55 protein-coding genes, 1 tRNA gene and 1 riboswitch (1 of these 57 cut by a window edge) are annotated in these 56,372 nt (G+C 73.0%); of the genes, 23 read left to right on the top strand and 33 right to left on the bottom strand.

Annotated features, from left to right (window positions below; all coding sequences use genetic code 11):
- Positions 1-249: 249 nt before the first annotated feature.
- Complete coding sequence (locus IMZ35_RS23830; protein ID WP_199443395.1) at positions 250-930, top strand: hypothetical protein; 681 nt, start codon at positions 250-252, stop codon at positions 928-930.
- Here the strand turns inward: IMZ35_RS23830 and IMZ35_RS23825 are convergent.
- Together IMZ35_RS23825 and IMZ35_RS23820 are read right to left on the bottom strand one after the other, a co-directional pair.
- A complete protein-coding gene (locus IMZ35_RS23825) occupies positions 815-1,138 on the bottom strand; it encodes a DUF397 domain-containing protein (RefSeq protein WP_199443394.1) in 324 nt (107 codons plus the stop codon). The two genes, IMZ35_RS23830 and IMZ35_RS23825, sit on opposite strands and share 116 nt — an antisense overlap.
- A complete protein-coding gene (locus tag IMZ35_RS23820; protein ID WP_199443393.1) occupies positions 1,113-2,003 on the bottom strand; it encodes a helix-turn-helix domain-containing protein in 891 nt (296 codons plus the stop codon). Before IMZ35_RS23820 ends, IMZ35_RS23825 begins: the two co-directional genes overlap by 26 nt.
- A 260-nt stretch (positions 2,004-2,263) precedes the next feature.
- Here IMZ35_RS23820 and IMZ35_RS23815 point away from each other — a divergent pair, with 260 nt between their 5' ends.
- From IMZ35_RS23815 to IMZ35_RS23800, 4 genes are read left to right on the top strand one after another with little or no spacing between them, the layout of a single operon-like run.
- Positions 2,264-4,471 (top strand): alpha-N-acetylglucosaminidase, encoded by a 2,208-nt coding sequence (locus IMZ35_RS23815; protein ID WP_199443392.1) that lies wholly within the window; start codon positions 2,264-2,266, stop codon positions 4,469-4,471.
- Positions 4,472-4,514: 43 nt separating this feature from the next.
- The gene (locus IMZ35_RS23810) at positions 4,515-4,793 is read left to right on the top strand and encodes a DUF6343 family protein (RefSeq protein ID WP_199443391.1); all 279 of its coding nucleotides are present in this window, start codon (positions 4,515-4,517) and stop codon (positions 4,791-4,793) included.
- A gap of 48 nt (positions 4,794-4,841) precedes the next feature.
- Positions 4,842-5,528, top strand: a complete 687-nt coding sequence (locus IMZ35_RS23805) for a TetR/AcrR family transcriptional regulator (protein ID WP_229373042.1) — start codon at positions 4,842-4,844, stop codon at positions 5,526-5,528.
- A gap of 4 nt (positions 5,529-5,532) precedes the next feature.
- The gene (locus tag IMZ35_RS23800) at positions 5,533-6,945 is read left to right on the top strand and encodes a dihydrolipoyl dehydrogenase family protein (RefSeq protein WP_199443390.1); all 1,413 of its coding nucleotides are present in this window, start codon (positions 5,533-5,535) and stop codon (positions 6,943-6,945) included.
- 103 nt (positions 6,946-7,048) lie between these two features.
- Here IMZ35_RS23800 and IMZ35_RS23795 read toward each other — a convergent pair whose 3' ends face one another.
- Positions 7,049-8,299: a hypothetical protein gene (locus IMZ35_RS23795; protein WP_199443389.1), complete on the bottom strand. Its 1,251-nt coding sequence runs from the start codon at positions 8,297-8,299 to the stop codon at positions 7,049-7,051.
- A 620-nt stretch (positions 8,300-8,919) separates the two neighbouring features.
- On the opposite strand from IMZ35_RS23795, the gene IMZ35_RS23790 reads away from it, so the two are divergent.
- Complete coding sequence (locus IMZ35_RS23790) at positions 8,920-9,423, top strand: DUF3145 domain-containing protein (RefSeq protein WP_199443388.1); 504 nt, start codon at positions 8,920-8,922, stop codon at positions 9,421-9,423.
- A 134-nt stretch (positions 9,424-9,557) separates the two neighbouring features.
- Here the strand turns inward: IMZ35_RS23790 and IMZ35_RS23785 are convergent, their stop codons facing one another.
- The 4 genes from IMZ35_RS23785 to lanKC form a co-directional block, all read right to left on the bottom strand.
- Complete coding sequence (locus IMZ35_RS23785) at positions 9,558-11,252, bottom strand: ATP-binding cassette domain-containing protein (protein WP_229373113.1); 1,695 nt, start codon at positions 11,250-11,252, stop codon at positions 9,558-9,560.
- 11 nt (positions 11,253-11,263) lie between these two features.
- Positions 11,264-12,925, bottom strand: coding sequence for an ABC transporter ATP-binding protein (locus IMZ35_RS23780; RefSeq protein ID WP_199443386.1), 1,662 nt, complete (start codon positions 12,923-12,925; stop codon positions 11,264-11,266).
- A 126-nt stretch (positions 12,926-13,051) separates the two neighbouring features.
- Positions 13,052-13,177, bottom strand: a complete 126-nt coding sequence (locus IMZ35_RS23775; protein WP_199443385.1) for a SapB/AmfS family lanthipeptide — start codon at positions 13,175-13,177, stop codon at positions 13,052-13,054.
- A gap of 9 nt (positions 13,178-13,186) precedes the next feature.
- Positions 13,187-15,805: a class III lanthionine synthetase LanKC gene (lanKC, locus tag IMZ35_RS23770; protein WP_199443384.1), complete on the bottom strand. Its 2,619-nt coding sequence runs from the start codon at positions 15,803-15,805 to the stop codon at positions 13,187-13,189.
- Between the two features lie 543 nt (positions 15,806-16,348).
- Here lanKC and IMZ35_RS23765 point away from each other — a divergent pair.
- Complete coding sequence (locus IMZ35_RS23765) at positions 16,349-16,930, top strand: hypothetical protein (protein ID WP_199443383.1); 582 nt, start codon at positions 16,349-16,351, stop codon at positions 16,928-16,930.
- A 121-nt stretch (positions 16,931-17,051) separates the two neighbouring features.
- On the opposite strand, the gene IMZ35_RS23760 is transcribed toward IMZ35_RS23765, so the two are convergent.
- The 6 genes from IMZ35_RS23760 to IMZ35_RS23735 all read right to left on the bottom strand — a co-directional run bounded on the left by IMZ35_RS23760 (position 17,052) and on the right by IMZ35_RS23735 (position 23,362).
- A complete protein-coding gene (locus IMZ35_RS23760) occupies positions 17,052-18,287 on the bottom strand; it encodes a beta-ketoacyl-[acyl-carrier-protein] synthase family protein (protein WP_199443382.1) in 1,236 nt (411 codons plus the stop codon).
- Positions 18,284-18,523: an acyl carrier protein gene (locus IMZ35_RS23755; protein ID WP_199443381.1), complete on the bottom strand. Its 240-nt coding sequence runs from the start codon at positions 18,521-18,523 to the stop codon at positions 18,284-18,286. Before IMZ35_RS23755 ends, IMZ35_RS23760 begins: the two co-directional genes overlap by 4 nt.
- 70 nt (positions 18,524-18,593) lie before the next feature.
- Positions 18,594-19,571 (bottom strand): beta-ketoacyl-ACP synthase III, encoded by a 978-nt coding sequence (locus IMZ35_RS23750; RefSeq protein WP_199443380.1) that lies wholly within the window; start codon positions 19,569-19,571, stop codon positions 18,594-18,596.
- Positions 19,568-20,497: an ACP S-malonyltransferase gene (locus IMZ35_RS23745; RefSeq protein ID WP_199443379.1), complete on the bottom strand. Its 930-nt coding sequence runs from the start codon at positions 20,495-20,497 to the stop codon at positions 19,568-19,570. The genes IMZ35_RS23750 and IMZ35_RS23745 overlap by 4 nt, the downstream gene beginning before the upstream one ends.
- Positions 20,498-20,679: 182 nt before the next feature.
- Complete coding sequence (locus tag IMZ35_RS23740; protein WP_199443378.1) at positions 20,680-21,879, bottom strand: PucR family transcriptional regulator; 1,200 nt, start codon at positions 21,877-21,879, stop codon at positions 20,680-20,682.
- Between the two features lie 193 nt (positions 21,880-22,072).
- The gene (locus IMZ35_RS23735; protein ID WP_199443377.1) at positions 22,073-23,362 is read right to left on the bottom strand and encodes a phytase; all 1,290 of its coding nucleotides are present in this window, start codon (positions 23,360-23,362) and stop codon (positions 22,073-22,075) included.
- A 125-nt stretch (positions 23,363-23,487) separates the two neighbouring features.
- A riboswitch (FMN riboswitch) is annotated at positions 23,488-23,616 on the top strand.
- A 79-nt stretch (positions 23,617-23,695) separates the two neighbouring features.
- On the opposite strand from IMZ35_RS23735, the gene pnuC reads away from it, so the two are divergent.
- Positions 23,696-24,328, top strand: coding sequence for a nicotinamide riboside transporter PnuC (gene pnuC / locus IMZ35_RS23730; protein WP_199443376.1), 633 nt, complete (start codon positions 23,696-23,698; stop codon positions 24,326-24,328).
- Between the two features lie 74 nt (positions 24,329-24,402).
- Here pnuC and aceE read toward each other — a convergent pair whose 3' ends face one another.
- Positions 24,403-27,165 (bottom strand): pyruvate dehydrogenase (acetyl-transferring), homodimeric type, encoded by a 2,763-nt coding sequence (gene aceE, locus IMZ35_RS23725; protein ID WP_199443375.1) that lies wholly within the window; start codon positions 27,163-27,165, stop codon positions 24,403-24,405.
- Positions 27,166-27,509: 344 nt separating this feature from the next.
- Between aceE and IMZ35_RS23720 the strand changes: the two genes are divergently transcribed.
- From IMZ35_RS23720 to IMZ35_RS23700, 5 genes are all read left to right on the top strand, one after another.
- Complete coding sequence (locus IMZ35_RS23720) at positions 27,510-27,941, top strand: DUF3052 domain-containing protein (protein ID WP_199443374.1); 432 nt, start codon at positions 27,510-27,512, stop codon at positions 27,939-27,941.
- Between the two features lie 95 nt (positions 27,942-28,036).
- Positions 28,037-28,501 carry a peroxiredoxin gene (locus IMZ35_RS23715; protein WP_199443373.1) on the top strand — a complete coding sequence of 155 codons (465 nt, stop codon included), beginning with the start codon at positions 28,037-28,039 and terminating at the stop codon, positions 28,499-28,501.
- Between the two features lie 34 nt (positions 28,502-28,535).
- Positions 28,536-28,610: transfer RNA gene (locus IMZ35_RS23710), tRNA-Val, on the top strand.
- Positions 28,611-28,753: 143 nt separating this feature from the next.
- Positions 28,754-29,047 carry a hypothetical protein gene (locus tag IMZ35_RS23705; protein ID WP_199443372.1) on the top strand — a complete coding sequence of 98 codons (294 nt, stop codon included), beginning with the start codon at positions 28,754-28,756 and terminating at the stop codon, positions 29,045-29,047.
- Positions 29,048-29,052: 5 nt separating this feature from the next.
- Complete coding sequence (locus tag IMZ35_RS23700) at positions 29,053-30,087, top strand: saccharopine dehydrogenase family protein (RefSeq protein ID WP_229373110.1); 1,035 nt, start codon at positions 29,053-29,055, stop codon at positions 30,085-30,087.
- Here IMZ35_RS23700 and lipA read toward each other — a convergent pair.
- From lipA to IMZ35_RS23685, 3 genes are all read right to left on the bottom strand, one after another.
- Positions 30,067-31,071, bottom strand: a complete 1,005-nt coding sequence (lipA, locus tag IMZ35_RS23695) for a lipoyl synthase (protein WP_199443370.1) — start codon at positions 31,069-31,071, stop codon at positions 30,067-30,069. The two genes, IMZ35_RS23700 and lipA, sit on opposite strands and share 21 nt — an antisense overlap.
- 149 nt (positions 31,072-31,220) lie before the next feature.
- Complete coding sequence (locus IMZ35_RS23690) at positions 31,221-32,147, bottom strand: oxidoreductase (protein ID WP_199443369.1); 927 nt, start codon at positions 32,145-32,147, stop codon at positions 31,221-31,223.
- A gap of 46 nt (positions 32,148-32,193) precedes the next feature.
- Entirely contained in the window at positions 32,194-32,673 is a 480-nt protein-coding gene (locus IMZ35_RS23685) for a hypothetical protein (protein ID WP_199443368.1), read from the bottom strand.
- 126 nt (positions 32,674-32,799) lie between these two features.
- On the opposite strand from IMZ35_RS23685, the gene IMZ35_RS23680 reads away from it, so the two are divergent.
- The gene (locus IMZ35_RS23680) at positions 32,800-33,477 is read left to right on the top strand and encodes a TetR/AcrR family transcriptional regulator (RefSeq protein ID WP_199443430.1); all 678 of its coding nucleotides are present in this window, start codon (positions 32,800-32,802) and stop codon (positions 33,475-33,477) included.
- Between the two features lie 10 nt (positions 33,478-33,487).
- On the top strand, positions 33,488-34,420 hold the full coding sequence (locus tag IMZ35_RS23675; RefSeq protein ID WP_199443367.1) for an LLM class F420-dependent oxidoreductase: 933 nt from the start codon (positions 33,488-33,490) through the stop codon (positions 34,418-34,420).
- A gap of 25 nt (positions 34,421-34,445) precedes the next feature.
- Here IMZ35_RS23675 and IMZ35_RS23670 read toward each other — a convergent pair whose 3' ends face one another.
- From IMZ35_RS23670 to lpdA, 7 genes are all read right to left on the bottom strand, one after another.
- Positions 34,446-34,928 (bottom strand): ArsR/SmtB family transcription factor, encoded by a 483-nt coding sequence (locus IMZ35_RS23670; RefSeq protein WP_199443366.1) that lies wholly within the window; start codon positions 34,926-34,928, stop codon positions 34,446-34,448.
- The gene (locus tag IMZ35_RS23665; RefSeq protein ID WP_199443365.1) at positions 34,925-36,007 is read right to left on the bottom strand and encodes a serine hydrolase; all 1,083 of its coding nucleotides are present in this window, start codon (positions 36,005-36,007) and stop codon (positions 34,925-34,927) included. The genes IMZ35_RS23670 and IMZ35_RS23665 overlap by 4 nt, the downstream gene beginning before the upstream one ends.
- Positions 36,008-36,067: 60 nt before the next feature.
- Entirely contained in the window at positions 36,068-36,814 is a 747-nt protein-coding gene (lipB, locus tag IMZ35_RS23660; RefSeq protein ID WP_199443364.1) for a lipoyl(octanoyl) transferase LipB, read from the bottom strand.
- Positions 36,798-37,415 carry a phosphatase PAP2 family protein gene (locus IMZ35_RS23655; RefSeq protein WP_199443363.1) on the bottom strand — a complete coding sequence of 206 codons (618 nt, stop codon included), beginning with the start codon at positions 37,413-37,415 and terminating at the stop codon, positions 36,798-36,800. Before IMZ35_RS23655 ends, lipB begins: the two co-directional genes overlap by 17 nt.
- Positions 37,412-38,302, bottom strand: a complete 891-nt coding sequence (locus IMZ35_RS23650) for a TIGR01777 family oxidoreductase (RefSeq protein WP_199443362.1) — start codon at positions 38,300-38,302, stop codon at positions 37,412-37,414. The genes IMZ35_RS23655 and IMZ35_RS23650 overlap by 4 nt, the downstream gene beginning before the upstream one ends.
- A 105-nt stretch (positions 38,303-38,407) precedes the next feature.
- The gene (sucB, locus tag IMZ35_RS23645; protein ID WP_199443361.1) at positions 38,408-40,168 is read right to left on the bottom strand and encodes a 2-oxoglutarate dehydrogenase, E2 component, dihydrolipoamide succinyltransferase; all 1,761 of its coding nucleotides are present in this window, start codon (positions 40,166-40,168) and stop codon (positions 38,408-38,410) included.
- A 55-nt stretch (positions 40,169-40,223) separates the two neighbouring features.
- Positions 40,224-41,594 (bottom strand): dihydrolipoyl dehydrogenase, encoded by a 1,371-nt coding sequence (gene lpdA, locus IMZ35_RS23640; RefSeq protein WP_199443360.1) that lies wholly within the window; start codon positions 41,592-41,594, stop codon positions 40,224-40,226.
- A gap of 215 nt (positions 41,595-41,809) precedes the next feature.
- Here lpdA and IMZ35_RS23635 point away from each other — a divergent pair, with 215 nt between their 5' ends.
- Entirely contained in the window at positions 41,810-42,136 is a 327-nt protein-coding gene (locus IMZ35_RS23635; RefSeq protein ID WP_199443359.1) for an oxidoreductase, read from the top strand.
- 55 nt (positions 42,137-42,191) lie between these two features.
- Here IMZ35_RS23635 and IMZ35_RS23630 read toward each other — a convergent pair whose 3' ends face one another.
- Complete coding sequence (locus tag IMZ35_RS23630; protein ID WP_199443358.1) at positions 42,192-43,688, bottom strand: leucyl aminopeptidase; 1,497 nt, start codon at positions 43,686-43,688, stop codon at positions 42,192-42,194.
- A gap of 196 nt (positions 43,689-43,884) precedes the next feature.
- Here IMZ35_RS23630 and IMZ35_RS23625 point away from each other — a divergent pair, with 196 nt between their 5' ends.
- On the top strand, positions 43,885-45,192 hold the full coding sequence (locus IMZ35_RS23625; RefSeq protein ID WP_199443357.1) for an APC family permease: 1,308 nt from the start codon (positions 43,885-43,887) through the stop codon (positions 45,190-45,192).
- Here the strand turns inward: IMZ35_RS23625 and IMZ35_RS23620 are convergent.
- Entirely contained in the window at positions 45,143-45,421 is a 279-nt protein-coding gene (locus IMZ35_RS23620; RefSeq protein ID WP_199443356.1) for a hypothetical protein, read from the bottom strand. The genes IMZ35_RS23625 and IMZ35_RS23620 overlap by 50 nt on opposite strands.
- A 113-nt stretch (positions 45,422-45,534) precedes the next feature.
- Between IMZ35_RS23620 and IMZ35_RS23615 the strand changes: the two genes are divergently transcribed.
- Entirely contained in the window at positions 45,535-46,635 is a 1,101-nt protein-coding gene (locus IMZ35_RS23615; protein WP_199443355.1) for a branched-chain amino acid aminotransferase, read from the top strand.
- Between the two features lie 37 nt (positions 46,636-46,672).
- Here IMZ35_RS23615 and cobS read toward each other — a convergent pair whose 3' ends face one another.
- From cobS to IMZ35_RS23600, 3 genes are read right to left on the bottom strand one after another with little or no spacing between them, the layout of a single operon-like run.
- Positions 46,673-47,416, bottom strand: coding sequence for an adenosylcobinamide-GDP ribazoletransferase (gene cobS / locus IMZ35_RS23610; RefSeq protein WP_199443354.1), 744 nt, complete (start codon positions 47,414-47,416; stop codon positions 46,673-46,675).
- A complete protein-coding gene (cobT, locus tag IMZ35_RS23605) occupies positions 47,416-48,462 on the bottom strand; it encodes a nicotinate-nucleotide--dimethylbenzimidazole phosphoribosyltransferase (RefSeq protein ID WP_199443353.1) in 1,047 nt (348 codons plus the stop codon). Before cobT ends, cobS begins: the two co-directional genes overlap by 1 nt.
- Positions 48,463-48,476: 14 nt before the next feature.
- The gene (locus IMZ35_RS23600) at positions 48,477-49,028 is read right to left on the bottom strand and encodes a bifunctional adenosylcobinamide kinase/adenosylcobinamide-phosphate guanylyltransferase (protein ID WP_199443352.1); all 552 of its coding nucleotides are present in this window, start codon (positions 49,026-49,028) and stop codon (positions 48,477-48,479) included.
- A gap of 83 nt (positions 49,029-49,111) precedes the next feature.
- Between IMZ35_RS23600 and IMZ35_RS23595 the strand changes: the two genes are divergently transcribed.
- Entirely contained in the window at positions 49,112-49,312 is a 201-nt protein-coding gene (locus IMZ35_RS23595) for a hypothetical protein (RefSeq protein WP_199443351.1), read from the top strand.
- 57 nt (positions 49,313-49,369) lie between these two features.
- Here IMZ35_RS23595 and IMZ35_RS23590 read toward each other — a convergent pair whose 3' ends face one another.
- Both IMZ35_RS23590 and IMZ35_RS23585 read right to left on the bottom strand, forming a co-directional pair.
- Complete coding sequence (locus IMZ35_RS23590; RefSeq protein ID WP_199443350.1) at positions 49,370-50,356, bottom strand: aldo/keto reductase family protein; 987 nt, start codon at positions 50,354-50,356, stop codon at positions 49,370-49,372.
- Positions 50,357-50,398: 42 nt separating this feature from the next.
- Positions 50,399-51,037, bottom strand: coding sequence for a DUF3043 domain-containing protein (locus IMZ35_RS23585; protein ID WP_199443349.1), 639 nt, complete (start codon positions 51,035-51,037; stop codon positions 50,399-50,401).
- 41 nt (positions 51,038-51,078) lie between these two features.
- On the opposite strand from IMZ35_RS23585, the gene IMZ35_RS23580 reads away from it, so the two are divergent.
- Together IMZ35_RS23580 and IMZ35_RS23575 are read left to right on the top strand one after the other, a co-directional pair.
- Positions 51,079-52,179, top strand: a complete 1,101-nt coding sequence (locus IMZ35_RS23580; RefSeq protein ID WP_199443348.1) for a glycerate kinase family protein — start codon at positions 51,079-51,081, stop codon at positions 52,177-52,179.
- Positions 52,180-52,295: 116 nt separating this feature from the next.
- Positions 52,296-52,667: a HesB/IscA family protein gene (locus IMZ35_RS23575; protein WP_199443347.1), complete on the top strand. Its 372-nt coding sequence runs from the start codon at positions 52,296-52,298 to the stop codon at positions 52,665-52,667.
- Between the two features lie 63 nt (positions 52,668-52,730).
- On the opposite strand, the gene IMZ35_RS23570 is transcribed toward IMZ35_RS23575, so the two are convergent.
- Complete coding sequence (locus tag IMZ35_RS23570; RefSeq protein ID WP_199443346.1) at positions 52,731-52,904, bottom strand: hypothetical protein; 174 nt, start codon at positions 52,902-52,904, stop codon at positions 52,731-52,733.
- Positions 52,905-53,134: 230 nt separating this feature from the next.
- Here IMZ35_RS23570 and IMZ35_RS23565 point away from each other — a divergent pair, with 230 nt between their 5' ends.
- Both IMZ35_RS23565 and IMZ35_RS23560 read left to right on the top strand, forming a co-directional pair.
- A complete protein-coding gene (locus IMZ35_RS23565; RefSeq protein ID WP_199443429.1) occupies positions 53,135-54,070 on the top strand; it encodes a carbohydrate kinase family protein in 936 nt (311 codons plus the stop codon).
- A gap of 146 nt (positions 54,071-54,216) precedes the next feature.
- Positions 54,217-55,002, top strand: coding sequence for a class I SAM-dependent methyltransferase (locus IMZ35_RS23560; protein ID WP_199443345.1), 786 nt, complete (start codon positions 54,217-54,219; stop codon positions 55,000-55,002).
- 132 nt (positions 55,003-55,134) lie between these two features.
- Here the strand turns inward: IMZ35_RS23560 and asnB are convergent, their stop codons facing one another.
- Positions 55,135-56,372, bottom strand: partial view of an asparagine synthase (glutamine-hydrolyzing) gene (asnB, locus tag IMZ35_RS23555; RefSeq protein WP_199443344.1) — the 3' portion only. It continues 691 nt past the right edge of the window; the window shows 1,238 of its 1,929 coding nt (coding positions 692-1,929); its start codon lies off the right edge, out of view; it ends in the stop codon at positions 55,135-55,137.

Here is a 56,372-nt window from a genome sequence, read left to right as displayed (position 1 = left end):
TTTTCGTCTGCATTTGTCGTGCGCGCAGAACGAACAATCTACACCGTTCGTCGTGCCGCCGGTGCGACTGCGTCTCCGGTGCAACGCCCCCGAGCCGCCCCGGCTTCCCCTCATGAGCGGCAATCCTAGGAACTCGACCGCGTGCACGCGGTCACGAGGTGCGTGAAGCGCTCACCCGAAGAGCGGCAATGGGGTCGCACCGGGGTGACGGGCGCGCGCGGTCCGGTGATCACCGGGCACGCTGGGGTCGTGCGGAACAGGGGTGAGGAGCTGGCGCGACTGTGCCGGTGCGCGGTCCGGCGACCGCGTCGGCAGCTCGCGCTGGCGGTGGTCGTGTCCGGTTGGGCGCTCGCGTGGATCCTCGCGCAGATCAGCGGCCCCACCTCACCGCTGGACGTCCTCGCCGCGGCCTCCGGCTGGGCCGGGGCACCGGTCGGCTGGCTGGAACCGGCGAGCGCCTGGGCGGTCGAGCGCCGCGCGCTGTTCGGCGTCGTCGCCGTCGCGGCCGGGCTGTGCTGGGCCGCCACGACGGAACGCGCGCAGTTCCCCGCGCTGCTCGGGTGGCTGGCGCTGCTGGCGGCGGGCGAAGCGCTCGGCTACCGGCAGGCCGTCTACGGCGCGCTGCTCGGCCTGGGGGTGTTCCTGCTGGTGCTGGGCCTGCTGTCGTGGCCGTTCCGGCGCGCGTTCGTGGTGAACCGGGTGGTGCTGATGCCGAAGGACGTGCTGCGCGCGGGCGCGACGGCCGCCGCGCTGTCCGCCGTCGTGCCGCTGATCGCGCCCGGTGTGGTGGTCGGCCGCCTGCTGCGGCCCTACCTCACGCGCCCGCCGCGTCCCGACCCGACGCGGTCGGCGATCCCGGTGATCCCGCAGGCGCGGAGACCAGGAACGCACGCCACGCGGGCACCGGGAAGGCCAACCGCGGACCGCTGACGTTCTTGGAGTCCCGCACGGCCACGCCGGAGGGCCACGCCACCTCCACACAGCCCCCGTTACCACCGCTGTGACTGCTCTTGCGCCAGGCGACCTCGACGCAGTTGCCGTTCACACCGCTGTAGCTGCTCTTGTGCCAGGCGACCTCGACGCAGTTGCCGTTGCCGCCGCTGTAGCTGCTCCTACGCCAGGTCGGGTTCTCCAGCATCGTCCGCACCTCGGGGTTCGCCGTAGTCGCCCGCCAGGGTGGTGAGCAACGACCGCGATTCTTCCTCATCGAGGGCAATCTGGTCGAAGCGTTCGAGGGACAGCCGATGGGTGGCGACGATCTCCGGTGAATCGGCGAAGAGGCTCGCCACCTCATTTTCCACGTACGTCACAGATCGGTGGGATTCGTAGTCCATCATCATGAACTGTCCGCGGAGCGAAGTGCTGACCGGTGCGTTGTGCGGAATCACGCGAATGCTGACGTTCCGCCAGTTCGCCGTCAGCACCAGGTGCATCAACTGGTCCTCCATCACACGTCTGTCTCCCACGACCGTGCGAAGAGAGGGCTCGTAGACGTAGAAGACGTAATCGGGAGCATTCGGTCGGCGGAGCATCTGCTGCCGAATCATCCGGGTGCGCACCCGGACGCCGACTTCTTCCGGCCGAAGGTCTGCTGATTGTGTGATCAGAGTCTGAGCGTAGGCCGCTGTTTGCAGCAGGCCCGGAAGCAGTATCGACTCGTAGTTGTAGATCGTCGTCGCCGTGGACTCGTGGCGGATGAGGGTGCGGAGTTCGTCGGGCAGTCCGGGTTCGTGGGTGCGGACGAGGCAGTCGCGGTTCTTCTCCCCGTGCAGGTCGAGGACGCGGCGAAACGTCGCCGGGTCCGTGCCGCAGATCCCCAGGTAGTAGGCGATCTGCGCCTCGCTGGTGCCGCGCGACCCGGCTTCGAGGTGGGCCACCGTTCCCGGTGACCAGCCGAGCAGCTCGGCCAGTTCCGTGCCCTTCAGGCCCGCTCGTTCGCGCTGCGCGCGGAGTTCGTCGCCCACGTCGCGGCCGTGAGCCGTGGATCGGGAGGAGTGCTGCACGGCACGACGCTAGCGGCGTTCTCCGTTCATTCTCCGATTTCTCGCCGCACACCACCGGAAAGCGTGCCGCTCGTACCACTGGCCACAGTAGACCGTTCGTGAGAAGTGAAGCTTTGTCAGGACAGGCGGAGTTCGCGACGCGCTCGTAGCATTCCGGGCTGTCGCGATGAGCGACGTCGGTCAGAAGTCGTGCTGTGGCGCGATTTCGGAGGAAGGACGGCGCCTTGCGAGGCTTTCCGCGACGAACGTTCGTACTGGGCGTGGGCACGCTGGCCGCGACCCTGTCCACCACCGCCCTGCGTCCGCTCACCGGCGTGGCGGCGGCCGCGCAGCAGGAGGCGGTGAGCGCGGCGATCGGGCGGCTGCTCGGTCGCGGGGCGGAGCAGTTCGTGCTGGGGCACCTCGACCGCGCGCCCGGTGAGGCCGAGGCCTTCGAGATCGCCGGAGAACCCGGCCGCATCACGCTGTCGGGCAGCAGTCCGGTGGCCCAGCTGTCCGGGCTGCACTGGTGGCTCAAGCACGTCGCGGGCGGGCACCTGTCGGCCAACGGCGACCAGTTGAACCTGCCCGCGGTGCTGCCGGCGCCCGACGGTCCCGTCCGGATGTCGACCGAGATGACCGAGCGCTACGCCTACAACATGACCGTCTTCGGCTACACCGCTCCGTACTGGGGCTGGTCGGAGTGGGAGCGGGAGCTGGACCGCCAGGCGGCGAGCGGGACGAACCGCGCGCTGGCGCTGATCGGCCAGGACGCGGTCTGGTACGACACGTTCGTCGGCCTCGGGCTGTCCGACCTCGACGTCCGCAAGTGGATCGCGCTGCCGGCGCACCAGCCGTGGCAGTGGTACGGCGGCATCACCGGCTACGAGGACCCGATCGGGATGGCCGGGCCGATGACCGCGGGCCTGCTGCGCCGCCGTCGAGCACTGGGCGCGCGGATCGTCGCGCGGATGCGGGAGCTGGGCATCACGCCGGTGTTCCCCGCGTTCGTCGGGCACGTGCCCTCCGTGCTGGCCGCCCAGCACCCCGAGGCGCACGTCCCCGCGCAGCGCGACTACGCCGGACAGCCCCGGCCGCACTGGCTCGACTGCACCGACCCGCTCTACCCCGTCGTGGCCGAGCGCTTCTACCGCGCGCAGGCGCAGTACTTCGGCACGACCACGCACTACTCCAACGACCTGTTCCACGAGGTCGGCGACGACGAGCTGCCGGTCCTGCTGGACGGGGCGAACCTGGCCGACGCCGCGCGGGCCGTGCAGGCCGAGCTGGAACGCGCGGTGCCGGGAGCGGTGTGGGTGTTGCAGGGCTGGCAGGCCAACCCCCGCCGGGAGGTGGTCGACGCCGTCGACAAGCACCGGGTGCTCGTGCTCGACCTGGACTCCGACGACGCGCGGAAGTGGGAGACCACCGAGGCCTACTGGGGAGCGCCGTGGTGCTGGGGCACGATCCAGAACTTCGGCGGCAGGCTGGGGATGTTCGGCAACCTGATCGAGCCGGGCCGGACGTTGCAGGCCGTGCGGACCTCCGAGCACCGCGGCTGGATGGTGGGCACGGCGATGGTGCTGGAGGGCATCCACCACAACCCCGTGGTGGCCGACCTGCTCGCGGAACTGCCGTGGCGGCACGACCAGGTCGACCTGGAGAGCTGGGTGCTGGGCTACGCCCGGCGGCGCTACGGCGTGGACGACCCGCACGCCGCGCGGGCGTGGCAGATCCTGCTGCGCACCGCGTACTCGTACGCCTCCACCGGGCACACCAGCGGTGAGGGCCCGTTCGAGACCCCCTTCGCGCTGGAGCCGACCCTGACGCCGGGATCGGCGTCGATGTGGGGGCCGAAGACCTGGCGCTACGACCCGGCGGAGTTCCAGCCCTGCCTGGGCGAGCTGCTCGCCGTGCGGGAGTCGGCGCGCGGCCTGGCGACCTACCGCTACGACCTGGTCGACGTCACGCGTCAGGTGCTCGCCAACCGGGGCAGGCTGCTGCTGGAGCAGATCGCCGCCGCCTACCGGGCCGGCGACCGGGCGCAGCTCGCCCGGCACTGCAAGAGGTTCCTGCGCGCGCTCGACCTCACCGAGCAGGTCCTGGCCACGCACGAGCAGTGGCTGCTGGGGCGGTGGGTGGCCCAGGCCCGCTCATGGGGGACCACGGCGCAGGAGCGCAGGTCGCTGGAGCACGACGCCCGCTCCCTCGTCACCATCTGGAGCAGCCCGGCCGCGCACGTGCTGCGCGAGTACGCCAACCGCGACTGGCACGGCCTGCTCGGCAGCTACTACAAGCCCCGCTGGCAGCGCTTCTTCAACGCCCTGCCCGGCACGATCGCGTCCGGAGTGCCGCCGCGGTTCGACGACTGGGCGCGGCGCGGCGAGGAGTGGATCGCGAGCGGCGAGGAGCACGCGACCAGGCCCAGCGGCAACACGTACGCCGTCGCGAGGCGCATCGCGGACGAACTGGCGGCCGACCCGCTGTAGACCCGTCGGCGTACCCGGCGTCCTGCCGGGTACGCCGAGGAGCATGGAGAAGCGCAAGCTGAGCCGCGAGGACTACGAGCGCGGTCTTCCGGGCTACCACGACCCCACCGCGGGCCTCGGCGGCTCGGCCCCGGCGCGCAGCGCGCTGACGCTGCGGCTGTGGCTCGCCGGGTTCGGTCTCGTGATGGCGGTCGTCTTCGCCGTGCTCGCCGCCCGCGCCGACTTCACCGTCCTCGTGGTGGTGATGGTCGTGCTGGCCGTCGTGTGCGCGGTGGACATCGGCTGGATCGCGTACCGCAAGCGCAGGGGCGAACCGGGGTGACGTCGTTCGGCGCTGTTGCTACCGGCCCGTAACCCTCAGGATGCATCAATGGGTGACAGTGCAGCCGGTGGCAGGTTGGCGCAGGTCATGCGTCGGCAACCCGTTCAGCGGCGCGGGGCCGCGACGGTCACAGCGATCCTGGACGCGTGCTCGCAGCTCCTGGCGGACCACGACTACGACGACATCACCACCGCGCGCATCGCCGAGGTGGCCGGAGTCCCGATCGGCTCGTTCTACCAGTACTTCCCGGACAAGAGGTCCGTGCTGCACACCATCGCCCTCAACGGCATGGAGCAGTACCTCGGCGAGGTGACCGCCCTGTTCTCCTCCGGCGAGCTGTCGGCGGACTGGCGCCGCGCCGTCGAGCAGGTGGTCCACGTCTACCTGCGGATGCACGCGGAGATCCCCGGTTTCGGGCGCGTCCGCTTCAGCGACATGCTCGACGGACACCGGCTGGACGCGAGCGTCGACCAGCACGACCTGATGGCGGAACGCCTCGCCGAGCTGTTCGTCGACCGGTTCGGCTCCCCCGGCAACGCGCCCGTGGTGCTGACGTTCCGGATGGCCGTGCAGACGGCCGACTCGCTGCTCGAACTCGCCGAACGGGTGCACGGCGACGAGCGCTTCCGGGTGTTCCGCACCACCCACGGGGTGATCTGCCGGATGCTCGCCGAGGTGCTCGACCCACAACGGGGGCACGCGACTTGCTCCGCGCCGGGGTGTGGTGTGGGCTGATCACGTGGTTGATGAAGAGTTCGACGTCGTCGTGATCGGTGGAGGCGCTCCCGGTGAGGTCGCCGCGGGGCGGATCGCCGCAGGGGGCCTGCGCACCGCCCTGGTGGAGGCCGAGCTGTTCGGCGGGGAGTGCTCCTACTGGGCGTGCATGCCGAGCAAGGCCCTGCTGAGGCCGGGAGCGCTGCGGGCCGCCGCTCGCCGCGTGCCCGGTGTGCGGGTGGAGGACGACCTCGACACCGCCGCCGTGCTCCAGCGGCGCACCTCGTTCACCTCGAACTGGGACGACTCCGGGCAGGTCGAGTGGGTCGAGAGCGTCGGGCTCACCCCCGTGCGCGGACGCGCGCGGATCACCGCCGAGCGCCGGGTGACCGTGGAGACCGCCGACGGCGCGACGCTGGCGCTCACCGCGAAGCACGCCGTGGTCGTCGTGACCGGCAGCACGCCGACGATCCCGCCGCTCGACGGCATCGACGACGTCGAGTACTGGACCTCCCGCGACGCGACGTCCGCGAAGGAGGTGCCGGAGAGCCTCGTCGTCCTCGGCGGTGGCGTGGTCGGCGTGGAGATGGCGCAGGCGTGGGCGTGGCTCGGCGCGCGGGTGTCGCTCGTGGTGTCGGGGGAGCGGCCGCTGCCGAGGCTGGAGCCGTTCGCGGGCGACCTCGTCGCCGACGGGCTGCGCGAGGCCGGGGTCACGCTGCACCTCGACTCCCGCGCGAGCGGCGTGCGGAAGACCGCGGACGGCGTGGAGCTGCTCCTCGCCGACGGTTCCAGCGTCACCGGGCAGCACCTGCTGATCGCGACCGGCCGCAGGCCCAACACCGCCGACCTCGGTCTGGAGGAGTTCGGCGTCGAGCCGGGAGCGCCGCTGGCCACCGACGACCGGGGCCGGGTGTCCGCCGTGGACGGCGGCTGGCTGTGGGCGCTGGGCGACGTGACCGGGCGCGCGCTGCTGACCCACCAGGGCAAGTACCAGGGCCGGATCTTCGGCGACGCGCTGGTGGCGTCCGTGCGGGGCCGGGTGGACACCCTGCCGTGGTCGAAGCACTCCGCGACGGCCGACCACGTCGCCGTGCCGCAGGTCGTGTTCACCGACCCCGAGGTGGCCTCCGTGGGCCGCGCCGAGGCCGAGGCGCGCGACGCCGGGCTGAACGTGCGGGTCGTGACGATCGACTTCGCCGTGGCCGGGTCGTCCGTGCACGCCGACGGCTACCGCGGCAAGGCGTCCATCGTCGTGGACGAGGAGAAGCGCACGATCGTGGGCGCGACGTTCGTGGGCCAGGACGTCGCCGAACTCCTGCACGCCGCGACGGTGGCGATCGTCGGCGAGGTCCCCCTGGACCGCCTGTGGCACGCCGTTCCCGCCTACCCGACGATGAGCGAGATCTACCTCCGCCTCCTGGAGGCCTACGGCCTCTGACCACCCGCGAGTTGAGCGTTCAGGCACCGCGAGTTGAGCGTTCGAGCACCGCGAGTGGAGCGTTCGGGCACCGCGAGTTGAGCGCGCGCGGGCGACTCGCGTGTCACGGGGCCGTGGGGAGGCGGAGGGACCGGGTGGCCAGGGCGGTCAGGTTCGGGTCGTCGGGGGTGGTGCGCTCCGCCGTCCAGACCGCCTGGGCCACCACGACCGCGGTCGCCTTCGCGGTGCTGGTGAAGGCCGCGCTGTCGAACGTCTCCGGGCCGCCGTCCCAGGTGCGCCCCTCCTCCACGAGCGGGGTCACGCCTCCCGAGCCCGGTGCCGTCAGCAGGCCGTTCAGGGCCGCGGCCGCCTCGGCGTCGTCCAGTCGCAGCTCGGCGACCGCCACGGCGGCGCGGCGGCCGGCGACGGTCGTCTCGTACTGGGCGCGCTTCAGGGTCCGGCAGCCGTGGGTCCTCAGCCACACCTGCACGTCGCCGAACGCGTGCTCGGCGCAGTCGCCGTCCTCGGCCGTGCCCCTCGGCGTGAAGTTCGCGCCGTCCACGACGACCGTCGTGGGCAGCGTCTCGGAGGGCGTGGTCGCGGCGTCGCGCTCGTCGCCCGACGACACCCCCACCGCCACCCCGACGACCGCCAGCAGTCCCACCACGGCGACGGCCACGTAGAGCGCCCAGCGGGGCGCGCGCCGGTTCTTCGGCGAGCCCAGGCGCGGGATGAGCATCGTGCTGGCGTTGGCGAGGTCGTCGGAGACCACGTCGGCGAAGCCCTCCGCGAGCAGATCGGCCAGCCCCGGCGGGTGGTGGCCCGGCGCGAGCGCGGCGAGCAGCCGCTCGGCGTCCGGGGCGGAGCAGGACTTCTCGCCCACGGCGAGTTCGCGAGCGGCGGCCAGCAGCGTCGCCGTCTTCGGGTGCAGTACGCGCACGCCGCGGTTCAGGTCGGCCGACGGCTGCACCACCTGCGCCACGTACGGACCGACAGCCACGACCGTGGCCACCGGCAGGGGAGCGGCGCGCATGGACTGGATGCGCCGCCCCACGGTCGCCGCGATCTCCAGCGCCTCCGCGGCCGGGCTCACGGCGCCGTCGGCGCGCTTGAGGGGCCAGCCGTCGATCTTCCACACGCCGTGCAGCGGCGCCTCCAGGCGCATCGCCGGATCGGGCAGGTCGACGCCGACGACCACGAGCACCCCGCGCGGCAGCAGCACGACCGCGTCCAGCGGGCGGGGGCAGTCCGGCGGACGCACGCCGAGCAGCGCCACACCGCCCAGCACGGCGTCGCCGTGACCCCACGCGCTCAGCGCCGCCCGCACGTCCGCACCGACGTCGGAGGGGTCGGCACCCGACCGGATGAGACGCACGACGATCCACCTCTCTGCGAGCGACAGCCCGGCGACACGGTATCGCCGCTGGGTTTCGCGCAGACGCGGGCTCGCCCGACAGAACTGCCGGTGACCCGTGTCACCTGATCAACCGGCACTCGTCAGAGGGATGCACACGGCTCTCGGGCGGAGTCCTCTCCTTTGTCCGGTCACCGGAACGCACGGGCGTGCGATGGTGCGAACGGGCACTCCTGCGTCGCGGACGAAATGACCGGTCGTCGGGAGCGGCCGGTCGGGAACCGCGTTCCGCGTCGTCCCGCGCGGACGGAGCGCGGCGGGTCCGACCGGGTGGACGCGCCGGAGGGGGAGGAGGTCGTCGCTGGTCGGAGCCCCGTGTGTCCTCGTCGAGGTGATCGTCCAGCCGATCGGGTGATCACGATTCGATCTCGGACGGTGTGAACGTGCTTCGACCAGGGAAAGGCCGGGCACCACCGTAGGGTCAAAAGTCCTGGATGTGACCCGGTCGGGTGAGGACCGTGCTGGTTCTCGTGGCGGACCCGTCCCCAGCCAGGGCAGAATGCACGAGCGGGAATCACGTGATCGTCCGTGTCGAGAGGTCGTAGGGGAAGACGTCCCTCGTCGAGTAGCGGAGGTCAGCTGTGAGCACCCGTGACAGCACCAGTGGCGTGGTCTACGTCCACTCGTCGCCGTCTGCGGTCTGTCCGCACGTCGAGTGGGCGATCTCGGGCACCCTCGGTGAGCGAGTGGACCTCAGATGGGCGGCACAGCCCGCGGCGCCGGGACAGGTGCGCGCCGAGTTCGCCTGGACCGGGGAGGCCGGTACGGGCGGAAAGCTCGCGTCCGCGTTGCGGGCGTGGCCGATGCTCCGGTTCGAGGTGACCGAGGAGCCGAGCCACGGCGTGGACGGCGAGCGGTTCTGCTTCGCTCCCGCACTCGGTCTGTGGCGTGCCAGAACCAGCGCCAACGGTGACATCGTGGTCTCCGAGGACCAGCTCCGGACCCTCGCCGCGCGCAGTCGCGGCGGGGAGTCCTTCGCGCACGGCGTTGACGAGGCGCTGGGCAGGGCGTGGGACGACGCGCTGGAACCCTTCCGCAGGGCGGGCGACGGTGCGCCCGTCACCTGGCTGCACCGCGTCGGCTGACGGCCGCCCGCCGCGAGTCGCGCGTTCGAGCACGGCGAGTGGAGCGTTCGGGACACGGGGACCGGTGGTCCTCGTGCTCGAACGCTCCACTCGCGGTGCCTGAACGCTCAACTCGTGGTGCTTGGATGCTCAACTCACGGGTGGACCGCGTTGGGGCCCGTCCACGCGCGCATCAGGTCGGCGTACAGCGGGGAGGTCGCCAGCAGTTCGCCGTGCTCGCCGAGCAGCGGCGTCCCGCCGTCCATGACCAGCACCCGGTCGGCGCGCAGCGCGGAGCTGAGCCGGTGGGCGATCACCACGAGCACCCCGCCGCGCTCGGCGAAGGCCCGCTCGACCACCGCCTCGGCCGCCGCGTCCAGGCTCGACGTCGCCTCGTCCAGCACCACCACGTCCGCGGGGCTCGCGTGCACCCGCGCCGCCGCCAGCAGTTGCGCCTGCCCGGTGGACAGGTCGCCGTGCCCCACCTCGCCGGACAGGCCGCCGAGGCCGCGCACCAGATCTCCGGCGCCCACCGCCTCCACGGCGGCCAGGAGGTCCTCGTCGCACGCGTCCGGGGCGAACAGCGCCAGGTTGTCCCGCACGGTCCCGGTGAACACGTAGGCCTCCTGCGGGACGAGCGCGACGATCCGGTGCCGCACCGCGGGCGCCACCTCGTGCACCGGCACCCCGCCGAGCAGCACGTGGCCCCGGTCCGGCCGTTCCAGCCCCACCAGCAGCCCGGCCAGCGTCGACTTGCCGATGCCGCTCGGCCCGATCACCGCCAGGTGGTCGCCGGGACGCAGGTCGAGGTCGAGGTCGCGCACCACGGGCTCGGCGTGCGCGCCGTAGCCGAAGGTCAGCCCCCGCACGCCGATCGCGCTCCCCGACGGGACGAGCGCGCCGGTGGCCGGGGCGGGGGCCGTCGCCGCCTCGGACAGCCGCCGCAGCGTCACCACCAGCCGCAGCACCGCGCTGCCGGTGGACTCGGCCAGTCCCAGCAGGGCGGGTTGCAGGTTCGTGGTCAGGTAGACCACGGTGCCGAGCACCGCGCCCGCCGTGAGCCGCCCCGAGGCCACCAGGCCCGGCGCGACGGCCAGCACGAGCACCAGCGGGGCGTAGCCGCCGACGGCGACGACGAGCGTGCGCAGCGCGCCCGCGCGGGCCAGCCGGACCGCCGCCGCGGCCTGCGCGTCGACCTCGGCGGCCACCGCGCGGCCCGCCTCGTCCTGCGCGCCGCACGCCACCACGTCCCGCACGCCGGACTGCACGGTCCCGGCGACCTCGGCGATGCGCTCGTCGGCCAGCACGAGATCGCGCTGCCGGGCCGCGAGGGTGCGCAGCAGCAGGGCGAACAGCAGCAGCGCCAGCAGCACCGGCAGCGTCACCGGCCAGGCCAGCTCACCGGCCGTGCCGAAGATCCCCACCAGCGCCGCGACCGTGGTCACGAGCAGCGAGCGGGACTGCACCAGCAGCCCGGCCGTCACGTCCCGCACCACCTCGACGTGCCGGGTCAGCCGGGCGACCCCGCCGGCGTCCGGCCGCGAGCGCGCGCCGTTGCCGCCGCGCAGGACACCCCGCACGACCACGGCCACCAGCGCGTCGCGCATCGGCTCCACGACGGCCCCGAGCTGGCGGAACACCAGGCGGGAGCCCACGGCGCCCAGCACGGCCGTCACGCCGAACGCCACCAGCCACGCCACGCCGGTCCACGGCTCGCCCGCGGCGAACCCGCGGTCGACGGCCAGGGCCACGAGCCTGCCGGACAGCAGCGCGGGGACGCCCTCCAGCAGCGACCACCCCAGCAGCGCCAGCGCCTCGCGCCGCTGTCCCGCCAGCGCGTCGACGTACATCCGGACCGCGGTCACCCGCGTGCCTCCGCGAACACCGCGCGGTACTCGGGGTCCTCCCACAGCACCTCGTGCGGGCCGCTGCGGCGCACCCGGCCGCGCTCCAGCCACACCACCAGGTCGGCGCGCTCGGCCGTGGTCACCCGGTGGGTGGTCACGACCCGCGTGCGTCCCGGCAGGGCCTCGTCGATCGCCCGGCTCACCCCGGACTCGGTGACGGCGTCCAGGCTCGCCGTGGCGTCGTCGAGCACCAGCACGCGCGGGTCGCGCACGATCGCCCGCGCCAGTCCCAGGCGCTGCGCCTCCCCGCCGGACAGCGGGGTCAGCGCCAGCGGCGTGTCGTAGCCCTCTGGCAGCCGCACGACGACGTCGTGCACCTGGGCGGCGCGGCACGCGGCGCGCACGCGGGAGCGGTCGGCCGACGTGCCGCAGGCCACGGCGTCGGCGACGGTGCGGCCCAGCAGGGCCGGGCGGTCGAAGGCGTGCCCGAAGACCGCCCCGGCCGACGTCTCCTGAAGCGGACGTCCGTCGAGCAGCACCCGGCCGGTGTCGGGTTCCAGCAGTCCGCCCAGCACGGAGGTGAGCGCCGACTTGCCGGAGCCGGAGGCCCCGACCACGACGACGAACGCCCCGGCGGGCACGACGAGGTCCACGTCGCGCAGCACGTCCGGCAGCACGCCGACCCCGCGCAGCTCCACGCGACCGGGACCGGGCGGGGGGTGCTGCGCGCCGCGACGCGGCGGCGGCGTGTCGAGCACCTCGGCGATGCGCGCGGCACCGGCGCGCGCCCGTGCCAGCGCGGTGAGCAGGGGGGCCTGTCTGACCAGCGACATCCCCAGCACGACGTAGCCCAGCGCGCCCAGCACCTGGCCGGTGCTCAGCCGGCCGGCCGCCAGCGAGAACCCGGCGGTGATCAGCACGGCCAGCTCGACGGCCGGGAGCAGCAGCGCGGCCCGCCACACCATCCGGGACTGCGCGCGCCACATCCCCGTTCCCGCCGCCGCGAGCCGCGGCAGGGGACGCAGCACCCTGGCGGTCTCCTGCTCGGCGGTGCCGGAGGCGGCGATCGTGCGGACGCCGCGCATCGCGTCCAGCAGGCGCGCGGACAGCTCGCCCGACACGCGCTGGTAGGCGGCGACGTCGTCGGCGGTCTGCCGCAGGTGCGTGCCCGCCAGCAGCAGCGCGACGGGGACGCCGGCGAGGAACACCATCGCCAGGCGCCAGTCCAGCAGCGCCAGGGCCACCACGGACCCCAGCGAGGTCAGCGCGGCCAGCGCGAGCCGCACGACGGTCACCGACACGCCGCCCGCCTCGGCGCAGTCGGTCGTCAGCCTGCTCACCGCGTCGCCCGAGGCGAACCGCCGCCGGGTGCCCAGCGCGAGCAGGTGGCCGGAGAGCCGGTGCCGCAGCCAGGCGGTTCCGCTGCTGGTGGTGCGCGCCCTGGCGATCACGTCCAGCACGTCCGCGACGACCTCGACGGCGGCGAGCGCGGCGAACCACAGGACCGCGCTCGTCACGCCGCCGCCGTCGAGCACCGCGTCCACCGCGCGTGCCACGGCGTCCGGCAGGAGCAGTCCGGCCGCGGCGGCGACACAACCCGACAGGACCAGCACCAGCAGCCACCACGGGTCACGGGTGGAAACCAGGGCCAAGAGGCTGCGGTCCGAAGGGTTCATCGGCACTTCCTCCGCGGGGTGCGCTGCCGCATGATGAACGAGGGGCGGGAGCGGCGCACTTCGACTGCGCCGCTCCCGCCCACGTGCTTCACCTCTGCGACCTCACGGGGTCGCGGCGTGCACCCGTCAGTTGCAGGTGGTGAGGCTCAGGCTGCTGTCGCCGCAGAGCAGCAGGCTCGCGCGGCTGCCGCCACCGGTCAGCTCCAGGCCCTCGGGGGTGTCCAGAACCTGCAGGTCGAGGATGTTCTCCATGATGACTCCCTAACTCGACTTCATCTCATCGGCCGGGTTCGGCCGACGTTCTGGGGGCTGCTGCTCACCGAGGAACGGCAGCGGGGGGATGCGGTCGTCCAGCGCCGCCGACACCGCGAGCAGCACGCCCGCGCTCCCGGTGCCGAGGTCGCAGGACAGTCGCAGGAGCTGGTTGCCGGGGAAGGCGATGCCGCCCCGGAAGTCGACGGCGTGCCAGGACAGCAGGGCCAGGTGCGCGGCCAGCGACTCCGCCCGCACGGGGTCCGGCTCGCGACGCTGCGCCAGGGCGAGCGCCGTGATCAGGCTTCCCCGGCCGAGCATCAGGCCGGGCTGGATCACGAACTCGCCGAGGCTGCTGCGCAGCAGCTGCGGCAGCAGGGCGACGCTCGGCGCGTCCGGGCTGTGCGGGGCGAGCTCGTTCGCCACCACCGCGATGCCGGCGCTGCCGGTCCGCAGGTAGGGCAGGGTGCGCAGTGAACCGTCGCGCACCTGGAGCGACCCGTCCGGGGTGACCGCGCACTCGTCCAGGTCGCGCAGCAGCGCGCGGTCCGCGAGGTCCAGCCAGGCGCGGTCGCCGGTGCGGCGGAACAGGTGCACGAACAGCAGCGCCGGACCGGACCAGCCGTGCAGCAGACCCGCCCGGCCGTGCTTGCCGGGACCGGCCGCGTGCTCCAGTCCCGCGGCCAGCCGGTCGCCGATCGCCACGGCCTGCGCCGCGTAGTCGTCGTCGCCGCGCGAGTCCGCGAAGTGCAGCAGGTTCAGCGCCACACCGGACAGTCCGCCGCCGAGACCGTGGTCCGGGGTCTGCTCGACCAGCGGCCGGAACTCCTCCACGAGTTCCGTCGCGCGGTCGTGGTGACCGAAGTTCTCCAGGACGTGCGCGATGCCGTGCGCGCCGTCGTAGAAGCCCGGACGGGTCGGCGGGGTCCGCCAGACGGTGTCGACGAGCCACTGCTCGTGCTCGGGGAAGCGCCCGGCGCCGGTGACCGCCAGCGCGTGCAGCACTCCGGCCGCGCCGCACCCGAAGACGGTGCCGCCCACCTCGAACTGCTCGATGTCGCCGGGGAAGAGCCGGTCCTGCCGCTCGGGCGTCGCGCTGGCGAGGATCGCCTCCGCGACGGCCTTGCGCACCGCGTCCCAGTCCGTCGCGGCGGGGTCGGAGTCCAGGCTGGCCCGCTCCAGCTCCGCGACCGGGCCCGGTGACACCGGAGCCGTCGGCGCGGGTCGCGGCGCCAGCGCGCCGCGCACCTGTTCGGCGTACCCGGCCGGCAGGTCGAAGCGCTGCTGGACGAACCGGACGTAGCCGTCGAGCTTCTCCGGGGACAGCGTCAGCATCGTGTTGAGCGGCAGGAACATCCACAGCCGCAGCGCGCCCAGGGCGTACTCGTCGACCTCGACGCCGCGGCGGTCGGCCGGGGCGTAGAACCCCGGTGCGCCCAGCGCCGGTCTGCGGTGGTCGTCGGCGGGGAACGCGAGCTCGAAGTCCACCAGGCCCACGGTGTCGTCCTCGTCGACGAGGACGTTGCGGTCGTGCAGGTCGCCGAACACCACGCCGCGCTCGTGCAGGGACGTGATGATCCGTTCGATCTGTGCGAGCACCCGCAGGGCGCGCGCCGTGAAGTCGGCGATCTCCTGCTCGGTGACCTCGTGCCTGCTCAGCGGGTAGTGCTGGGCCAGCCAGCGTCCCAGCGGGATGCCCGGCAGGTGGCTCATGGCGAGGAAGTGGTGCTCCCACGCGGTGAAGCGGCCCAGCAGCTGGGGCACGCCGGGCACGCCGCGCAGCCCCGCGAGGACGTCGTGCTCGCGCTCCAGCCGGGTCACCGCGTCGGTGCCGTCGCGGTCCAGCCCGGCGTGCGGACGGGCCTCCTTGAGCACGACCGGGTCTCCGCCACCGGCGGGAACGGCCTGGTAGACGCCGCCGCCGTTGGAGAAGTGCAGCGAGCTGCGCACCTGGTACGGGAAGTCCGTCGTGCTGCCACCGCGGGCCTCGACGTGCGGACGCAGGAAGTCCGGCAACTCGACCCAGTCGGGCACGTGGAACGTGGGCCTGCGCTCGTCGGGCACGAGCGTGCCGTCCGGGCGCTGCACGGCCGGCACGCGGTTGCCCTGCGCGTCGACGACCCACTGCTCCAGGAAGCCGCCGTAGCGCACGTAGAGGGGGCCGGAGCCGAAGCGCAGGTCGCTCAGGACGTAGGGACCGGGCTCACCGGCGAGTTCCGCGGCCAGCGCGGTCAGCGTCCGCTCCAGCTCCGCCTCGTCCCGCGGGTAGATCGTGACGAGCTTGCCGCTCGCCTGGCGGGGGGCGTACTTGGAGTTGCGGGCGGTCAGGATCGACCGGGTGCGCAGGTACTTGAAGGGGATGCCGTTCGCCGTGCAGTGGGCGTGCGTCGCGGTGAGCACGCGCTCGGCGTTGGCCGGGGTCGCCGACGCGTGGATCTTCCAGCCCTGCCCCGGCATGTCGCCCTCGGCCGGACGGAGCACCCGCCAGACGTCGCGGTCGCTCTGCGTCCAACCGGCCGGTAGTTCGGGGAGCGACAGCGAAAAGTCGTCGTCGGGCGTTTCTCCGTGGCTCTGCACGTCGAAGAAGTGACGATCTGCGAAGCAGTAGGCCTCGTAGCGGAGATCCACGGCAGGTCCCTTCTTCCCGACTCGGTGGGGCGCGGTGACCGACATATTCCCGCATGTGAACCATTAACCCGCCAATCCGCCATAACGGGGACGAGGCTCACCCGATCGTGTCTGACCGTGGAGCACGGGATGTCTCTGCGTGGAACGATCAGTAGCTCTGTCGTGCCCTAAACCACCCGTATGCCGTGTTTGAGATGACTCAGCGGCGTCATCGCCAGTTAATGTCTCCTTAATGCAGCACCGTCTCTACCTGCTGCGATGTCCCTGTGCTGCGGATTCGCGCCGGACGGGCGGGGATTACTGAAAGTTGCACGACCGGTGGTGCCGGTAATTCTACGTGTGTTCGAATTTTACAGATCGTGCATACTTTCGGATGGTGCTCGTTGCCCCGTTCGGTAGCATGTGTAAATATCAAAGGCGAATGTGTCTTGCATTTGTCCACGTCGATTGGTGCGCACCGGCTCCCCGTCGCGCGCGCGAGTGCGAAGAAGGTCCGCGCGGGGCGTGTGTGCACCGTCCACCGGTTGTGGGAGGCTCGGCGGCATGTCCAGCGTGCGGTGGTTGGTGCCCGTGGTCCTGGCGGTCGCCGCCGCCTCCGTCGGCGCGGGTGTCGTCGCACGCGACGTCTACACGCGGCCGAACGGCGGCGCGCGCACGACGATCGTCGTCTCGACACCGCTGACCACCTCGACCGCGGCCTCCGCCGAGCTGCCGGGCGACCCCACCGTGCAGCTCTCGCAGGACGCCGCGGTGCACCCGGACGGGGAGGTCGTCCGCGGCGTCCTCCAGCGCTACTTCGACTCGATCAACGACAAGAACTACGACAACTGGCGGGACGCGGTCACCAGGGAGCGCGGTGGCCAGTACGACCGGGCGCGGTGGAACCTCGACTTCTCGACCTCGCGGGACGGCGACGTCCTGGTGCACCGCATCGACGACGCCTCGGTCGACACCCTGCGGGTCCTGCTGTCCTTCACCAGCACCCAGGAGCTCACCAGGGCACCGGCGGACTTCCAGCACTCCTGCATCAGGTGGCGCGTGGTGCACCTGCTCGCCTGGGAGGACGGTGAGCTGAAGATGGAGGCCGGCCCCCAGGGGCGGACCCCGCAGCGCGACCCCTGCTGACTGACCCGCGAACGCGACGAGGGCCACCCCGTGATCGGGGTGGCCCTCGTCGGCTGAGCGGGGGCGTGGCGGCGTCGGCGGCACCACGAGCGGAGTTCGCACTCCGACCGGCCCGAGGGGATCAGGCCGGGGTGAAGGCGAGTGCGACGTTGTGCCCGCCGAAGCCGAACGAGTTGTTCACCGCGGCGGTCACCTCCATCTTGCGCGGCTCGCCGGACACGACGTCGAAGTCGACGGCGGGGTCCTGCTCCTCCAGGTTGAGCGTCTGGGGCAGCACGCCGTCGCGGATCGACAGGACGGTGATGATCGACTCGACCGCACCGGCGGCACCCAGCAGGTGCCCGAGCGAACCCTTGGGGGCCGTCAGGACCGGGTGGTCGCCCACCGCCCTGCGGATCGCCCGCGGCTCGATCACGTCGCCCACCGGGGTGGACGTGGCGTGGCAGTTGACGTGGTTCACGTCGCTGCCGGACAGGCCCGCGGTCCGCAGCGCCGCGGCCACGGCCCTGCCCTGGCCGAGACCCTCGGGGTCGGCGGCCGTGATGTGGTGACCGTCCGCGCTGGTGCCGATGCCCGCGAGCTTCGCGTAGACCCGTGCACCGCGTGCGGCGGCGAAGTCGGCGCGCTCCAGGACGACGATGCCGGCGCCCTCGCCGAGCACGAAGCCGTCGCGGCCGGTGTCGAAGGGACGCGACGCCTGCTGCGGCGCGTCGTTGCGGGTGCTCATGGTGCGGGCCTGGGCGAAGCCCGCCATCGTGATCGCCGCGATGGACGCCTCGGCGCCACCGGCGACGACCACGTCGGCCTCGCCGTCGCGGATCATGCGGTACGCCCACGCCAGCGCCTCGGCGCCGGACGCGCAGGCCGACACGGGGGCGTGCACCCCGGCGCGGGCCTTGAACTCCAGGCCGACGTGCGCGGCCGGGCCGTTCGGCATCAGCATCGGCACGATCAGCGGCGTGACCTTGCGGACGCCGGAGGACTCCAGCAGGTCGTCGTAGTCCAGCAGGGTCGTGACGCCACCGATGCCGGTGCCGATGACCACCGCGAGACGCTCCTTGTCCACGGAGTCCTCGGTCAGGCCCGCGTCCTCCCACGCCTGGCGAGAGGCGATGAGCGCCACCTGCTCGGCGCGGTCCAGGCGACGGGCCTCCACGCGGGGGAGGACGTCCGTCGGCTCGACCGCGAGACGAGCCGCGATCCGGACCGGGAGGTCGAAGCGCTCCACCCAGTCCTCGGTCAGCGGGGCGACGCCGCTGCGACCGGCCAGCAGGGCGTCCCACGTGGTGGGGACGTCACCCCCGAGCGGGGTGGTGGCACCCAGCCCGGTGATGACGACCTCGACGTTCTTCGTCATGCGTTGGCGGAGATGTAGTTCACCGCATCGCCCACGGTCTTGAGGTTGGCCAGCTCGTCGTCCGGGATCTTCACGCCGAACTTGTCCTCGGCCTGCACGGCGATCTCCACCATGGACAGCGAGTCGATGTCCAGGTCGTCCACGAAGGACTTCTCCGTGGTCACGTCGTCGGCGGCCACGCCGGCGACCTCTTCGACGATCTCCGCGAGACCCTTCTGGATGTCCTCGTTGCTCACTGCGTTCCTTCCTTCGTGCTTTCGCCGGTGGGGCGTTCGACCCACCGGAGTTCGTGTGGTGCGGAGGGGGTCAGGGGCAGCGGACGACCTGTGCCGCGTAGGACAGGCCGGCGCCGAACCCGACGAGCAGCAGCACGTCCCCGCTGGAGATCTCGCCGGCCGACCGCATGTGGTCGAGCGCCAGCGGGATCGAGGCGGCGGACGTGTTGCCGGACTCGACGATGTCACGGGCGACCACCAGGTCGTCACGAGCCCCCTTGCTGCGCAACCGCTTCGCGATGGCCTCGACGATGCGCAGGTTCGCCTGGTGCGGGACGAAGACGTCCACGTCGGACAGCTGGAGACCGGCGAGCTCGACGGCGCGGATCGCGACGGGCGCGATCTGCGTGGTCGCCCAGCGGAAGACCGTCTGGCCCTGCTGGGTGAGCGAGGAGTGCCGGTCGGCGATGGAGATGGCGTCGGCGAGCTCGCCCGCGCTGCCCCACGCCACCGGTCCCACCTGAGGCTCGTCGCTCGGTCCCAGGACCACGGCGCCGGCGCCGTCGGCGAAGATGATCGCCGTCGAGCGGTCGTCCTGGTCCACCCAGTCGGTGAACTTCTCCGCGCCGATCACCAGGACGTGCCGCGCCGAGCCCGAGCGGATCATGTCCGACGCGGCGGCCAGGGTGTAGCAGAACCCGGAGCACGCCGCGTTGACGTCGAACGCGGCGGCGGGCCCCACGCCGATCATGTGCGCGACCTGCGCGGCGGCGTTGGGGACCGGGCTCGGCATGGTGCACGTCGCGACGATCACGGCGTCCACGTCGGTGGGCGCGAGACCGGCGTCGGCGACGGCGTTCGCGCCCGCTCGCACGGCCATGTCCACCAGCAGCTCGTCCTTGTCGGCGAAGCGGCGGTTGACGATGCCGACCCGTTCGCGGATCCACTCGTCGGAGGTCTCCATGCGCTGCGAGAGGTCGTGGTTGCTGACGACCGTCTCCGGCTGGTGGCTGCCCAGGCCGAGGATGCGCGTGCCGGGGGAGACGGCGGGAAGGCTGAAGGTGGTCACGCGCCCACCTCGGCGGAGGTGATCAGCTCGACGACGCGGTCGAGGTCCTGCGGCGTCTTGAGCGCCACGCCCGTGGTGCCCGTCAGCTCGCGCTTGGCCAGGTTGACGAGGGTGCCGGCCGGGGGCAGCTCCACGACGGCGGTCGCGCCGCGCTCGGCGATCGTCGCCTGGCAGGAGTCCCAGCGGACGGGGCGGGTGACCTGGTCGACGAGGCGGCGGAGCACCTCGGCGCCGTCGCCGACCACGGCGCCGTCCGCGTTGGACAGCAGCGGCAGCACGGGGTCGGAGACGGTGATGCCGGCGGCGCGCACGCGCAGCGCCTCCCCGGCCGGAGCCATGAAGCGGGTGTGGAACGCCCCGGCGACCTTGAGCACGCGCACCTTGGCGCGGCCGGGCGGAGAGGCGACCAGCTCGTCGATCGCGGCCCGCGGACCAGCGGCGACGATCTGACCGGCGCCGTTGCGGTTGGCCGGGTCGAGGCCCAGCGCGGCGAGCGCGGCCAGCACCTCGTCGACCTCGCCGCCGAGGACGGCGGCCATGCCGGTGGGCTCCAGCGCGCACGCCTTCGCCATCTCCGCACCGCGCACGGCGGCCAGCGCCACGGCGTCGTCGGTGCTCAGCACGCCCGCGACGGCCGCGGCGGCGAGCTCGCCGACCGAGTGACCGCCCACGAGCACGTCACCCGGCAGCTCGACCCGGTTGCGCAGCTCCTCGAACGCGAGCAGCGCGAGGGCGACCACGAGCGGCTGCGTGATCGCGGTGTCCTTGATCTCCTCGGCGTCGGCCGTGGTGCCGAGCCGGAGCAGGTCCAGGTCCGTGGCCTTCGACCAGGCGGCGACCCGGTCCGCCGCTCCCGCGAGGTCGAGCCAGGGAGTCAGCATTCCTGGAGCCTGGGAGCCCTGTCCTGGGGCGAGCAGTGCGATCACGGGGCTCACTGAACACGGTCGCGGCTGTCGGCAGTGATGCCGTGGCTGACGAAGTACTCGCTCTGGATTTGTGGGGTCCCTACAAACGTGACGCGCTGATGGCCGTTGAAGCTCGTGACGCGTTGTCGAGGTCTGCCTGTGCGGCGGCCGCGGCGAGTGCGTTCTCGGTCACACCCGGTGGGTCACCACAGGCCGCGGGCCCTGGCCAACCGGCCCACCGACAGCGCGATCCGCAGCACCAGGGCGTCTCGCGGGTCAGCCGCGTTGCGCCCCGTCAGCTCCGTCACGCGGCGCAGCCGGTAGCGCACCGTGTTGGGGTGGACGAAGAGCTTGCGGGCGCACGACTCCAGCACCCCGCCGACCTCCAGGAACGTGTCCACCGTCTCCAGCAGCGAGCCGCCCGCGTCCTCCAGCGGCCTGGCGAACCGGTCGACGAGCTGCCACTCGGCCTCCGGGTCACCGGCCAGCGCGCGTTCGGGCAGCAGGTCCAGCGAGCGCACCGGGCGCGGCGCGGTCGGCCACCCCACGACCGCGCGCAGCCCCGACAGCGCGTCGCTCGCGCTGCGGTGCGCCTCGGCCAGCGTGGCCACCGTCGGCCCGGCCACGACGGCCCCGTCGCCGAACGCGGTCGCGATCTTCGACAACACCTCGCCGGCGCCGGTCTGGCCGCCCAGCACCACCACCAGGCGCGACCCCTGCACGCTCAGCAGCACCGGCCGCCCGTTGCGCGCCGCCTTGCTGCGCACCTCGTAGACGACGGCCGGCGGGTCGTCCGACGGCGGGTTGCCCACCAGCACCGTGGCCTCGGCGGCCGGGTCCCACCCCAGCGCGGTGGCGCGGGACAGCAGCGACTCCTCCGCGTCACCGCGGACGATGCCGTCGACCACGAGCGCCTCCAGCCGCGCGTCCCACGCGCCGCGCGCCTCGGCGGCCGTCGCGTACGACGTGGCGGCGGAGAACGCGATCTCCCGGCCGTAGCGCAGGACGCCCTGGGTCAGCAGGACCCGCTCGGCGTCGTCGGCGGCGAACTGCGGCAGCCGCTGCTCGAAGACCTCCAGCGCGACGCGCACCAGTTCGACGGTCTGCCGCAGGCTCACCCAGCGGGAGAAGTCCTTCGGCGCCGCCCGGAACGCCTCCGCGGTCAGCCGGATCGCCTGCCGCGGGTCCTGCAACCACGACACGAACCCGGCGACGCCGGTCTGGATCAGCAGCAGCACGCTCGCCCGCTGGTCGGCCGGCATCCGGCGGAACCAGCTCAGCCGGGTGTCCATCTCCGCGAGGCTCGCCGCGGCCAGCGCCCCCGACGAGCGCTCCAGCTCGCGCAACGTGCTGGTCTCGCCGGGCCACCCCGGCTGATCGTCGCCACCGACCGCGCTGCTCATGACCGCAAGAATCGCACGGACCTGCGGAGACGGTCCCCGCGGGCGGACGGCGGGGAAGAAGGAGAAACCGCCCAGTGCGACCAGCGCTCTGAGCGGTTTCCTCTCCCCGGTCCCCACCGGTCCCTCCACTCTGGACCATCTCGGCGGATGTGGCCACGCACGTCACCCCTTCGTGCCACCGGACCGGGAACGGTCAGGGGCGCACGGCCCGGCGCACGTCCGACCAGGCGACGAACGCGAAGCCGGTCGTGGCCGCGTCCCCCTCGGCGGGCTCGCGCTCGCCGTCGTGCACCACGAGCAGGCCGCGCGAGTACGGCCCGCCCAGGTCGGCCGTGACGACCGAGGCCCCGTCGGAGTGCTCCACAGAGTCGTTCCCGCGCCCGGCGCCCACGGCGAACTCGCCGAGCACCGCGTTGTCCCCCGTGCGGTCGTAGACCACGAAGCGCGAGTCGCCCTGGCTCGACACCAGGAGCTGACCCGTGCCGCGCGGCCCCTCGGCGATCGTCAGCCCCTCGGCGTCGGCCGTCAGGTGCTCGCCCCCGAAGCCGGGGTCGGCGCCGTCGGCGACGCACTCCTCGGTCTCCGGGTCGAACCGCCCGGGCACGCCGAACGAGCGCACCCGGTCCACCAGCTCCGGCTCGCCGAACCCGCTCGCGCGCAGCGGGACGCGCCAGACGCCGACGTCCTCCTGCGCCGCGTACGCCACGCCGTGCGCCGAGTCGATCACCACGCCCTCCAGCTGCGGCCGCTCGTCCGGCTCGCCGCAGGGCGTCCACGTCGTGCCGTCGGGCAGGACGAACGACGAGGGCAGGTCCAGGGTCGACACCACGCGGGTGCCGACGGTGCCGTCGCGGCCCGGCACGACCCGCAGCAGCGCCACGCGCGTCTCGTGCCTGCGGGTCACCAGCACCAGCGGCGTGCCCGTGACGCGGTCGGTGCCCGCCGCGAGCCCGTAGACCGTGCGCTGCTCGTCCACCTCGGCCTCGGAGGAGGAGAACACCGGGCGCGCGGCGGGGTCGGTCACGTCGGTCAGCACGTCGCCGCGGGCGTCCGCGCCGCGCGCGTCGACCTCGTGGACCCGCACCCGGTCCCGGCCCCGGTCGGTGACGAACGCCAGGTCCCGGCGCTGCCCGCCCACCCGGACACCGCTGAGCACGTCGACGTTGTTGAACCGGCCCGGCGCCGCGTCCGGCGTCGGCGCGGCCGGCGCGGGCCACGTGCCGAGCGTCGCGCCCGCGAGGTCGAACGCCGCCAGCCCGCCCTCCTTCAGCGTGCCGAGCACCACCGACCTCGCGGGGGAGCGCCGGTTCACCCAGATCGCCGGGTCGTCGGCGTCGGAGTTCGCGGGCGAGGCCGCCGGGTCGTCGGCGAACGCCCGCGTCTGGGAGACGGGCACCACGACGGGCGTCGTGACCGGCGCCGCCGCCAGCAGCGGCGCGAGCAGCAGGGGGACCGCGAGGACCGGCAGGACGGGAGGAGTCATGGTCGGAACGTAGCCAGCGGCGTTGTACTCCGGCTGAACTCCGGGTGGCGGGACGTGGTGTGCAGCACGTCACCCCCCTGTGCGGAACAGCCGGGCTGCGGGAGGATGTTGGACGCAGCAGGAGACGTGCGCTCCGGGGCTCGGTGAAACTCCGAACCGGCGGTACAGCCCGCGACCCGCGGACCAACCGGTCCGCGGCTGACCCGGTGGAACTCCGGGGCCGACGGTGACAGTCCGGATGAGAGGCGCGCACGCCGCCGGGCAGGGCCGTGCACGCACGCGCCCTCCCCCGGCGACGCACCGCCCCGGGCCGCACCGGGGACGGAGGACGCCGTGCACGTGTTGCTGGAGCAGGGGCTCGTGATCTTCGGGCAGAGGATCGCCTGGGCCGAGTTGTTCGGCCAGGTGTTCGCGCTGGCCGTCGTCTTCCTGGCGCAACGACGATCGCTGTGGACGTGGCCGGTCCAGCTCGCGTCGGTGTCGCTGCTGTTCGTCGTGTACCTCTCTGCGGACCTCGGCGGCCTCGCCACGCGCCAGGTCGTCGTGGGCCTCATCGCCGTCTACGGCTGGTTCGCCTGGGTCCGCCGCCGCGACCCGGTGTTCGGCGTCGTGGTGCGCCGGGGATCGACGCTGGAGCGGCTCGCCGTCGTCGTCGCCTTCGCCGTCGGCACCGTGGCGTTCGCGCTGGTCCTGGACGCGCTGGACGCCTCGTGGGCGCCCTGGCCCGACGCGGCGATCTTCATCGGCACGATCCTGGCGTTCGCCCTCCAGGGCATCGGCCTGGTCGAGTTCTGGCTGGTCTGGCTCGCCGTCGACGCGATCGGCGTGCCGCTCCAGATCAGCTCCGGCCTGTACTTCAGCGCCGCGATCTACGTGGTGTTCGCCGGCCTGGTGGTCTACGGCTGGATCGACTGGAACCGGGCGGCCAGGCGGACCGCGGACCGCCGCGGGTCGCTCACGGCCTGACTCCCGCCGCGGCGAACCGCGAACGCGAGGAGGGCCCGCGCTTCGCGAAGCGCGGGCCCTCCTCGTGGAGCTGACTACGCCAGACCGGCGTCCGACGTCGACGGTCCGGCCGCCATCACGTCGTCGATCCGGTACTTGCGCGCCGCCTCGACGACGACCGACTGCTCGACCTCACCGCGCTTGGCCAGCGCGGCCAGCGTCGCGACGACGATCGACTCGGTGTCGACGAGGAAGTGCCGCCTGGTCGCCGGGCGGGTGTCGGAGAAGCCGAACCCGTCCGTGCCCAGCGTGTGCATGTCCGTCGGCACGTACGGGCGGATGAGGTCGGGAACGGCCTTCATCCAGTCCGACACCGCCACGACCGGGCCGGACGTCTGCGCCAGCACCCGCGTCACGTACGGGATCTCCGCCTCCTGCTCCGGGTGCAGCAGGTTCTGCCGCTCGACCTCCACGGCCTCCCGGCGCAGCTCCGAGTAGGACGTGGCGGACCACACGTCGGCCTGCACACCCCACTCCTCGGCGAGGATCTCCTGCGCCCCGACCGCCCACGGCATCGCCACACCGGACGCCAGGAGCTGCGCGCGCGGACCGTTCTCGCCCGGAGCCGTGCGGTAGCGGTAGAGGCCCTTGAGCAGCCCCGCCACGTCCAGGTCCTCCGGCTCGGCCGGCTGCTGGTACGGCTCGTTGTACACGGTGAGGTAGTAGAAGACGTTCTCCGCGTCCTCGCCGTACATCCTGCGCAGACCGTCCTGGACGATGTGCGCCACCTCGAACGACCACGCGGGGTCGTAGGAGATCGCCGCGGGGTTGGTGTGCGCCAGCAGCAGCGAGTGCCCGTCGGCGTGCTGGAGGCCCTCGCCGGTCAGCGTCGTGCGGCCCGCCGTGGCGCCCAGCACGAAGCCGCGCGCCATCTGGTCCGCTGCGGCCCACAGACCGTCACCGGTCCGCTGGAACCCGAACATCGAGTAGAAGATGTAGATCGGGATCATCGGCTCGCCGTGCGTGGCGTACGACGTGCCCACCGCGGTGAACGACGCGGTCGACCCGGCCTCGTTGATGCCCTCGTGCAGGATCTGACCCTGCTCGGACTCCTTGTACGCCAGCATGAGCTGGGCGTCCACGGAGATGTACATCTGGCCGTTCGGGTTGTAGATCTTCTGCGACGGGAACATGGAGTCCATGCCGAACGTGCGCGCCTCGTCCGGGATGATCGGCACGATCCGCTTGCCGATCTCCGGGTCCTTGGACAGGTCGCGCACGAGCCGGACGAACGCCATCGTCGTGGCGACCTCCTGCTTGCCCGAACCGCGCTTGACGACGTCGTAGACCTTGTCGCCCGGCAGCACCAGCGGCTTGGCCGTGTTGCGCCGCTCCGGCACGAACCCGCCGAGCTGCTTGCGCCGCTCCTGCAGGTACTGGATCTCCGGGGAGTCCTCGCCGGGGTGGTAGTACGGCGGCAGGTACGGGTCGCGCTCCAGCTCCTCGTCGGAGATCGGGATGCGCAGGCTGTCCCGGAAGAGCTTGAGGTCCTGCAACGTCATCTTCTTCATCTGGTGCGTGGCGTTGCGCGCCGCGAAGTGCGGGCCCAGGCCGTAGCCCTTGATGGTCTTCGCCAGGACGACCGTCGGCTGACCGTGGTGCTCGGTCGCCGCCTTGTACGCCGCGTACACCTTGCGGTAGTCGTGACCGCCGCGCTTGAGGTTCCACACCTCGTCGTCGGTCATCGGAGCGACCAGCTCCTTGGTCCGCGGGTCGCGGCCGAAGAAGTGCTCCTTGACGTACGCGCCGTCGTTGGCCTTGTAGGTCTGGTAGTCGCCGTCGGGCGTCGTGTTCATCAGGTTCACGAGCGCGCCGTCGCGGTCGGCGTGCAGCAGCGAGTCCCACTCGCGGCCCCAGACGACCTTGATGACGTTCCAGCCCGCGCCGCGGAAGAACGACTCCAGCTCCTGGATGATCTTGCCGTTGCCGCGCACCGGGCCGTCGAGGCGCTGCAAGTTGCAGTTCACCACGAACGTCAGGTTGTCGAGCTGCTCGTTCGCCGCGATCTGGAGCAGGCCGCGCGACTCGGGCTCGTCCATCTCGCCGTCGCCGAGGAACGCCCAGACGTGCTGGTCGGACGTGTCCTTGAAGCCCCGGTCGTGCAGGTAGCGGTTGAACCGCGCCTGGTAGATCGCGTTCATCGGGCCGAGGCCCATGGACACGGTGGGGAACTCCCAGAAGTCCGGCATCAGCCGCGGGTGCGGGTACGACGGCAGACCGCCGCCGGGACCGGCGTGCGAGTGCTCCTGCCGGAACCCGTCGAGCTGGTCGGCGGTGAGCCTGCCCTCCAGGAAGGCGCGGGCGTAGACGCCGGGGGAGGCGTGACCCTGGATGAAGACGTGGTCACCGCCCCCGGGGTGGTCCTTGCCGCGGAAGAAGTGGTTGAAGCCGACCTCGTAGAGGCTCGCCGACGACGCGTAGGTCGAGATGTGACCGCCGACACCGACGCCCGGACGCTGCGCCCGGTGCACGGTCATCGCCGCGTTCCAGCGGATCCACGCGCGGTAGCGCCGCTCCACCTCCTCGTCGCCGGGGAACCAGGGCTCCCGCTCGGTCGGGATGGTGTTGACGTAGTCCGTGCTGGTCAGGGCCGGTACGCCGACGTGGTTCTCCCTGGCCCGTTCGAGCAGCCGGAGCATCAGGTAGCGGGCGCGCTGCTGGCCGCCGCCCTTGAGCGCGGCGTCGAAAGACTCCAGCCACTCCGACGTCTCCTCGGGATCGATGTCCGGGAGGTGGGCGGCGAGGCCGTCACGGATGACGCGCACCCGCTCGGGGGCGGCGTTGTTCTGCGGGGCCAAGGGTTCTCCTCGCCTTGATTGATCGGCCTGTTGGTCTGCTCCAGGGGCGGCCGGACCGGTGGAGCCGTTCCCATCGTCCCTCATCGTTGCCCGCTGGACACATTCACGTCACCACTACCGACCGGTAGTTCTGGATCGTGTCCTCGCGCGCGCGGATAGGAGGTGTGCAGAGCCTGCCTCATCCGTTCGGGGGAGGCGCGAGCGGGGGTGGAGTTGCGGCGTGTCATGAGGTCAACGGTTGCGCAGGTGCCCACTGTCAGTGTTCGCTAGCCGCGACCGGTATTGACACATCGCGCGGCAGTCGGGCCGACTGCCGCTCTTGCGTACATGGAGGAGTGAAAGCCGTGGTCGCCGCGGGAGACGCCGACAAGGGCGGTGTCGCCGAGAAGCTCGGGATCGCACCTGGGGCAGCAGTCCAGGAGATCGGTTGGGACGAGGACGTTGACGACGACGTGCGTGCCGCGATCGAGGAGCGGATCGGCAGCGATCTCCTCGACGAGGACACCGACGAGGTCGTGGACGTGGTGCTGCTCTGGTGGCGGGAGGACGACGGTGACCTGGTCGACGCTCTCATCAACGCCACCGGACCCCTGGCGGAGAACGGCGTGGTCTGGGTGCTGACGCCCAAGACCGGCCGGCCGGGGCACGTCGAACCGAGCGAGATCGCCGAAGCGGTGCCGACCGCCGGTCTCTCACAGACGTCGAACATCACCGTCGGCGAGGAGTGGGCGGGCACCAGGCTCGTGTCGCCGAAGTCGGCCAAGACGAAGCGCTGAGTGCACGCCGAGTCCTGGTTCTCAGCTGAACGCCGGGCCCCCGACCACGTGTCGCGGGGCCCGGCGCCGGGTCGTCACCGCGGAAGGACGTCGTCATGGCCGTGCAGGTGGGGGCACCTGCCCCGGACTTCACGCTTCCCGACACCGACAAGCAGCCCGTGACGCTGTCCGCGTTCCGGGGGAAGAAGAACGTGCTGCTGGTGTTCTTCCCGTTCGCGTTCAGCGGCATCTGCTCCGGTGAGCTGTGCCGGGTGCGCGACGACCTCGCGAGCTACGAGAACGAGAACGTGCAGGTCGTCGGCATCTCGGTGGACGCGCCGCCGAGCCTGCGGGTGTGGTCGCGGCAGGAGGGTTTCGGCTTTCCCCTGCTGTCGGACTTCTGGCCGCACGGCGAGGTGGCGCAGCGCTACGGTTCGTTCTACGAGAAGGCGGGCATGGCGACCAGGGGCACGTTCTTGATCGACACGGCGGGTGTCGTCCGGTTCGCGCAGGTCAACCAGCCCGGAGAACCGCGCGACCAGGAGTCGTGGAAGAAGGCGGTCGCCGCGCTCGGCGCGTGATCGATCGCACCGCGCCGGGAGACCGGCGCACCGGGGGCGCGTAGCTCAGCGGAAGAGCACTCGGTTTACACCCGAGCGGTCGCAGGTTCGAACCCTGCCGCGCCCACCACCCGACGTCCGCCCCGGGGGCACCGCGCGGAGAACCGGTTCTCCCGCCGCGGCCCTGTACCGCGACGGCACCGCCCCGTAACTTGACCTTCACTCTTCTGTGTCCTGCGTCTCGTGCGGGACGGGACGGTGCGAGGGGGCGGGATGACGGCGCGTGCGGTCGCGATCGTGGTCGGACTGGCGTTCGTGCTGGCCGGGCTGGTCATCGTCGTGGTGCAGCTCTCCACCGAGGCTCCGACGGGCATCACCATCTCCTGCGGCAACGGGCTCGGCGCGGGCTTCGACGAGGAGGCGGTGCGGGCGAGCAACCCCGCGTACGCGGAGGTGTGCGACCGCCTGCGCGCCCGGCGGCTGGTGTGGGCCGTCCCGGTCGCCGGGTTCGGCGCCGTGCTCCTGCTCGGCGGCGTGCTCGTGCGCGGGAGAAGATCGGAGCCGTGACGTGGATGCTGTACGGGGCCAACGGCTACACCGGGACGCTGATCGCCGAGCTGGCGGTGCGCCGGGGTGAACGGCCGGTGCTGGCCGGGCGTTCGGTGGAGAAGGTCGCCCCGCTGGCGGACCGCCTGGGTCTGGAGCACCGCTGTTTCGCCCTGAGCGCCGCGCAGAGCGCCCTGGAGGGCGTGGAGGTGGTCCTGCACTGCGCCGGGCCGTTCTCGGCGACCTCGGCGCCCCTGGTGGACGCCTGCCTCGCGACGGGCACGCACTACGCGGACGTCACCGGTGAGATCGACGTGTTCGAGGCCGTCGCCGCGCGCGACGCCGACGCGCGGGCGGCCGGGGTGGTGCTGCTGCCGGGGGTGGGCTTCGACGTCGTGCCCACCGACTGCCTCGCCGCGCTGCTGGTCGCGGAGCTGCCCTCGGCGACGAGCCTGGACCTGGCGTTCACGACCGGCGGCGGCGCGAGCCCCGGCACGGCCAGGACGGCACTGGAGGGCGGTGGCGGAGGTGGCCGCGTCCGGGTGGGCGGCGAGCTGCGGCGGGTGCCGGTGGCGCACCGCGCGATCGTCGCGCGGTTCCCGTCGGGACCGCGCCGGGTGGCGTCGATCCCCTGGGGCGACGTGAGCACGGCGCACCGCTCGACGGGCGTCCCGGACATCACCACCTACACCGTGCTGCCGGGCCTGACCGGGCCGCTGCACGGGCTCGTCGCGCCCCTGCTGCGCGCCCCGGCGGTGCGCCGCGCCGGGCTGGCTCTCGTCGGGAAGCTGGTCCGCGGTCCGGGCGAGCGCGTGCGCGCCCGCAGCCGCTGCGAGGTGTGGGGCCGGGTCCGCGACGAGGCCGGGCGCACCGTCTCGGGAGCGCTGAGCGGACCGAACCCCTACGACCTGACGGCGGACTCCGCCCTGCGCGCGGTGCGACGGCTGCTCGCGGGGGGCGTGCCCGCCGGCACGCACACGCCGTCCAGCGCGTTCGGAGCGGACTTCGTGCGCGAGCTGGACGGCGTGGTGGTGGGTGATCTAGTGCCGGGCGAGCAGTGAGGTGATCTCCTGCGCCGCGCTCCCGGCCTGGAGCAGGTGCTCCAGGTTCTCCGGCAGCTCGTCGCCGCGCTTCTGCACGGCCTGCGCGTAGAGGCGGCCCGCGCGGTAGGAGGAGCGCACCAGCGGTCCTGCCATGACGCCGCTGAAGCCGATCTCCTCGGCGGTCTCCTTGTGCACGAGGAACTCCTCCGGCTTCACCCAGCGCTCGACCGGGTGGTGCCGCGGGCTCGGCCGCAGGTACTGCGTGATCGTGATGATCTCGCAGCCGGCCTCGTGCAGGTCGCGCAGCGCCGCTGTCACCTCGTCGGGGGTCTCGCCCATGCCCAGGATCAGGTTGGACTTGGTGACCAGGCCGGCCTCGCGGGCCCTGGTGATCACCTCGAGGGAGCGCTCGTAGCGGAACGCCGGACGGATGCGCTTGAAGATGCGCGGCACCGTCTCCAGGTTGTGCGCGAGCACCTCGGGGCGCGAGGCGAAGACCTCGGCGAGCTGCTCGGGCACCGCGTTGAAGTCCGGGATCAGCAGCTCGACGCCGGTGCCGGGGTTCAGCTCGTGGATCTGCCGGACGGTCTCGGCGTAGAGCCACGCGCCGCCGTCGGCCAGGTCGTCGCGCGCGACGCCGGTGACGGTCGAGTAGCGCAGACCCATCGCCTGCACCGACTCGGCGACCCGGCGCGGTTCGTCGCGGTCCAGGTCGGCGGGCTTGCCGGTGTCGATCTGGCAGAAGTCGCAGCGTCGCGTGCACTGCTCACCGCCGATGAGGAAGGTGGCCTCGCGGTCCTCCCAGCACTCGTAGATGTTGGGACAACCGGCCTCTTCGCACACGGTGTGCAGGCCCTCGCGCTTGACCAGGCCCTTGAGCTCCCGGTACTCGGGGCCCATCTTGGCCTTCGTCTTGATCCAGGAGGGCTTCTTCTCGATCGGCGTCTGGCTGTTGCGGACTTCCAGGCGCAGCAGCTTCCGACCCTCGGGTACCACGGTCACCAGGCCACCCTACGCTCCGCGCGCCCGCGAGGGCAGGTCCGGTCCACGTCGAACGTCGACGGCGAGTGCCGGACGTTCGTCGGCACGAGGCAGAACTGTCCGGAGGACGTTCGGTCGAGACGTCTCGCGAACCAGTATCCGTCCGGAGGTCAGGCGGGGTCGGGGGTCACACCGGTCAGTCGCGCGGTCAGCTCCCACAGCTTCGACGCGGTCTCCGGATCGCGGGCCGCCGCCGAGCGCGCGGCGGGCTTCGGGTGGCCGCGCATCTCGAACAGCGTGTCGGGGCCGAAGTAGTCGCCGCCGTCCACGCCGGGCGCGGTCGCGGCGTAGAGCTGGGGGAGCGCGCCGATCTCGACGCGCTGGGTGCCGATGTGGTCCCACAGCCCCGTCATCCGTCGCAGGAGCGGGTTGCCCCAGCTGCGGGCCGCGTTCGCGCCCAGTTCCGTGCGGGACAGGCCGGGGTGGGCGGCCACCGCGATCACGTCGTCGCCCGCTGCGCGCAGGCGGCGGTCCAGCTCGGCGGAGAACAGCAGGTTGGCGAACTTCGCCTGTCCGTAGGCGGCCCACGGCGCGTAGCGGCGGCGCTCGTAGTTCGGGTCGTGCAGGGAGAGGCCGCCCATCCGGTGCGCGAGGCTCGACAGCGTCACGACGCGGGAGCCGGGGGTCGCGCGGAGAGCGGGCATCAGCAGCCAGGTGAGCGCGGCGTGCCCGAGGTGGTTGGTGCCGAACTGGCGCTCGAAGCCGTCGGCGGTGGCGCCGCGCGGCGCGGCCATGACCCCGGCGTTGTTCATCAGCACGTGCAGGGAGTCGCCGGTGCGCTCGCGGACGTCAGCGGCCGCGGCGCGCACCGAGGCCAGATCGGCCAGGTCCAGCCGGACCAGCTCGGCGTCGCCGAGCGCCCGGACCCGCTCCAGCGCCGTCCGGCCGCGCTCGGGCGAGCGGCAGGCGAGCAGCACGCGCGCGCCCCGGCTCGCCAGCACCTCGGCACTGCGCAGGCCCAGCCCGGAGTTCGCCCCCGTGATGAGGACGGTGCGCCCGGTCTGGTCGGGGACGTCGGTGTCGCTCCACTTCGGCATGGTGCATTCCTACCGGGGGGTAACCGTGATCACCACCGGAACGCGGTCAGGCGCTGCGGGCCAGGCGGTGCAGCAGCGGCCGGCGACGCGCTCGCGGCGGCGTCGCGCGGACCAGGTTCAGGAACGCCGCACCCACCGGGGTGATCTCCTCGTCGGGCTCCGACAGCTCGGCCAGCCCCGCCGTCAGCGCCAGCAGGCGCTGCTCGCGCTCGACGGCCGCCCGGTCGGCGAGGTGGTGGTCGAGCACCGCGCGCAGCACGGGCTGCTCGGCGGCGAGTCCGCACCAGGTGCGCACGACGACCTCGACGCGGTCGGCGTCCCCGTTCCCGTCCTCGGCGGCGCTCAGCGCCACGCCCAGTCGCCCGGTCAGCTGCTGCATCCAGCGGTGGTGCAGGGCGAGCAGCAGGTCGTCCCGCGAGGGGAACAGGCTCGGGTCGTGGACCGGCGGTGCGGCGGGGTCGAGCTCGGCCCGGCGCAGAACGGCGTCCAGCGCGTCACGCCGTCGGTAGAAGTCGTTCCAGCTCACGGTGCCTCCTCGCGTGGTGACCGGCGTCGTACTCCAGGTCTGTGGCATACCGCCGGTATGACCTCACAGCGAACATACCACGGGTACGTACCGTCGGTATGTCGTACGGTTGTGAGCGTGGTGACAGTGCGGTCGAGGCGTGTGGACTACTCCGAGTCGACGAGGCAGGCGCTCGTGGACAGCGCGGTGGACCTCTTCGCCCAGCGGGGGTACGCGGGAACGTCCCTGGACGAGGTGACCAAGCGGTCCAGGGTCACGAAGGGCGCCCTCTACCACCACTTCAGCGGCAAGCAGGCCCTGTTCGAGGCCGCCTTCGACGCCGTGGAGACCCGGATCATGGGACGGCTCGCGGAGATCGTCTCCGCGCCGGGCGACCCGTGGGAGACCGCCGTCGCCGGTCTGCGCGGCTACGTGCGGGTCTGCCTCGAACCGGCCTTCCAGCGCATCGTCGTCCACGAGGCCCCCGTCGTCATGGGCTGGGAGCGCTGGCGCGAGGCCGAGGAGCACTTCAGCTACGGCCTGCTGCGCACCGCCGTCGAGCTGCTGGTGGACTCGGGCGAGATCGAGGACGTGCCCGTGGAGATCACCACGCGACTGCTGTTCGGCGCGCTGTCGGCCGGGGCCAGCACGATCGCGAGCGCCGCGGACCCGAAGCGGGCCAGCGCCGAGGTGGAACGCACGATCGTCCGCGTCCTGGAGGGCCTGCGGGTCCGCCGCGACCCCGCCGACCCCGCCGACTCCGCCGACGCGGTCGGGGAACCCCGGCACCGCTCCGGATCGCGGGGACGCTCGCGGCGGCGATAACGTGGTGCGGGTGGAACTCAGGATCTTCACCGAGCCCCAGCAGGGGGCCACCTACGACGATCTGCTGCGGGTCGCGCGCACCGCCGAGGACGCCGGGTACGGCGCGTTCTTCCGCTCCGACCACTACCTGAAGATGGGCGACGTCGACGGTCTGCCCGGTCCCACCGACGCATGGACCACGCTCGCGGGCCTGGCCAGGGAGACGACGACCATCAGGCTCGGCACGCTGATGACCGCGGCGACCTTCCGGCACCCCGGCCCGCTGGCGATCAGCGTCGCCCAGGTCGACCAGATGTCCGGCGGGCGCGTCGAGTTCGGCTTCGGCGCCGGGTGGTACGCCGAGGAGCACACCGCCTACGGCATCCCGTTCCCCGGCGTGCGGGAGCGGTTCGACCGCTACGCCGAGCAGCTGGAGATCATCACCGGGCTGTGGGAGACCCCGCTCGGCGAGACGTACTCGTTCTCCGGGAAGCACTACGAGCTGTCCGGCTCCCCGGCGCTGCCGAAGTCCGCGCAGTCACCGCGCCCGCCGGTGCTGATCGGCGGCACGGGCGCGAAGCGCACCCCCGCGCTCGCGGCGCGGTTCGCGAACGAGTTCAACCTGCCGTTCGCCGACGCCGCGACCGCCACGAAGCAGTTCGAGCGGGTCGAGGCCGCGTGCGGCGAGATCGGCCGCGACCCGGCGGAGATCGTCCGCTCGGCGGCGCTCGTGGCGTGCGTGGGCCGCGACGACGCCGAGATCGCCCGGCGGGCGGCGAGCATCGGCCGCGAGGTCGACGAGCTGCGCGGCAACGGTGTCGCCGGAACCCCGGCCGAGGTCGTGGACACGCTGTCGGCGTGGCGCGAGAGCACCGGCGTGGACCGGATCTACCTCCAGGTCCTCGACCTGGCCGACCTCGACCACGTCGAGTTCATCGCCGCCGAGGTCGCGCCCCAGCTCTGAGGCGCGACCACCGTGGCGGGCCGGTTCACGAACCGAGCTGGCCCGCCACGTCGGAGGCCGCGGCGAGCAGCACCAGGACGGGCACCACGGCCGTCGCGCGCAGGCGGTAGCTGCCGCGCTTGTCCTGCTCCACCAGTCCGGCGCCGGTCAGCGCCTTGAGGTGGTGGTAGAGCTGCCCGGTGGACCCGAGCCCGGCCGAGGACTGGAGCGCGGCGCCCTGCGCCGGGCCGTGCTCCACCAGCGTGCGCACGATGCCCGCCCGCACGGGGTGGGCCAGCGCCGCCAGCACGTCGATCCGCCGCCGGTCGTCCACGGCGAGCACCTGCCGCGCGGACACGTCGATCTGCCAGTGGACCTCGCCGCCGCCGAGTCGCACGTGCCCCCGGTAGCCGACGGTTCCGCCGTCCTCGGCGTCCGTCGGGTCGGGGGCGGCGGCCGCGGCGCCCTCGAGCGCCGCCACGCGCTGTTCGAGCTCGGTCAGACGTTGTGCGAGGTCCACCGCGGTCATGCTACGAGGCCGGCCGCCACTGCGCGGCGGACCTCCGGGTCGAGCAGGGCGTCGCGGACCAGGGCGACCAGCTCGCCGGACCGGCCGAACCACGCCTCGTCCACACCGGACAGCAGCACGGCCGCCGACCCGGTCCGTCCGTCGCGCCAGCGGACGCCGAAGCCGACGCCCAGCGCGCTCGGCAGCGAGCCGCCCTTGAACCCGATGCCCGCCACACCGTCCGGCAGGTGCTCCGCGTGCTCCAGCTCCAGCACGTCCCGCGCCACGGGGAAGCGCCCCGCCGCGACCGAGGCGTGCATCCGACGCAGGTCCGCCGCCGCGCCGCGCCCGTGGTCCAGGACCAGTCGCGCCTGCTCGTCGTAGGTGCGCGGGACCTCGGGGAACCGCCCCACGACCTCCAGCTGGAACTGCGGGTCGCGCAGGAACCGCTGCTCCAGGCGCAGACCGGTCGCCCGGCGCACGGCGGCGGGTGCGCCGGGCGGGGGCGCGCGGTCGGGCAGGACCAGCATCAGGACCTCGCCCAGCAGGGAACGCAGGTCGGGCTGCGGCCAGCCGCCCTCGGCGGCGGCCCGGCGCAGCGCGGGCTCGCCGAGGCGGTTGCGCAGGTAGTCGGTGGCGGCGTTGTCGCTGCACCGGATCATCACCTCGGCCAGGTCGGCCAGCCGCACCCGGTGCTCGGGGTCGTCGGCGGTGACGCCGTTGGTGAACGGGACGCCTAGCAGGGTCAGCGCGCTCTGGTGCGCGCCGCCGTCGAGCGCGGCGTAGTAGGCCTCCCAGTCGCCGACCCGCACGGGCTCGTCCGGGCTCACCAGCCCCCGCCGCACGGCGGTCGAGTACGCCGCGGCGTGCACGACCTTGACCGTCGACGCGAGCAGCAGCGGCGCGTGCTGCCGGTGGACGATCCGCCCACCGGCGCCGTCGTCCAGCGCCACGGCGACCTGATCGCGGTGGGTGGCGAACCACTCCGGCCAGTCGCGCGGCGACCCCCGGTCGGACGCGGCGGCGTGCGGCAGGTCGAGCAGCAGCGATCCGCTCACGACGGCTCCCGCGGCCAGTGCGCGTCGTCTGGTGAAGAGCACGAGGAACTCCCCTCTAGTATTCCGTAATTACGGAATACTAGAGGGGACGGGGACGTGCTGTCAGCCGGCCCGCACCGCGAAGGTGACGCCCGCGGCGGCCGGTTCCGGCCTCGGCAGCGTGCGGTCGGTGATCGGCAGCGAGCCGTCCAGCGCGGCCAGCACCGCGTCGCGCGCCATCGGCAGCACCTCCGCCACGGTCACGTCGCGTCCCAGCTCGTGCGACAGCGACGCCACGCCCGCGTCGCGGATGCCGCACGGGACGATGTCGCCGAACGCGGCCAGGTCGGCGTTGCAGTTGATCTCGAAGCCGTGCATGGTCACCCCGCGCTGCACGCGGATGCCGATGGCGGCGACCTTGCGCTCCACCCCGCGGTCGTCGGCGGGAATCCACACACCGCTGCGGCCCTCCACCCGGCCGGTGCGCACGCCCAGCCGGTCGCACACCTCGATCAGGGCCTGCTCCAGCCGCCGCACGTACTGCACGACGTCCAGCGGCTCGGTCAGCCCCACGATCGGGTAGCCGACGAGCTGGCCCGGCCCGTGCCAGGTGATCTTGCCGCCGCGATCGACGTCGATCACCGGGGTGTCGCCGCCGACGGGCCGCTCGTCGTCCGCGGTGCGTCGCCCGCACGTGTAGACGGGCGGGTGCTCCAGCAGCAGCAGGGTGTCGCCCCGCTCGCCCGCCGCGCGGGCCTCCACCAGCTCGCGCTGCACGTCCCAGGCCGCCTGGTACTCGATCGTGCCCAGCTCGCGCACCTCGACGGGATCGCTGGAGCTGCGGCAGGACTTGTCAGAACCGGTCGTCACGAACGCCGAGACTACGCCCGTGCGGCAGCAGTCCGAGCGCCGCCGACGCCAGCAGGCCCGCGCCCGTTACGCCCAGCACGGCACCGGCCGTGTCGGTCGGCCAGTGCATCTGGAGCACCACCCGGCTCGCCGCGGTCAGCGCCACCGCCGTCACCGCCAGTGCCACCGCGGCCCGCAGCCACCGGCGGGCGAGCCACGCGCACAGCACCACCGCGGTGAACGCCGCCGAGGTCACCGCCGTCACGTGCCCGCTGGGATAGCTCCACTTCGGGAAGTCGACCGGCCGCACCCGCTGGTAGCAGTAGCGGGCCAGCAGCGTGCTCCAGCACAGCCCGAACAGCACGGTGCAGCGCAGCAGCAGCGCGTCGCGCGCCAGCACCGTCCGCACCCCCAGGGCGAGCACCGCGATCAGCGCAGAGCCTGGACTCAGCACGAAGCTGATCCACGACGACACCACGACGAGCGGGCGCGTGCGGTGCTCCAGCGCGGCCCTCGTGACCGTCGCGTCCAGCGCCGGTGGCGCGTCGTGCACCAGCACGCCGAGCAGCACCGAGCAACCCAGCAGAACCGCGCCGAGTCCCGCGACGGCGACCCGGCTCACGCACCCACCGCTGCGCGCACCGCCGAGTCCAGCGTCGGGTGCAGGAACGGGAAACCGGCGTCCTCCAGCGCTCGCGGCACGGCGCGCTGCCCCGTCAGCACGGCCTCCTCCGCGAACCCGCCCAGGGCAGCCTTCAGCGCGAACCCCGGCACCACCCACGGCGCCGGACGCCCCACGACCCGCGCCACGACAGCGGTGAACTCGGCGTTCGTCACCGGCATCGGCCCGGTCAGGTTCACCGGACCGCGCAAGCCGTCCTGCTCGATCGCGAAGCGGATCGCCGTCGTCGCGTCGTCCAGCGAGATCCACGGCACGTACTGCTCGCCGCTGCCGAGCCTGCCGCCCAGGAACAGCGAGAACAGCGGCTTCAGCTTGCCGAACAGCCCGCCGGACGGGGAGATCACGACGCCCGTGCGCAGCAGCACCACGCGCGCGCCGGCCTGTCGCGCCGGCGCCGTCGCGGCCTCCCACTCGCGGCACAGGTCGGCCAGGAACCCGCTGCCGGGAGCGGCGGTCTCGTCGACGGCCCGCGGCCCCGTGTCGCCGTAGTAGCCGATCGCGGAGGAGTTGACCAGCACCGGAACCCCCTGCTCGGCGACCGCGGAGGCCAGCACCTCGGTCGGGACCGTGCGGCTGTCGCGCAGCACCTGCTTGCGCGCGTCGGTCCAGCGCTTGTCGCCGACGCCCGCGCCGCACAGGTTCACCACGGCGTCCGCGCCCGCGAGCGCGTCGTCGTCGATCCGGTCCGCCGGGGGGTTCCAGCCGCGCTCGTCGGGCGCGGCCGGACGGCGGCGCACGAGGCGGAGGACCTCGTGCCCCCGGCCCCGCAACGACGCGACCAGGCTCGTGCCGATCAGCCCCGACGATCCGGCGATCACGATGCGCATGTCTCGATCGTCTCCCAGAGGTGGTCCGCTCGCACAGCAGGACGGGTGTGGAAGAGCCCCCGGCGCGGGACGCGCACCGGGGGCTCCTCGTGACGAACGGGGTGGTCAGAGACCGAGGTCGGCCTCGAACGCGCCCTCCTCCAGGCGGTTCTTCACCGTGGTGAGGAACCGGCCCGCGTCCGCGCCGTCGACCAGGCGGTGGTCGTAGGTCAGCGCGAGGTACGCCATCGAGCGGATCGCGATGGTGTCGTCGCCGTTCTCGTCGGTGATGACCACGGCCCGCTTCTTCACCACGCCGACGCCCAGGATGCCGACCTGCGGCTGCTGGATGATCGGGGTGTCGAACAGCGCGCCGTTGCTGCCCAGGTTGGTCAGCGAGAACGTGCCGCCGGACAGCTCGTCCGGGGTGACCTTGTTCGCGCGGGTGCGCGCGGCCAGGTCGGCGATGTTGTGCGCCAGCCCGGCCAGGTTCAGGTCACCGGCGCCGTGGATCACGGCGTTGAGCAGGCCGCGCTCGGTGTCGACCGCGATGCCCAGGTGCTCGGCGCCGTGGTAGGTGACCTGCTTGGCCTCCTCGTCGATGGACGCGTTCAGCACGGGGTGCTGCTTGAGCGCCTCGACGGTCGCCTTCGCGAAGAACGGCAGGAACGTCAGCTTGACGCCCTCGCGCTGCTCGAAGGCGGCCTTCGCGCGGTTGCGCAGGCGGGCGATCTTGGTGACGTCCACCTCGAACACCTGCGTGAGCTGCGCGGACATCTGGAGCGACTCGCGGGTGCGCTGCGCCACGATCTGGCGGAGCCTGGGCAGCTTCTGCACGCTGCCGCGCAGGCCGCTGGTGTCGGCGGGACGGGCGGCCGGAGCCGCCGCACGCTGCGGGGCCGCCGCGGCCGGAGCCTGCTTCGGCGCCTCGGCGGCCTTCTTGGCCTCCTCGACGGCCGCGAGCACGTCCTGCTTGCGGATGCGCCCACCGACGCCGGTGCCCGTGAGCGAGCCCAGGTCGATGCCGTTCTCCGTGGCGAGCTTGCGCACCAGCGGCGTCACGTACGGGGCGCCGCTGGACTCGCCGTTCGACTGCTGCTGCGCCGCGGGAGCCTCCTGCTTCGGGGCCGCCTGGGCCTGCGGAGCGGGCTTCGGAGCCTCCTCGGCGGCTTCCTGCTTCGGAGCCTCCTGCTTCGGGGCTTCCTGCTGCTTCGGCTTCTCCTCGGCGGGAGCCGGAGCGGGCTTCGGTGCCTCGGCCTTCGGAGCCGGGGAACCCGAGCCGATCACCGCGAGCTGACCGCCGACCTCGACGGTCGCGTCCTCCTCGGCGTTGATCTCCAGCAGCGTCCCGGCCACGGGGGACGGGATCTCGGTGTCGACCTTGTCGGTGGAGACCTCCAGCAGGGCCTCGTCGACCTCGACGGAGTCGCCGACCTGCTTGAGCCACCGGGTGACGGTGCCCTCGGTGACGCTCTCGCCGAGCGCGGGCATCGTGACCGGGGTGCCCTCGGCGGAACCGCCGCCGGAGGACGCGGACTCCTGCTGGGGAGCCTCCTCGGCGGGGGCCTCCTGCTGAGCGGGAGCCTCGGGCTCCGGCTCGGCCTCGGGCCGGGACTCCTGCGCGGGCTCCGGGGCGGAGTCGCCGCCGGCACCGTCACCGATCACGGCGAGCTCGCCGCCGACCTCGACGGTGTCGTCCTCCTGGGCGACGATCTTCTGAAGCACACCGGCCGCGGGGGAGGGGATCTCGGTGTCGACCTTGTCGGTGGAGACCTCCAGCAAGGGCTCGTCGACCTCGACGGTGTCGCCCTCCTGCTTCAGCCACCTGGTGACTGTTCCCTCGGTAACGCTCTCGCCTAGTGCCGGCATCTGGACGGAGAAGGCCATCGTTCGCTGACTCCTCGTGCTCGTGTTGCTCGTTCGGCTGACTTGTGTTCGACGGTCAGCCGTGCACGTGCAGCGGCTTGCCGGCCAGGGCGAGGAATGCCTCGCCGAGGGCTTCTGTCTGGGTCGGGTGGGCGTGGATCAGCGGAGCCACGTCCTCGGGGTGAGCTTCCCAGCTGTAGATCAGCTGCGCCTCTCCGATCAGCTCGCCGACCCGCTCGCCGACCATCGTGATCCCGACGACGGGGCCGTCCGGAGCCTTGACGAGCTTGATGCCGCCCGCGGTCTTCAGGATCTGGGACTTGCCGTTGCCGGCGAGGTCGTAGACGAACGTCTCCGCCGAACCGTACTTCTCCTTGGCGGCCGCCTCGGTCAGGCCGACCGACGCCACCTCGGGCTTGCAGTAGGTGACCCTGGGGATGCCCGACTCGTCGATCACCTTCGGGTTCTGCCCCGCGATCTCCTCGGCCACGAAGATGCCCTGCTGGAAACCGCGGTGGGCGAGCTGGAGGCCGTGCACGACGTCGCCGACCGCGTAGACGTTCGGCAGGGTCGTGCGCAGGCGCTCGTCGGTGACCACGAAGCCGCGGTCGATCTGCACGCCGGCCTCCTCGTAGCCGTGGCCCGCGGTGTTGGGGCCGCGGCCGACGGCCACGAGCAGCAGGTCGGCGTCGAGCTGGTCGCCGGACTCCAGGCTCACCGAGACGCCGGTGTCGGTCTGGGTCGCGCCGGTGAACCGGACGCCGGTCTTGAAGGTGATGCCGCGGCGGCGGAACGCGCGTTCGAGCTGCTTGGAGGCGTACTCGTCCTCGGCGGGGACCAGGCGGGGGAGGGCCTCGACGATCGTGACGTCGGCGCCGAAGGAGCGCCACACGCTCGCGAACTCGACACCGATGACGCCGCCGCCGAGCACGACGACCTTCTCCGGCACGTGGTCCAGGTTCAGGGCCTGGTCGCTGGTGATCACGCGACCGCCGATCTCCAGACCGGGCAGGCTCTTGGCGTAGGACCCGGTCGCCAGGACCACGTTGCGACCGGTGTAGCGCTGGCCGTCGACCACGACGGTGTTCGGGCCGACGAAGGTGCCCGTGCCCTCGACGAGGGTGACCTTGTTCGCCTTGGCCAGGCCCTGCAAACCCTTGTAGAGCCTGCTGACCACGCCGTCCTTGTACGAGTTGACGCCGGCGACGTCGATGCCCTCCAGGCTGGCCCTGACGCCGAACTGGTCGCCCTCGCGGACGTTGTCCGCGACCTCGGCGGCGTGCAGCAGCGCCTTGGTCGGGATGCACCCCCGGTGCAGGCAGGTGCCGCCCAGCTTGTCCTTCTCGACCAGGACGACGGACAGACCCAGCTCCGCCGCGCGGAAGGCGCAGGCGTAGCCGCCGGAGCCACCGCCCAGGATGACGAGGTCGGCGGTCGTGTCGGTCACGGATTCTCCTCGACAGGCAACGTTGGCTTCTTCGGTGCGGGTAGATCTGCTCTCGCTCACGCGCGGGTGCGCGCGTAATGAGGCCATCTTGTCACTACCGGCCGACGTGCTTCGACGCGCCCCGTCGGCGAGCGGGTCGCGTCACGGCGGCTTGAGGCGGGCTTGACGGGCCCGCTGGCACGATGGGGGGCCGTCGCGCCCGAGGAGGTGGGCCCGTGGGGCTCTGGGATCGTTTGCGCAGGAAACCGCGTCCGGGGGTGCTCCGCACGTCCTCCTCGCAGGACACCGGTCACCTGCGGAGCTGGGCGGCCGAGCGCCGGGGGGTCGAGGCGTTCGTGGAGCCGAGGACGACCGTGACGGACACCACTGTGGTGCTCGTCGCTCACGACGGCGAGTGGACCCGCAGGCGCGTCGACGGCAGCGGGGGCGCGAAGAAGCTGGCGCGCGAACTCGGCATCCCGGTCTACGACGCCGGGCTGGTCGGCTACCCGCAGCGGATGCGCGACTGGACGGCTCGCAACAAGCGGGCGCCGGGGAACTGACCGTCCACTGCGGACACCGCCCGGCCGCGCCGGCCGGACGGTGTCCGCCGGGTGATCAGCCGTTGGCCGCGATGTCCGCGAGCACGGCGGCGATGGTGCGGACCGGAGTGCCGGTACCGCCCTTGCCGGTGTACCCGTGCGGGCCGCCGGAGTTGTACGCCGGGCCCGCGATGTCGACGTGCGCCCACTGGACGCCCTCGGCGACGAACTCGCGCAGGAAGATCCCGGCGGCGAGCATCCCGCCCCAGCGGTGGCCGGTGACGTTCGCGAGGTCGGCCAGGCGGGAGTCGAGGTCACCGCGCAGCTCCTCGGGCAGCGGCATGGCCCACGCGCTCTCGCCCACGGCGGTGCCGGTGGCGGCCACCCGGTCGCGGAACTCGTCGGAGCCCATGACGCCCGCGGTGCGCTTGCCCAGCGCCACGACCTGCGCGCCGGTCAGCGTGGCGGTCTCGATCAGGTAGTCCGGGCCGTCCTCGCAGGCGCGCACGATCGCGTCGGCCAGGATGAGCCTGCCCTCGGCGTCGGTGTTGAGGACCTCGACGGTCTTGCCGCCGTACATGGTCAGCACGTCGCCGGGACGGTAGGCGGCGCCGGAGGGCATGTTCTCCGCCATGGGCACCGTGGCGGTGACCTCCAGCGGGTACTTGAGCTTCGCGGCCAGCACGACGGCGGCGACGACGGCGGCCGCGCCGGACATGTCCGAGGTCATCTCGTCCATGCCGCCGGCGGGCTTGATCGAGATGCCGCCGGTGTCGAACGTGATGCCCTTGCCGACGAGCGCGACCTTCTTGCCGGTCTTCGAGCCCCGGTAGCTCAGGCGCACCAGGCGCGGCTGGCGGGTCGAGCCCGCGCCGACGCCGAGGATGCCGCCGAAACCGCCCTTGCGCAGGGCCTTCTCGTCGAGGACCTCGACCTCCAGGCCGACGGACCGGCCCAGTTCGGCGGCGCGGTCGGCGAAGGAGCCGGGGTACAGGTCGTTCGGCGGGGTGTTGACCAGGTCGCGGGCCGTGGTGACGGCCTCGGCGATGGCGGTGGCGGCCTTCAGCGCGGCGGTGTGCGCGCGCTTGGTGCCCTCGGCCGGGGTGACGAGGTCGACCCTGGCGACCGGGCCGTCGCCGGGCTCGGACTTGTACGCGGTGAACGAGTACGCGCCCAGCAGCGTGCCCTCCACGGCCGCGCCGAGGTGCAGGGCCGACAAGGCGGTGGCGGCGCGCTTCTTGCCGCCGAGCGCGCGAGCGGCGGCGCCGGAGGCGCGGCGGACCCGCTCCTCGCCGACCGTGCCGTCGGCGTCGGGCTTGCCGAGGCCGACCGCGATCACCAGGGGCGCGGTCACCCTGCCCAGCGACGGGAGCTTCACGACCTCCTCCGCCTTGCCGGTGGCGCCGAGGGTGGCGAGGACGTCGGTCAGCGAGCCGTCGAAGGCCGCGTCGACGGTCTCCGCTCCGGCGGCCAGCTCCAGTCCGCCGGCACCCTGGACCGTGCCGATCACGAGGGCGTCGACCTTGCTGGAGTGGAGGTCACTGTCGGTGAGGGCCAGCTTCGGCGCTGTCACGTACTGCTCCTTGGCGGTTCTCCCGAGACTGGTGTGTGCATCGGGAACGAATGCGGATGGTGACGCATGCTAAGCGCCACGGACGGTCTGTGGTTGTTGCGGGCGCTGTTAATAGCTGACAGTAATCAGAACCTCGGTAGAAGGTCGTTCGGCGGGGTGGTTACCCGTGCACCGGATGATCTGCGACTGTGTAGACGTGACGCTCACGCCCACCGGCGCGGTCCGCGCGTCCCCGGAGTCCAGGAGCACGACCACCGCCGTGGCGCTCGGGCTCGGCGCCGTGCTCGGCGTCGGGGTCCTCCTCGGTCCGGCCACCGCCACCGCGCTCGCCGGTCGACCGGCCCTGCCCGCCGTGCTGCTCGCCGCGCTCACCGCGCTCTGCTGCGCGTTCTCCAGCGCCGACCAGCACCGGGTCGACCCCGGAGCCGGAGGCGGCTACGGGCACGTCCGCAACCACCTCGGCGCGTGGCCCGCCCGCATCGGCGGCAGCGCGTTCCTCGTCGGCCGCGCGGGCGTGGCCGCCGCGCTCGCCGCCGCGTTCGCCGAGCACGTCTTCCCCGACCAGCGGTGGACCGCCGCGCTCGCCGTGCTCGGAGGCACCGCCGCCCTCGGGGCGGCCGGGCTGCGCTGGAGCACCCGCGCGAGCCGGGTGGCCGCCGCGTTCGTCGTCGTCGTGCTGCTGCTCGTCGTGCTGCTGTGCTTCTCCGTCGCGCCGCCCCCGGCGGCGCCACCGGCACCCGACACCCCCGCCGAGCTGGTGGGAGCGGCCGGGCTGATGGTCGTCGCGTTCACCGGGTTCGAGCGGATCACCGCGCCGGTCGCCGGTGACCCGGTGTTCTCGGCACGCCGGTTGCGCGTCGCCGTCCCCGTGCTCGTCGGCATCACCCTGCTCGTCGTCCTCGGTGTGCTCGCCGCGCTCCAGCACCAGCTCGGCACCGCGCGCCTGGCCCTGTCGCCCGCCCCGCTGCGCGACGCCACGAACGCCGCCGACGCCGCCTGGCTCGTGCCGCTGGTGCAGTTCGCCGCCGGAGTGGCCGCCGTGTCCGCGCTGCACGCCCTGTTCGCCGGCAACCGCCGCACCCTCGCCGCCATGGCCGGGAACGGCGACCTGCCGCCGCGCCTCGCCGCCGCGCGCCGGCCGTGGCGGCTGGACCTGCTCACCGCGGCCGGTGCCGTCCTCGCGCTGGTCCTGCTCACCCCGGCGCAGGCGCTCGCCGTCGGCGCGTGCGGCACGCTGTTCCACCACGCGTTCTCCAACGCGGCCGCGCGCATCCTGCTCCAGGAGGACCACACGTGGCCCCTGCGCACCGCGTGCGCGGGGCTAGGGCTGTCGGTGCTGCTCGCGATGAGCCTGCCGGTGCACGCGCTGCTCGTGACGTTCTCGGCGGTGGCGGCCGGCACCGCGCTGACGGGACTGTGCTCGGCCCTGGGCGTCCGCCGCCGGGCGCGGCTGGTCAGCTCGGCTGCGCCGCCCCCAGGCACATCAGGAACAGCAGGGTCGTGATGACCGCCATCACGACCACCGTCGTGGTCGAGGCGTGCCGCGGGAAGAACTCCCCGTGCTTGGCGCGCCACCAGGCGAGGAAGCACACCCAGGCGAGCGTGGTGAGCACGACGCCCACCGCGCCCCAGAAGAGGTAGGCGTCCAGCAGCAGCAGGCCCGTGCCCAGTGGTGCCAGCACGGCCAGCAGGGTGATCTTGACGTTGCCGCCCTCGGTGCGTGGTTCGCTCACGAGGGCACAGCCTAGAAGATCGCTCACCTGGACGGGGACACTTCCGGACGGTCGGACGCCCGAGGACCGGGACGACGATTTCGCCCGGTGAGCACACCGGCTACCGTGCATCCATGACGACAGCGTTGCCTTTCACCCGGACCTCCACCCCGCGACCGGCGACCCCGGAGCGCGTGGCGGAGGTACTCGCGTCACCGGGCTTCGGGCGGCACTTCACCGACCACATGGTGACGATTCGCTGGAACACGGATCAGGGCTGGCACGGCGCCGCCGTCGAGCCCTACCACTCGCTGGAACTGGATCCGGCAGCGATGGTGCTGCACTACGGCCAGGCGATCTTCGAAGGGCTCAAGGCCTACCACCAGCCCGACGGCACGATCGCGTCCTTCCGTCCCGAGGCGAACGCGGCCCGCTTCCGCCTCTCCGCCGCGCGCATGGCGATGCCCGAGCTGCCCGACGAGCTGTTCCTCGCGTCCCTGCGCGAGCTGCTCGCCGTGGACCGGCGGTGGGTGCCGTCCGTGCCGGAGGAATCCCTCTACCTGCGGCCCTTCATGATCTCCACGGAGAAGGGGCTGGGGGTGCGCCCGGCGAAGGAGTACCTCTACGTGCTCATCGCCTCCCCGGCGGGCTCCTACTTCCCCGGCGGCATCAAGCCGGTGAGCGTGTGGCTGTCGACCGAGTACGTGCGGGCCGCGCCCGGCGGCACCGGCGCGGCCAAGTTCGCCGGCAACTACGCCGCGTCCCTGCTGGCCCAGGCGCAGGCCGCCGAGCAGGGCTGCGACCAGGTCGTCTGGCTCGACGCGATCGAGCGGCGCTGGGTCGAGGAGATGGGCGGCATGAACCTGTTCTTCGTGCTCGGCACCGGCGCGGACGCCCGCGTCGTCACGCCGGAGCTGAACGGGTCGCTGCTGCCCGGCATCACCCGCGACTCCCTGCTGAGCCTCGCCGCCCAGCTCGGGTACGGCGTGGAGGAGCGGCGCTTCTCCACCGAGGAGTGGGAGAAGAAGGCCGAGTCGGGCGAGCTGTCGGAGGTGTTCGCCTGCGGCACCGCCGCCGTGATCACCCCCGTCGGCCACGTGAAGCACGCCGACGGGTCCTTCGACGTCGCCGGAGGCCGGACCGGAGAGGTGACGCGGCGACTGCGCGCCCACCTGACCGGCATCCAGCAGGGCACGGTCGAGGCTCCCCCCGGCTGGATGACCACGCTGCTCTGAGCGTGCTCGTGCGGTGGCGGGCGGCGCGTGCCGCCCGCTACCGCAGCAGCACGGCGGTCACCAGGACCACGAGGGTCGTCAGCTCCGACGCGGCACCCAGGACGTCGCCCGTGACGCCGCCGAAGCGGCGGGTCGCGTGCCGCACGAGCAGCTCGGCCAGCGCCAGGGACAGCAGCACCGCGACCGGGCCCAGGTACCGCTGCTCCGGCGTCGCCAGGGGAGACGCCGCCAGCAGCAGCAGCCACCACAGCGCCGGGACGACCGGGTGCTGCGACCCCGCCACCAGCGCGCCGAGCCCCTCCGCGCGCGCAGACGGAACGCCCCGGCGGCAGCACAGGGCGAACGCCGCCCGCCCCGCCACCAGCGCCAGCACCACCGCCCCCCAGCGCGACGGCGGCAGCGCGCCCAGCGCCGCGGCCTGCGCGCCCAGCACCACGATCAGCACCACCACCGCGAACGGTCCCGCGCCGCCGTCGCGCATCACGGCCAGCGCCCGCTCCGGCGGCCCGTAGCAGCCCAGGCCGTCCGCGGTGTCCGCCAGGCCGTCGAGGTGCATGCCGCGCGTCAGCAGCGCGAGCAGGCCCACGACGAGCAGTCCGGCGAGCAGCTCCGGGGCGTCCAGCAGGCGCAGCAGCCACAGCGCGCCCACCGCGACGCCGCCCAGCAGCACCCCGACCAGCGGGGCCAGCGAGATCGCCTGGCGGCTGCTGCGCTCGTCGACCGCGCCGGCGCGGACCGGCAGCACGGTCAGCCACGACAGGGCGAGACGCGGACCGTCCACTACGCGGGGCCGGAGATCCCGGCGCCGTCGAACGTCGCCATGTCGACCAGGACCCTCGCCGCCATCGTGAGCAGCGGCAGCGCGGCCACCGCGCCGGAACCCTCGCCGAGGCGCATGTCGAACTCCAGCAGCGGCTTCAGGTCCAGGTGCGACAGCGCGAGCGCGTGCGCGGGCTCGGCGGAGCGGTGACCTGCCACCCACCACTCGCGGGCGCCCGGCGCCATCTCCTCCGCCACGACCGCCGCGGCACCGACCACCACGCCGTCGAGCACGACGGGCGTGCGCCGCAGCGCGGCCTGCGCCAAGAACCCGGCGGTGGCGGCGAGGTCGGCGCCACCGCCGGTCCGCAGCAGCGCCACGGGGTCCGCGAGCACCGGACGCGCCCGGCGCAGCGCGTCGCGGATCGCCGCCGTCTTGCGCATCCAGCCCGCGTCGTCGACGCCGGTGCCGCGCCCCACGACGGCCACCGGCTCCGAGCCGGTGAGCGCCGCGATCAGCACGGCGGACGGCGTGGTGTTGCCGATGCCCATGTCCCCGGCGATCAGCAGGTCGGCGCCGCTGTCGACCTCCTCGTCGGCGATGGCGCGCCCGGCCGCGACCGCCCGGACCGCCTCCTCGTGGGTCAGCGCGTCCTCGCGGTCGATCGAGCCCGACCCGGCGCGGACCTTGAACGCGCTCACGGCGTCCGTCGTGCCGGACAGCACGGACAGGTCGGCCACGCGCACCGTGGCGCCCGCGACCGCGGCCAGCACGTTCACCGCGGCGCCACCGGTCAGGAAGTTCGTCACCATCTGGCCGGTGACCTCGCTGGGGTAGGCGGACACGCCGTGCTGGGCGACACCGTGGTCACCGGCGAACACGACGACCCGCGGCCGGGTGAACGGCCGCGGCGGGCAGGTGCCCTGGCACGCGGCGATCCACGCGCCCAGCTCCTCCAGGCGGCCCAGCGAACCGGCGGGCTTGGTCAGCGTCTCGTGCCGCGCCACGGCGTCGAGCCGAGCCTGCTCGTCCGGCGGGGCCACCGGCTCGAACACGGGGTCGTCCACCTCGTACCTCCTGGTCAGCGCAAGCGCAGCGGGATTCCCGCGACGAGCAGCAGCACCTCGTCGCAGCCCTCGGCCAGCCGCGCGTTGAGCGAACCGAGGTGATCGCGGAAGAGCCTGCCAGAACGGGTCGCCGGGACGACGCCGAGCCCGACCTCGGCCGAGACCAGCACGAGCCTCGCGCGGCACGACGCCACCGCGCCGACAAGGCGGGCGCAGGCGCGTTCCACCTCGTCGGCGCCCTCGCCGTCCCAGGCGCCCGCGTCGTCCACGACACTGGTCAGCCACGTGGCGACGTCGTCCACCAGCACGGGAGGGTCGTCCGGCTCCGCCGCGGCCAGCAGGGCGGGCAGCTCGGCGGGGGAGGGGGTCTCGACCGTGCGCCACGTGCCGGGGCGGCGGTCGACGTGCCGGGCGATCCTGGCGTCCCACTCGGCGTCGCCGGGGTGGCGGCGAGCGGTCGCCACGTAGGTCGCGGGACCGCTCAGCAGGCCCTCGGCGTGGGCGGACTTGCCGGACCTGGCACCACCGAGCACGAGCGTCCGGTGCGCCGCGGTGTCATCTCTCACAGCGTCGCACCGATTCCCCTCGCTCACCCGAACGGCATAACCTGCGAGCACGTTACCCGCAGGACGCACGAGGGGAGGCCGCCGTGGACTACCGGTGGCGCTACCAGGACGAGCAGGGGCGCGACGTGGACGGCCCGGACGTCACGTTCGCCGACCAGGCCGACGCCGAGGACTGGTTCGGCGAGCGGTGGCAGGACCTCGCGAACGCGGGCGTGGCCGGGGTGACCCTGCTGCGCGCCGAGTCGGAGGTCTACGGCCCCATGTCCCTGGGGCCCGCTTCCTGATCGCGGCGCGCGAACGGCCCGCCGCACGTCGTGCGCGACGGGCCGTCCGCGGGGTGATCAGGGGGCCTGGGTCAGGGCCGGGTCGGTCTCGACCACGCCCTCCAGCACCTCGTCGATCTTCGTCAGGACCTCGGCCTCCAGCTTCACGCCGGCCGCCTTCACGTTCTCGTGCACCTGCTCCGGGCGGGACGCGCCGATGATCGCGCTGGCCACGTTCGGGTTCTGCAGCACCCACGCCACCGCGAGCTGAGCCAGCGACAGGCCGACCTCGTCCGCGATCGGCTTGAGCTTCTGGACCTTCTCCAGCACCTCGTCGCGCATGAACCGCGCGATCATCTTCGAGCCGCTCTCGTCGGTCGCCCGCGAGCCCTCGGGGATCTGACCACCGGGCGTGTACTTGCCGGTGAGGACGCCCTGCGCGATCGGCGACCACACGATCTGGCTGAGGCCCTCGCGCTCGGAGGCGGGCACGACCTGGTCCTCGACGACCCGCCACAGCATCGAGTACTGCGGCTGGTTGGAGATGAACGGGACGTTCAGCTCGCGGGCGAGCGCCGCGCCGCGGGTGATCTGCTCGGCGTTCCACTCGGACACGCCGATGTAGAGCGCCTTGCCGGAGCGCACGACGTCGGCGAACGCCAGCATCGTCTCCTCCAGCGGCACCGTGCGGTCGAACCGGTGCGCCTGGTAGAGGTCGACGTAGTCCGTCTGGAGCCGCTTCAGGGAGGCGTCGATCGACTCCATGACGTGCTTGCGACCCAGACCGCTGTCGTTGGGCCCCTTGGGACCGGTGGGCCAGTACACCTTGGTGAACAGCTCGTAGGAAGCCCGCCGCTCACCGGCCAGCGCGCGACCGAGGACGGACTCGGCGGCCGTGTTGGCGTACACGTCGGCGGTGTCGAAGGTCGTGATGCCCGCGTCGAGCGCGGCGCGGACGCAGGCCGTCGCCTGGTCCTCCTCGACCTGGGAGCCGTGGGTGAGCCAGTTGCCGTACGAGATCTCGCTGATGTTCAGGCCACTGCGGCCGAGGCGTCGGAACTCCATGACCGCAGCCTAGCCCCGGATCGTTCGGCTTGCTAATGAAGCTCAGCGCACCGGGTCGCCCGCCTTCAGCCTGGGCTTGGGGACGCGCAGCTTGCGGAGCTGGCTGGCCCGGATGAACGAGTACCAGCCGATCGACAGGCCCTTGATCGGCTCGGTCGGGAACTTCGCGCGCACCCTCTTGGTGACCAGGCGGCCCAGCACGAAGCCCTCGACGATCATCGCGAGCAGCATGAACGTGGTCAGCAGCGTGGCGTACTGCTGGATCACCGGTGACGGGGTGAGCAGCGCGACGAACACGAGGATCGCCAGCGGCATGAACAGGCCCATGAGGTTGCGCCTGGCGTCGACCAGGTCGCGGATGTAGGCCTTGACCGGCCCGCGGTCGCGGGGCAGCAGGTACTTCTCCTCGCCGGAGAGCATCCGCTGACGGCGCTCCGCGGCGGCGGCGCGGCGCTCCTCCTTGCTCTGCTTGTTGCCCCGCATGCGCTTGAACGCCTCGCGCTGCGTGCGCGGCGGCGGGGGGACCGGGCCGCGGCGCCGGCCGGCGGCCTCGGTGCGCTTCGGCGTCGGGCGTCCCTTGCCGGGCGTGCGGCCCTTCTGCGCGTCGGCAGCCGTCACCTCCACCGCGGTGTCGGAAGCGGTGTCGGTGGTCTCGGTCGAGTCGCGGCGCAGGAACCTCACGACGTCAAGAGTAGGACAGCACTCCCCGTACCCTTCGCGAGGTGCGAGTACTGATCGCTCCCGACTGCTTCGGCGGCACCCTGACGGCGCGGGAGGCGGCCGAGGCGATGGCCTCGGGCTGGCGCTCGACCGCTCCGCGCGACGAGGTGGTGCTGCGTCCGCTCGCGGACGGGGGACCGGGATTCGTCGACGTCCTGCACGCCGCGCTGGGCGGTGACCTGCGCACCTCCACCGTCACGGGTCCGCTGGGCCGGCCGGTCGAGGCGGTCTGGCTGCTGCACGAGGGCACCGCGCACGTCGAGTCGGCCTCGGCGTGCGGACTGCACCTGGTGCCGGAGGACGACCGGGCGCGGGCGTGCGAACTCGTCACCACCCGTGGTGTCGGCGAGCTCGTCGCCGCGGCCCGCGACGCCGGCGCGCACACCGTCGTCGTCGGTCTCGGCGGGTCCGCCACGACCGACGGCGGCGCCGGGCTGCTGGCCGCGCTCGGCGCGGTGGCCGTGGACGACGACGGCACGCCGCTGAGCGGCGGCACCGCGCTCGCCCGCTGCGCCGGGCTCGACGGCGTCGCCGACCCCGGCGGCGTGCGCCTCGTCGCCGCCTCCGACGTGGAGAACCCCCTGCTCGGCCCGCACGGCGCCGCGACGGTGTTCGGGCCGCAGAAGGGCGCCGATCCGGCCGCCGCGGCCCGCCTGGAGGCAGGGCTGGCCCGGTTCGCCGACGTGCTCCCGCGCGACGTGCGCGACCAGCCGGGCGCCGGTGCCGCCGGCGGACTCGGCGCGGCCCTGCTCGCGCTCGGCGCGACCGTCGTCTCCGGCGCGGGGCTGGTGCGGGAGCTGACCGGGCTGGACGCCGCGCTGGACGCCGCGGACCTGGTCGTCACCGGAGAGGGCAGCTTCGACCGGCAGTCCCTGCGCGGCAAGCTCGTCACCTCCGTGGCGGGCGCCGCCGCCGAGCGCGGACTGCCGTGCCTGGTCCTCGCCGGGCAGGTCGGCGCCGGGCGCGGGGAGGCCGCCGCGGCGGGTGTCCGGGACCTCCGCTCGGTCGCCGAGCACGTCGGTTCGGCGGCGCGGTCGATGGCCGAACCCGCCGCGTCGCTGGCGTCGCTGGCCGCGCACGTGGCCCGCCAGTGGTCCACGTGACAGCGCACCCCGTCCGGCACGCGCTTCCGCTGTGTCACCATGGGTGGGGGAACAAAGCGGGTACCACCCGTGTTGCACGGGCGGTACCGCCCGCACAGGACCTCTGAGGGAGAGCCATGACGACCGCTCACGAAGCTGCCTCGACCGAGGCCGAGGCGCCGACCCACGGCGTGACGCTGACCGAATCAGCTGCCGTGAAGGCCAAGGCCCTGCTCGACCAGGAGGGGCGCGACGACATGCACCTCCGCATCGCCGTGCAGCCCGGCGGCTGCGCCGGCCTGCGCTACCAGCTCTTCTTCGACGAGCGCAGCCTCGACGGCGACGCGCTGCGCGACTTCGGCGGCCTGAAGGTGGCCGTGGACCGCATGAGCGCCCCCTACGTCGAGGGCGCGGTGATCGACTTCGTCGACACCATCGAGAAGCAGGGCTTCACGATCGAGAACCCGAACGCGGGCGGTTCCTGCGCCTGCGGCGACTCGTTCCACTAGTCGACCGCCGAGAAGGGCTGTCACCCCGCCGGGGTGACAGCCCTTCTCGCTGCTCCGGGCAGGTCAGCTCCCGTAGTCGCTCAGGCCCTCCACCTGCCGCGAGCAGCGCTCGTCCACCGACCAGGTGGCGGCGCCGGCGGGTTCGGGCAGCGGGGGGTGTGCGGTCGTGATGGAGGTCGGGAGCTGTGCGCAGTCGGCGATCAGTTCGCTCGTGGTCGCCGCTTCGGAGGTGGTCACGTTCCGACCGTAGGACCGCGCTGAGACCGGCGACAGTCCTACCAAACGGTAGTGTTCGCCGCCGGGTCGCGCCCACCCGGACGGGCTGGTGCCGGTCCGGGGACAACGGTCAGTTCGAAGGAGAGTCGACCCGCGGCTGCCGTGCTCGAGCAGCGTCGGACGACCAGAGACAAGGGGAGGGCCGCCTGGTGCCCACAGCCGTCAGCGGAAGCATCGCCACCGACCACCTGATGCACTTTCCGGGGAGGTTCGCCGACCAGCTGGTCGCCGACCGCCTCGACCGCGTCTCGCTGAGCTTCCTCGTGGACGACCTCGTGGTCCGGCGGGGCGGCATCGGCGCCAACATCGCGTTCGGCATGGGGGTGCTGGGCTGCTCGCCCGTGCTCGTGGGCGCCGTCGGCCAGGACTTCGCCGACTACCGCTCCTGGCTGGAGAGGCACGGCGTGGACTGCTCCGGCGTCCTCGTCTCCGAGGTGGCGCACACCGCCAGGTTCGTGTGCACCACCGACGACGACATGAACCAGATCGCCTCCTTCTACGCGGGCGCCATGTCGGAGTCCCGCAACATCGAGCTGGCGCCGATCGCGGACCGCGTGGGCGAGCTCGACCTCGTCCTGATCAGTCCGGACGACCCGGCCGGGATGCTCCGGCACGCCGAGGAGTGCCGCCAGCGGGGCTACTCGTTCGCGGTCGACCCGTCCCAGCAGCTCGCGAGGATGGACGGCGCGCAGGTCCGCGACTTCGTCGAGGGGGCTCGCTACCTGTTCAGCAACGACTACGAGTGGGAGCTGCTGCTCCAGAAGACCGGCTGGACCGAGCAGGACGTGCTGTCCAGGGTCGGGCTGCGGATCACCACGCTCGGCGAGAAGGGCGTGGAGATCGTCGGGGCCGACGGCACCGCGCTCCAGGTGCCCGCGGTGCCCGAGCTGGGCAAGGTCGACCCGACCGGTGTCGGTGACGGGTTCCGCGCCGGGTTCCTCGCCGGCACCACCGCCGGTCTGGGCCTGGAGCGCGCCGCCCAGCTCGGTTCGCTGATCGCCGTGCTGGTGCTGGAGACGGTGGGCACGCAGGAGTGGGTGCTCGACCGCGAGCCGGCCCTCGCCCGCGTCCGCGAGGCGTTCGGCCCGGTGGCCGCGCAGGAGATCGCGGCGGTCGTCCCCGCCTGATCGCTGACCGGTTCCGGTGGTGGTGGAGCGCGTCCGCCACCACCGGCGATCGGCTCACCTCCCGCTGCTCCCGGCAGCGGCTGCGCTGAACCGGTCCTGAGTGCATCCTCGTGAGTGGTCTGATCCACTCGGCGCGAGGAGCCCCCATGTCGGAGTACCTGTTCGGTCGTACCGGGGCGCTGCTCGACCCGCACCTCGACGCGCTGGCGAGCCTGCTGGACGGACGCACCACCACGAGCCTGGAGCGGACCGGCGTCACCGAGGGGTGGCGCTGCCTGGAGATCGGCGGGGGCGGTGGCTCCGTCGCGCGCTGGCTCGCCACCCGCGTGGGAGCGGCCGGCCACGTCACCGTCACCGACGTCGACACCGACCGCCTCGGTCACCTCGACGGTCCCACGACGACCGTCCTGCGGCACGACGTCGTCCACGACGACCTCCCGCCCGCCGCCCACGACCTCGTGCACGCGCGTCTCGTGCTGTGCCACCTCCCGCAGCGGGAGGCCGTGCTGGGCAGACTGCGCGAGACCCTGCGGCCCGGCGGCTGGCTGGCGCTGGAGGAGTTCGACGCCGAGCGGTTCGCCGTGCTCGCCGCCCCGAGCCCCGCCGACGCGGCGCTGCTCACCAAGAGCGTCGCGGCGCTCACGAGCCTGCTGGAGAAGGCGGGCACGGAGCTGCGCTGGGGCTCGCGCGCGGCCACCGCCCTGCGCGACGCCGGGTTCCGCGACGTCGAGGGCGTGCAGGCCGGTGAGACGTGGGTCGGCGGCTCACCGGGCAGCAGGCTCCTGCGCACCAACCTGAGGCAGGTGCGCGAGCGCGCCCTCGCCGCGAAACTGCTGACCGAGGACGAGCTGGACCGGTTCGACGAGCTGGTGGTTCACCCGGCCGTGGAGCTGCGCTCGTTCCTGCTGTGCTCGGTCCGGGGCCGCCGCTGAACCCCGTCGCCGCCGAGCCCCGTGACCGCTGAGCCCCGTGACCGCTGAGCCCGTGACCGCGGAGCCCCGTCACCACGGAGGCCCCGTCACCGAGCGAACTCGGTGACGGGGCCTCCGCCGAACACGTGGCGGTCAGAGCTTCACGGGGTAGTGCGGCTCCGGGACCACGGGCTTGATCCGGCCCTCGACGAAGATGCCGTGCCAGATCATGAAGACCAGCAGCGCCCAGATGCGGCGGCTGTGGTCCTGCACGCCCGACCGGTGCTCCTCGATCAGCCGCAGCACCGCGCCCTTGTCGATGTACTGGTCGGTCTGCGACTGGTTCACCGTGTCCACGGCCCAGTCGTGCATCTCGTCCTTCAGCCAGTGCCGGATCGGCACCGGGAAGCCGAGCTTGCGCCGCTCCAGCACGTGCCTGGGCACGATGTCGCGGATCGCCCTGCGCAGGGCGTACTTCGTCGTCTCCTTGGTGATCTTCAACTCGGACGGGATCTGGCTGGCGATCCGGAAGACCTCGGGGTCCAGGAACGGCACCCGCAGCTCCAGCGAGTTCGCCATCGTCACCTTGTCGGCCTTGACCAGGATGTCGCCGCGCAGCCAGGTGAACAGGTCCACGTGCTGCATCCGGGTCACCGGGTCCCAGTCCTGCGACTGCCGGTACGGCCCGGCCGTGGCGTCGGCGTGGGACACGCTCGGGTCGTAGGACCGCAGCACCTGCCGCAGCAGGTCGTCCAGGAAGATGCGCGCGTTGCCGTAGTAGCGCTCCTCCAGGGTCAGCGCGCCCCGGCGCAGCAGGTCCTTGCCCCGGACGCCGTGCGGGATCTTCGTCGACACGCGGCCCATGGCCTTGCGCAGCGTGGTGGGCACCTTGTCGAACGGCGCCAGCGACAGCGGCTCGCGGTAGATCGTGTACCCGCCGAACAGCTCGTCCGCGCCCTCGCCGGACAGCACGACCTTCACGTGGCGGCGCGCCTCGCGGGCGATGAACCACAGCGGCACCAGCGCCGGGTCGGCCACCGGGTCGTCCAGGTACCAGGTGATCAGCGGCAGGGAGTCCATCATCTCCTGCGCCGTCACCGTCCTGACCACGTGCTTCACACCGATCGCCGCCGCCGACTCCGCGGCCACGTCGACCTCGGAGAAGCCGGAGCGCTGGAAGCCCGTGGTGAACGTGATCAGGTCCGGGTTGTGCTCCTTGGCCAGCGCCGCGATCACCGTGGAGTCGATGCCGCCGGACAGGAACGAGCCGACCGTCACGTCCGCGCGCATGTGCTTGGCGACCGAGTCGCGCAGCGCGGCGGTGATCTCGTCGTAGAGCGCGTTCGCCTCGACGTCGTTGTTCACCGTGCGGGGGCGGAACTCGGCGGGGA

It is taken from the genome of Umezawaea beigongshangensis (assembly GCF_016464305.1).
Classification (GTDB): domain Bacteria; phylum Actinomycetota; class Actinomycetes; order Mycobacteriales; family Pseudonocardiaceae; genus Umezawaea_A; species Umezawaea_A beigongshangensis.
The sequence above is the reverse complement of the archived record's forward strand: the minus strand, read 5'-3'. Positions and strand labels throughout refer to the sequence as shown.

Bases quoted from the DNA above. Each gene is read 5' to 3' on its own strand.
- IMZ35_RS23825 (WP_199443394.1), bottom strand. From the start codon at position 1,138: ATGCTGGAGAACCCGACCTGGCGTAGGAGCAGCTACAGCGGCGGCAAC.
- IMZ35_RS23810 (WP_199443391.1), top strand. From the start codon at position 4,515: ATGGAGAAGCGCAAGCTGAGCCGCGAGGACTACGAGCGCGGTCTTCCG.
- IMZ35_RS23805 (WP_229373042.1), top strand. From the start codon at position 4,842: ATGGGTGACAGTGCAGCCGGTGGCAGGTTGGCGCAGGTCATGCGTCGG.
- IMZ35_RS23615 (WP_199443355.1), top strand. From the start codon at position 45,535: ATGACGACAGCGTTGCCTTTCACCCGGACCTCCACCCCGCGACCGGCG.
- IMZ35_RS23765 (WP_199443383.1), top strand. From the start codon at position 16,349: ATGTCCAGCGTGCGGTGGTTGGTGCCCGTGGTCCTGGCGGTCGCCGCC.
- IMZ35_RS23690 (WP_199443369.1), bottom strand. From the start codon at position 32,147: ATGCCGAAGTGGAGCGACACCGACGTCCCCGACCAGACCGGGCGCACC.
- IMZ35_RS23735 (WP_199443377.1), bottom strand. From the start codon at position 23,362: ATGACTCCTCCCGTCCTGCCGGTCCTCGCGGTCCCCCTGCTGCTCGCG.
- IMZ35_RS23670 (WP_199443366.1), bottom strand. From the start codon at position 34,928: ATGACCGCGGTGGACCTCGCACAACGTCTGACCGAGCTCGAACAGCGC.
- IMZ35_RS23760 (WP_199443382.1), bottom strand. From the start codon at position 18,287: ATGACGAAGAACGTCGAGGTCGTCATCACCGGGCTGGGTGCCACCACC.
- IMZ35_RS23590 (WP_199443350.1), bottom strand. From the start codon at position 50,356: ATGGAGTTCCGACGCCTCGGCCGCAGTGGCCTGAACATCAGCGAGATC.
- IMZ35_RS23700 (WP_229373110.1), top strand. From the start codon at position 29,053: ATGCTGTACGGGGCCAACGGCTACACCGGGACGCTGATCGCCGAGCTG.
- IMZ35_RS23650 (WP_199443362.1), bottom strand. From the start codon at position 38,302: ATGCGCATCGTGATCGCCGGATCGTCGGGGCTGATCGGCACGAGCCTG.
- IMZ35_RS23780 (WP_199443386.1), bottom strand. From the start codon at position 12,925: ATGAACCCTTCGGACCGCAGCCTCTTGGCCCTGGTTTCCACCCGTGAC.
- IMZ35_RS23560 (WP_199443345.1), top strand. From the start codon at position 54,217: ATGTCGGAGTACCTGTTCGGTCGTACCGGGGCGCTGCTCGACCCGCAC.
- IMZ35_RS23740 (WP_199443378.1), bottom strand. From the start codon at position 21,879: ATGAGCAGCGCGGTCGGTGGCGACGATCAGCCGGGGTGGCCCGGCGAG.
- IMZ35_RS23575 (WP_199443347.1), top strand. From the start codon at position 52,296: ATGACGACCGCTCACGAAGCTGCCTCGACCGAGGCCGAGGCGCCGACC.
- IMZ35_RS23565 (WP_199443429.1), top strand. From the start codon at position 53,135: ATGCACTTTCCGGGGAGGTTCGCCGACCAGCTGGTCGCCGACCGCCTC.
- IMZ35_RS23775 (WP_199443385.1), bottom strand. From the start codon at position 13,177: ATGGAGAACATCCTCGACCTGCAGGTTCTGGACACCCCCGAGGGCCTG.
- IMZ35_RS23715 (WP_199443373.1), top strand. From the start codon at position 28,037: ATGGCCGTGCAGGTGGGGGCACCTGCCCCGGACTTCACGCTTCCCGAC.
- IMZ35_RS23705 (WP_199443372.1), top strand. From the start codon at position 28,754: ATGACGGCGCGTGCGGTCGCGATCGTGGTCGGACTGGCGTTCGTGCTG.
- IMZ35_RS23785 (WP_229373113.1), bottom strand. From the start codon at position 11,252: ATGTACGTCGACGCGCTGGCGGGACAGCGGCGCGAGGCGCTGGCGCTG.
- sucB (WP_199443361.1), bottom strand. From the start codon at position 40,168: ATGGCCTTCTCCGTCCAGATGCCGGCACTAGGCGAGAGCGTTACCGAG.